A 55542-nucleotide genomic window follows, 5' to 3' on the forward strand; every position below is an offset into this window, starting at 1 on the left:
AGCGGGTGCGTATCTTACGCGAGCGCATAGAGATCAATGAGCGCTTAATCCACAAGACCGGGAAGAAGCGCAGGGAGGCAAAAGCGGAGTTGAGGGATCTTAATGCACAGTATGAGGCGGTGTGCCGAAAGATAAAGGAGGCGCAAAATGAGACAAGCGACACCGGGAGAGCCAAGGCCGGAGGAACTAGTGTGGGCTCTGAAAGCCAAGGACGCAACGCTACTTGAAGAATATATTGAAGAGATTTCTGGAAGAACGCTTACAAGGCCCCAACGCAATATCATCCGGGCCTTAGCGATTTCTGATAAAAGGCGATGAAGGTTAGCTGTAAATATTGCGGCGGTTTCCATCCAAGAGGATACGAGTGTCCAAAGAAACCGAAACGGAAAAACGCACAGACAGCAGCATTTAAGTTCCGTTCGACAGGGGCATGGCAACGTAAAAGAGAAGAGATCAAGCAGCGTGACAAATATCTGTGCCAGATTTGTATACGCGGCCTCTATATCGACAGAGGGCCAAAGCTGACATATAGAGAGACGCATGTACATCATATCATCCCAATTGCGGAGGATTGGGACCGGAGGCTTGATGCGGGCAACCTGCTGACCGTCTGTGCATATCACCATGAGATGGCAGAGGCGGGAGAGATCCCAAGGGCAGAGTTATTGAGGATAGTGCAAGAGCAGGATGAGACCTCCCCCGGGGCATGTGAAAATTTGAACGCAAAAAGTGTCAACACCAACAGCGGCCCTCTTTTTATGATAAAATCCCAAAACGAAAGCCGGTGAAGCAATGGCGAGACCCGCAAAAGCGGTAAACGTACAATCCAAAAATCTTACAAATGCGGAAAAAGAAGCGCGGACCTTTCTGGAAAATGCAGTGAAGGGCAAAAAAGGAACGCTTGAACCACCGGGATATTTTACGGACGGACAAAAATCGATCTTTCAATATATTGTGAACCAGCTGAACGACTGCGGAATATTGGGATCGCTGGACATCTACATTTTGACTACATGCACGATTGCCATTGACCGCTTGGAAAGCATCGAACGGCGCGTGAATGAGGACGAAAGCCTAATGAGCGATTCAGTGCTGATGGCCACCAAGGACAAGTATACGAAAGACCTTTACCGGTGCTGTAATGAGCTTTGCTTATCTCCGCAGGCACGGGCAAAAATCGGGTCACTGGCGGCGCAGGCGGCAAAGCAGAGGGAAGATCCGCTGTTAAAGGCGCTGAGGGAAGATGATTAAAGAAACCCGCGCCTATCAATATGCAAAGTGGTGCGGCCTGTCGGGAAACCGCAAGGTAGGAAAGTACATCAAGAAGCAGGCAAAGGCGTGGTTGAAAATTGCGGACGGCAAGCATAAGAAAGCATACGTTAATGAACAGTCAGTCGGGAAAGTCCTGCGGCTGCTGCGCCTGATGGTTCACCCGGACCTGCAAATTCCAATGGATGAGGGGCTGGAAGATTACGCGCATTTTCTCATTATCGCCGTGTTCTGCACGAGGACGAGGGACGACAACCGGAGATTCTACACAACGGCATTGCTGGAAATCGCTCGAAAGAACTTTAAGACATTCAATGCGGCGGTTATCTTTATCCTGGGAATGCTGACCGAACCGCAGTTTTCCCGCTTCTTTTCGGTTGCGCCGGACTACAAGCTGTCGAGCGAGCTGCGGCTGGCGGTGCGAAAGATTATCAAGGTCAGCCCTGCGCTGGCGGATCACTTTAAAATCAACCGCGACATGATCACCTGCCTGTTAAACGATATCGAATACACGCCGCTGGCCTACTCTAACGACGGCATGGACGGCAGGCTTGCAAATATCTTTCTTGCGGATGAAGCGGGGGCGTTGGACAGCTATCCGGTGGAGGCAATGCGCTCGTCACAGATCACCATCCGCAATAAACTGGGTATCATCATTTCCACCCAGTACCCAAACGATAACAATGTCATGATAGACGAAGTTGACATAGCTAAAAAGGTATTGGATGGGCTGCTTGACCGGGAGGATGTGTTTTCCCTGCTCTATGAGCCGGACGAAGAGCTGACCAAGGAGTGGGAAAAGAATGATCTGGTTATTTTCCAAAGCAATCCGGCGGCGGTCAGCAATGCCGAAATTTTCAAATCGATCAAAGACTTGCGTACAATGGCCGTTTTGTATGAAAACAAGCGCGAGAACTTCCTCTGTAAGCACTGCAACATCATGTACAAGGGCCTTGGTGTCGAAGGTTACATCGATATTCAGAAGGTGAAGCAGTGCGCAAGGAAGGACAAAGCGGCCTGGTGGAACGGGCGGCGGGTCTGGCTGGGGCTGGATCTGGCACAGACGGACGACAATACCGCTGTTGCGATGCTGGCCGAAGAGGACGGGACCATCTATGCAAAAGTGTGGGGATTTCTGCCAAAGGACCGGGTGGAGCTCAAAACCAAAAAGGAACAGGTGGATTATCCGCGCCTGATTCGGGAGGGCTGCTGCTTTGCCTGCGGCGAAGGGGTCATAGATTATGGGTTTGTGGAACGCTTTATTGTCGACTTGCCGAAGAAATACGGTGTCGAGATCGTCGGATTGGGCTTCGACCGTTATAATGCGCTATCTTCGGTGCAGAAGCTGGAAGAGGCCGGGATCGAATGCCTGGAAATTAAGCAGCATTCTTCGGTTCTGCACCCGGCAACCAAGCTGCTCAAAGAATGTGTGCTTAAAAAGAAGTTCACTTACGATGAAAACCGGTTGCTTGAAATTAACTTCCAGAACGCGCGGTGCACAGAGGACACCAACCTTAATAAATATGTCAACAAGAAAAAGTCCGCCGGAAAAGTGGACATGGTAGTGGCGATCATCAATGCGCTTCACCCGCTGCAGGTCGAACTGATTAACGGAGAAACAGATTTTGTGATTCAGACGTGAAGGAGGATTCTATGGGGCTGTTTAAACGCAAAGGGCAGGAAATACGAGCGGATACCAGTGAAGTGCAGATGGACGATCCGCTGTTAAAAGCACTGCTCGGCGGCGGAAATGTCACGAAGGATATTGCCCTGCAGGTGCCCGCTGTGGGCGGGGGTATCGACCTGATTGCAAATATCGTGGCGAGCACACCAATCAAGCTGTATCAGGACAATGGCGGCAAAGCGGAGGAAATTAAGGACGATCCGCGCCTGCGGCTGTTGGGGGATGAGACAGGGGACACCCTGAATGCAAACGAATTCTGGAAAGCCATTGTGCGGGACTACTATACCGGAAAGGGCGGGTACGCCTATATCAACCGGGAAAAGGGGAGTTTCAAAAGTCTGCATTATGTGGACGAGACGGAAATCTCAATCGTTAAGAATCCGGACCCGATTTTTAAAGATTTCGATATCCTGGTACGGGGTCATACATACAAGCCCTATGACTTTCTCAAAATTCTGCGCAACACCAAGGACGGGGCACAGGGCGTTCCGATCACGCAGGAAAGCTCAAAACTGATTGAAATTGCATATCAGACCTTGTGCTTCGAACGAAACCTTGTGAAGCGCGGAGGGAACAAGCGGGGATACCTGAAAGCGCAAAAAAGAGTGGAAGCGGGCGTCCTGTCGCAGATAAGGGAAGCATTCCGGCGGCTGTACAGCAACGACGACGGAGAAAACATGATCGTGCTGAATGCGGATATTGATTTCCAGGAGGCGTCAAACACTTCGGTTGAAATGCAGCTCAATGAAAACAAGCTGACCAACGCCGGGGAGTTTTCAAAAATATTCCACATCTCCCCGGAGGTGATGTCCGGGAAGGCGACCGAAGAAGATACGGCAAGCCTTGCAAAGCTGGCGGCAATCCCGCTGATGATCACCATCCAATGCGCGCTCAATAAGGATTTCCTGCTGGAGAAAGAGAAAGGAAAATATTATTGGGCGTTTGATACGAAGGAACTGCTGAAAGGCGACATGAAGGAGCGGTTCGACGCTTACAAGGTCGCGCTGGACGCGAACTTCATGCAGATCGATGAAGTTCGCTATGCGGAGGATCTGGAACCGCTGGGGCTTTCGTGGGTGAAGCTGGGATTACAGGACGTTCTGTATGATCCGAAAACAAAGCTGCTTTACACGCCGAACACCAATCAACTCAACCGGATGGAGCAGCGGGAGATCAAAACAATCGAAAAAGGTGGTGGGGAAAATGAAAATTGAACTTCGAGCTGACGGGGCGCACATCAGTGGCTATGTCAATGTCACCGAAAAGAAGAGCCGTCCGGTCATTACGCCGCACGGCAGGGTGATCGAAGAGATTGAGCCGCGCGCATTTGAAAAGGCGATTGACCGGGCGGGCAATATCACAGTTACGGTGGATCACGATAATAGTCATGTGTATGCCAGCACAGACGAAGGCACATTGAAGCTGTACGAGGACAATATCGGCCTGCATGCGGATGTACTCATAACGGATGAGACGCTTATTGAACTTGCGAAGAAAGGCAAGATCAGGGGCTGGTCGTTTGGAATGTATAATGTGCAGGATGAGCTTGAACAGCGTGCGGATCAGCTGCCATTGCGACGGATTAAGGCGCTTGATCTGGAACATTTGACCTTGGTTGTCAAGAAAACCCCTGTCTATTCCGCAACCTCTGTGGAAATACGCGCAGATGCGGAGGTGGAAATTGAAACCAGGGCGTTTGAAGATGTTCCCAAAGTCACCGAAGAACCGCCGCCGAAACCGGCGTTCGATAACTCTGGATACCATGAAAGAATAAACGCGATCAAACACTGATTATTGGAGGGAATTTGAAAATGATTAATCTGAAAGCACTGATGGAAAAACGTGCGGAACAGCAGCAGATCATGGAAAACCTGCTGCATACCGCAGATACCGAAACCCGCGCGATGTCCGAAGAGGAAGCCGCGCAGTTTGACGCGGCGGAGAAGGAAATCCGGGCGATCGACGAAACCATTGCCCGCGAGGAACGCGCCCGCAAAGTGGAAAAGAAAGCCGTCCCAAGTGAGGCGGAGGAACGCGCGGCTGATGAGGAACGCGCCTTTGCCGACTATGTCATGGGCAAGGTGCCGGAGCTGCGCGCGGGAGAGCAGAACATGGACATGGGAAACAATGGGGCCATTATCCCAACCAGCATTGCAAACCGGATCATCAAGGAGGTCAAAGACCGCTGCCCGATCTTGGCAAAAGCGACCATCTACAACGTGAAGGGTACGCTTAAAGTCCCGGTGTGGGGTAAGGCGGATTCCACCCATGACATTACGGTCGGTTATCAGACTGAATTCACCGAAATCACAGCGGATTCCGGCGCGTTCACTTCGGTTGACCTTTCCGGTTATCTGGCCGGTGCGCTGACCCTGATTGGGCGCAGCGTCGAAAACAACGGAACGTTCAGTGTTGTCAACTTCATCGTCAGCCAGATGGCGGAGGAAATCGCGCTGTTTTTGGAAAGGGAACTGCTCATTGGCACTTCCAGCAAGGCGACTGGCGCGCTTTCGACCACCACCACCCTGACTGCAGCATCCGCCGCAGCGATCACCGCCGACGAGCTGATCGATCTGCAGGCAAAGGTCAAACAGGTCTATCAGGGGAATGCCTGCTGGATCATGAACCCCAGCACGTTCACCGCGATCAAGAAACTCAAGGACGGCAACAACCGATATCTGCTCCAGGATGACGTAACCGGGGAATTCCCGTACCGCCTGCTTGGAAAACCGGTCTACCTCAGCGACAACATGCCCGCCATTGCCGCGAGTGCAAAGGCGATCCTGTATGGGGATTGCAGCGGCCTTTCAGTCAATATGCGGGAAAACATCTCTATCGAGGTGCTGCGGGAGAAATACGCGACCCAGCACGCAATCGGCGTTGTCGCCTGGTTTGAGTTTGACAGCAAGGTCACCGACAACCAGAAGCTTGCGGCCCTGGTTATGAAAGCGTCCTGATGATTGTTAAGGCACAGGTGAGCTTTTCCGGGCTTATATCCATGTATGCAGGGGAAACCAGAGATATCCCGGCGGGGGAGGTCTTAAACGACCTTCTTGCCGCCGGGTACGTGGAGCCAATGGAGGAAAAGCAGCCGAAAAAGAGGGGAAAGACGAATGAAACCAAGTGAAATTACCCCGGATGAAGTCATAAAGTATGCGCGCATGGACGACATGGACGCGGATCTGTCCCCGGAGGCGCTGCTTGCAGCGGCAAAGGCGTTTGTCAAGAGCTATACCGGGCTGACCGATGAAGAACTGGACAAGCACGAGGAAATTTCGATTGCGATTCTGGCGCTCTGCGCGGACATGTATGATAACCGACAATCAACGGTGGAAAATGATAAGGTGAACCGGGTGGTGGAAACAATCCTGGGCCTGCATTCGGTGAACCTGCTGTGAGGTGGTGCTCATGAATCTTGCGTCACGGCTAAATTGTCGCGTGGATCTTTATGGAAAAAAGGAAGCGAAAAACAATTTAGAGGAAAAGACATACGACTATGTAAAAATTAAAACGCTTTGGGCAGAAGTCAGGCCTGTATCGGGAAGTCAATATCCGATTTCTGGCGGTATGTTATATGCTGAAATAACCCATAAAATCACAATCAGAGCCGAATCTGCAACTGAATTGACAAATGACATGTATTTCCTGTTTCGCGGGCAGCGGTATGACGTGAAATACTTTATGCCGAACTATCGGCAGCGCGATCGAGTGGAAATCTATTGCAGACTGGTGGTGGAGTAATGGCAGATGGATTCGACACGAGCGAAGTTGATGCTTATGCGGATTTGCTACTGGAAATTGCACAGCGGGATCTCCCAAAAGAAAGCAAGAAATTTGTTCAACAGGAAGGAAATAAGCTCCGCAAAAAGACTTTAAGTCTCGCTAATCAACGCGTTAAAAAATCCCCCAACCACAAAGGCGGTGAAGATTCCCGATATCACAAAAACATCAAGCGAGGGAAAGTCTACATCTATAAAGGAAACGGCGGGACGGCGGTGCGCGTCCACTCGTCAAAAGCGCCGCATGCACACCTGATCGAATATGGGCACCGCATTGTCGATGAGAACGGAAACGAAACTGGAACTGTAAAAGGAAAGTATGTGTTCGAGGATGCAGCGAAGCAATTCGAATCAGAATTCAATTCCGATATTGAAGATTTTCTCGACGAGGCTTTGGGAGGGATCAGCAAGTGACGCTTTTTGACATCAATCTCGCTGTCAATGAGCGGATTAAGTCCGCAAAAAAGGGAGGGGCTTTTGAGAACGTCCCACTGATCGATCAGGATGTGGAAGAACCAATCGAACGACCTTCCATCAAGGTGGAGACCGGGGATGGGAACGGGGGGAAATTTAACGGGTGTTGCTTGGAACGAACCGTAACCGTCAGAATCTATTTCTTTGCAAAGAATAGGCAACGCCCGAAGCCAGAGAATACAGAAATGCGGGAACTGCTCGAAAATGCATTTATGGACGATCTCTTTGTTGGAAGCGGGGCAATCCCGATTGACGAAGTACAAAGCGTCGTGACTGATGGCGTGCTGATCTGCTCATTTGACCTTTACCGCGTGGAACTTCTCCCGGATACTGACGACAGGCCGCTCATGGATACACTCAACATTCACGAAAGGGTGAGTTAATTGAAACTGCCAACCATTGAAATTATATTTAAACAGCTTGCGAGCACCTTTGTGTCAAGGTCTGAACGCGGAATCGCGCTCCTGATTTTGAAGGACGACACCGACGAAACGTTCAGCACACGGATGTACCAGAACGAGCGAGAGCTGTTCATCGACAAGGAAAAATATACAGCTGAAAACTATCAGCAGCTTGCGGATGCAATGACATTCTTGCCGTCGAAGCTCTATGCTGTCAGAATTGGCACAACCGACACTTTAGCCGATGCACTTGCAATTATCGCAAAGACGGTAAAAACCGGTTGGATTGCCCATGTTGGAACCGCAGAGGACTATACTGCATTGGCCGAATGGATTAAGTCGCAGCGTGTTTTGAATCACAGGACCTATAAAGGGATCGTTTTCAAAAGCGCAGCAGATAGCAAGTATATTGTAAACCTTGCAAATGAGAAGGTGACGTTTTTGGACAGCCGTGGAGAGCAGACCGGGGATAAATACATTCCTTCCTTGCTTGGGATTCTTGCCGCCTGCAATATCAGCAGAGGCGCGACAAACTATATCTGCGCCAATCTGAAAGCGGCGGAAGAACCTGCGGATGTTAATGACGCACTAACCGCTGGAAAGATGATTCTGATTAACGATTTTGACGACGTGCGAATCGGGCTTGGAATCAACAGTATGACCACGCTGACCGGAAATGACACGGAGGACATGAAGTATATTGACATTGTGGAAACGATGGATCTGATTGAGGACGATATTCGAGATACCTTCAAGAATCAATACCAGGGACGTTATAAAAACAACCTGGATAATCAGATGCTTTTCGTATCCGCAGTTAATACCTACTTTGACACACTCGAGAGAAACGAAGTTCTCGACAATAATTATGCCAACAATGCGGACATTGACATCACCGCGCAGCGTGCCGCGTGGATTGCCGAAAAACCGGAGGCGGAATATTGGGATGATGCAACGGTCCGAATCACTACATACAAGCGTGATGTTTTTCTGGATGGAAATATCAAAATTCTTGGTGCTATGGAAAACCTCAGATTCCCGATTTCGATGTTTTAAGGAGGGGTAAAAATGCCAAATGAAAACAGAGTTTTAACTGGTACAAGTGGAAATGTCTGGCTGAATGGAAAACGGCTCGCACTGATAAAAAAAATCGAACTAAAATTGACAGGATCGTTTGAAGATGTCGGCTTTTGCGGTGATCCAGCAACATACAGCATCTTTACCGGGTATTCAGGTGATGGCTCCATTACGCTGCAAAAGGTGGACAGCATGGTCCTATCCCTGTTGTCTGATGCGTATTCAAGCGGCGTGATGCCGGATATCAAAATTATTACCAAACTGACTGATCGGGCAACAGGACAGTCAGAGCGTTCATCTGTAGAAAATGTGGTGTTTACCGAATTTCACCTTGCAAATTTTGAACAGAAAGCGCTTGTGGAGGAAGAGATACCGCTTAAATTCGCGAAGTACCGTATCCTTGAAAAGATTGCGGAGGAATAAAAGATGGCAAGGGAAGATGTAAAACGAGCCACAATAAAGGATCTGATTGCCCGCAAGACGCAGCGTGAAGCCGATAAATTTAAAACAGTTGATGTGTTCGTGCCCTCAATGAATGCGACGCTTGTTTTCAAGAAGCCAAGCGACGTTCTCCTCATGGATACAATTGACGAAATGGGCGATGGTACAAGCACACGGCAGCAGATGGATGCCATGAAAAAGCTGATTTATCAGACCTGCGATCTGCTGCAAAGTCCTGAACTACATAAAGGGCTTGACATTACAGACCCTTTTGACGCGGTCGACGCAATTTTCGATCTCGCGGATATCGGATCAATTTCCGAGCAGATTGCGGAGCTGTTTGGCATGAATGGCGTTGAGGACAAGGTAAAAAACTTGTAGCGCGCGACCCGGAGTTGAATTTGATGGCTTTTTATGTAGTTCGGGGCTGGAGATTAAAGGATCTTGCAGCTCTGGACAGTTCCGAAAAAGTATTTCTGGGATGCGCGCGCGACCTCTATTACAAGGAAATAGGAGAAATCATAACAGGACTGTTTGGCAAAAAGGGGGCGTAACGCTTGGCGAAAACGATCAGTACCATTTTGAATCTGAAAAACAATATGAGCCAAGGATTGCTCAAGGTCAATAAAGACCTGAAGGGTATGTCGAAGGAAGCAAAGGCAGCGACCTTGCAGGTTAAGCATATGGCTGACAATTTTCAGAAAAAGATAAATGGTATGGTGTCCAGCGCAAGTAAACTCATTAAGGCGGGCGCTGGGATTGCGGGAGCGTTCGCCCTCAAGACCGGACTTTCCGAAGCAATGGATCTGGAAGGATTCAGGACACAGCTAGAAACCGCTACAAAGGACACAAGGCGGGCCGCAGAGGTTATGAAATATGCTATTGACCTTGCAAACAAAACGCCGTTTGAGGGTGGAGAGCTTGTTTCTGCGGCGAGTTCGTTGGAAATGTTTGGTTTGAAATCCGAACGTTGGCTTCCGGTACTTGGAGACGCCGCAGCAGGCGTCAATCGGAGCATGGCAGATATCCAGAGCGGATTTATCAAAGCCGCGACAACCGGCGACTTCGCCTCATTGCGGGATACTCTGGGCGTTACAAAGGAAATGGTCGATGAATACGCAAAGGCAAACCTTGGGGGCAGTTTTCTAAACAGCAAGGGGCAGATTACCGACGCGGCAAAACTTCAAGATGCACTTGAGGCACTGCTTAACGACCGCTATGCCGGAGGCATGGAAAAACTCGCCAAGACTACGCGCGGGGTATGGAGCACAATTACCGGCGTTACAAAGAATTCCCTTGCGCGGATTGTAGGAATGCAGAATGATGGCACAGTTAAATCCGGGTCTTTGCTTGACTATATTCGTGAAAAGGCGACCGTTTTCGCAGACCTTTTGCAGAAATGGCAGAATGATGGGACCCTTGACAAAATCGCCAACGGTGCGGCAGCGGGATTCCAAAAGGTCGTGGAATCGCTTTCCAAGGTGGCAAAATTCGCGGCTGAAAACAAAGATACGATTCTGGGGATTGTGGCGGCATTCGGCGGATTTATGGCCGGGTCGAAAATCGCTGCCGGTATCAAGTCAATTGTCAGCGGGTTCAACACCTTGAAAAATATTCTTTTCGTCACATCAAAAGGCGCACTTGCATTTTCTCCCGCCGGATGGATCATTCTTGGGATTACGGCGCTTGTCACAGTGTTTGTCACGGCATACCGTAAAAGTGAAACCTTCCGCGATAAGGTGAATGCACTGTGGGCAAAGTTTAAGGAATTCGCGGCGGGCCTAAAGGCGCAGGTTGTGCCGAAGCTGAAGGAGCTGTACGGGTGGTTTCAACAACACATTCTTCCGGTTGTGGGTAACTTTATCAATCTGATAAAAACTGCATGGACAGCGTTGCAACCGTTCGTCGCATGGTTGGCCGAAAAGCTGGGTCCGGTATTTGAAAGAATTTTTGGAAGAATGAAAACCTATGCGTCTGACTTCTTCAGCGGCATGAAAACGTACATCGAAGGTATGATGTCCATGTTTAATGGACTTATCACTTTCTTAACCGGCGTATTTGAAGGGGATTGGACAAAAGCCTGGGAAGGGATCAAGGAGATCTTTTCCGGTGCGTGGACAGCACTGGGGGGCATGGTAAAAGCCCCTATCAATCTGATTATAGATGGTCTAAATTATCTGATTAGGGGCTTCAACGAGTTCGCAAACTTTAAAATGCCGGAATGGGTCCCGGAGGGACTTGGTGGCGGAAAAACAGTAGGCCTTGCAATCCCAGAGATCCCGCATTTCGCACTCGGCACACAGTTCTTCGGAGGAGGACTTGCCAAAATCAATGAGCGCGGCGGCGAGATTGTAAATCTGCCGAACGGTTCAAAAGTGATACCTGCCGACAAATCTCGCGTAGGTGGTAACGTGACGGTCAATGTGACGATCCAGGGGAACCTTATCGGAAATCGAGAGTATGCCGATTATCTAGGTGGCGTGATTATGCGGAAAGTTCAAACCGCACTCATCAACAGCTAGGAGGTGATTGTGTGGCTGATATCTATTTAAGCTCTGGTGGCCGGATGTATCGACTTCCTTTCATCCCTGCCGAAATGCCGGAAGTATCAGTTTCCGCACGCAATGAAGAATTTCCAACCTATCAAAGCGGTGTTTACAATATTATGGGCGGCGCTGGGTTGCGTGAGATATCGCTTGAAGGAGTTCTGCCAGGGCGATCCTATGACTTTGCAAAAAGCAGTGTGCGCGGAAAAGAAATTATCAATATGCTGGATGTGGCCATGCGCAGAAAACGAACGGTGCGGCTTGTTATAAGCGGAAGGAATACGATCAATCTTTTGGCGTCCGTTGAAAGCTTGGCTTACCATGAAAACCAGACGGGAAACATCGTATACAGCGTAACCTTCAAGGAGTACCGCAATGTTTAAACTTACGGCGAACGGCAGGAGCATCACCGACAAATCAAATAACATTTCATGGGGAACAGACGCCGCAACGCTGGGCGCGCAAATCACCTTTGACAGTCTGTATAACATTCCAGAGGGGACGGTAATAAGCACCTTCTTTGATGGAAAAGAGGATATCCGAGCAATCGTATGTGAAAAAACGGCGAACAAATACACATTCAGCTATGTGGCGTTCGACTATGCCCATCTTCTGAAAAATGAAGTGACAAAACAATTCAATCAAATGCCCGCAAACGCCGCCATTACTTCCATTTTAGGCGAATACGGTGTGAAATGCTCCTGCTGTTCTATCCCGACCCTCATTACACAGATTTACAAGGACAGCTTGAATTCAATCCTGGACGATATTCTCAGCCAGGGAGAAGCGGATCAGGGGGTTCAATACGTGCGGGAAATGCAGGCAGATAAATTAGTAGTTGACCGCCTGACGAATAAAAAAATTTCACCAGTTCTGCTGGTCGGAGAAAGTCTCTCCATTGTAAGCAGCATCAAAGAACTTGTGAACCGTGTGATTGTGGTCAGTGGCGGAGAAGAAAACACGGCGGTTCAATCGGTTGCGGAGGATGCCACCAGTATTGCCAAATATGGGTTGCATCAGATTATCGAGAATGTGGATGACAAGGATGTGGCGCGAGCCGCTTCCATTGCAAAGAACAGACTATCCGAAGGAAACCGTGTCGTACATACTTGTACCGTTCCGGTTTTGGCCCTTGCGGGCGGTATGCAGGTAAAGGCAAACCGAATGGTCCAAATAAAAGCGGGACCTCTAAACGGATGGTATCGGATCAGGTCGGCGGAGCATTCTCTTGTGGATGGGAAACACCAAATATCAATCGGATTGGAGTGGTAGCTGTGGGATGGGCCGACGAAATGGCAGCGCAGTTTCGTCAAAGAGACAACAAGGCAGAGATTCGGCCGCAGATTGGCGAAGTGATATCGCATTCCCCATTGCGCATTGCGCTTTTGGCTGATGCGGTTATTTTGGAACCATCGCAACTTTATGTCTGCTCTGCCCTTGCGGAAGGGCAGAAGCGAACCGCGCAGATAGAGATTGTGCCAGCACACGCGGCGCTCCAAACCATAGACGAAAACGGGAGTGTTACCGGGCAGGGAAGTATAACCTTTACGCAGCCATTAAAGTCGGGTGATCTGGTAGCCTGTATTCCGACCGCTGTCACGCCGGGAAAAGCACAGAAATTTATTGTGATTGATCGGGTGGTGCAATGATATTTCCGGAGTATGAAGTAAAAATCAGCGACGACGTTTTGACGGAGCGTCGAGAGCGCGGAAAGACGCTGGACTTTGATTTTGTATCGGGTGATTTCGTCCTGAAGGACGGGAGGATCATCCAATTGGCTGGTGCGGATGCTGTAAAAATCCGCATTGAAAAGTGCCTGCGAACGATCTTGAATAAGTACGAGATCTACAGGCAGGATTCGGAGCCTTACGGAGTGAATACCTTCGATTTAACGAACCGGCAATATCCGTTTGCTTTTCTTTGCGCTGAGGTGGAACGCGAAGTGACCGAAGCGCTTTTGCGGGATTCTGAGATTCTTGCCGTGAGCGAATTTACTTTTAAGCGGGACGGGAGAACCTTGGAGACGTCCTTCGCTGTGGAAAGCATATATGGCGAACAGGAGGTTCAATACCAATGGCTGACAGTGTAGCAACGATTCATGAAAGGATGCTGGGAAACATTGACGACGAATTCGACAAAAATAAGGGCGAGTTCGTATATGACCTTACAATGCCAACAGCGATAGAAACGGCAAGATTGGATGAAAAGTCAGATTATATGTTGGATCAGGGGTTCGTGGATACCGCCACAGGAGATAACTTAGACCGAAAATGCGCCGAGAAAAATGTCATCCGCAGACAGGCGACCTATGCAAGCGGGGTGGTGACCATTGCTGGTGTTGCGGGGGCAGCGATCACCGCAGGCGAATTGGTAGCGAGCGATACCGTGAGCTTTGCCTTTACACGCGACGCATCACTTCCTGCATCCGGCCAGATTGATATAGAAGTGATATGCCAAACCGCCGGCGCGGCCGGTAATGTTCCGGCGGGCGCGATTAAAAGCTTTCCGAAAACACTTGAAGGATTGAGAACAGTTACAAATGCAAAACCATTTATCAACGGATACGATCAGGAAAGCGATGACAGCCTTCGGGAACGGTATTACATCAAAGCCCGCACGCCTGCGACATCGGGAAATAAGTGGCATTATCTCGGATGGGCGAAGGAAGTTACCGGAGTTGGAGACGCAAGGGTTTTTCCGCTTGACAATGGTCCAGGAACGGTCACGGTTATAATTATAGACGCCAACATGCGTGGAGCCGATGATGCGTTGATCGCGTCCACGCTGGCGCACATTGAAGAAGTACGGCCAATCGGGGCCGCCGTTACGGTCAGGAGTGCGGAGGAGCTACCGGTAAACGTATCTCTTACCCTGCAAATAGACAGTGAAAATTATACGATGGAGACAGTACATGAAAACATCAAAAATTCGCTGATTGAATACCTAAAGGATATCGCTTTTCAAGAAACCTATGTAAGCTATGCCAAGATCGGAAACACAGTTCTTAACTGCGCTGGTGTGCTTGATTATAACAATTTGACACTTAACGGCGGAACTGCAAATATTCCGATTGAAGATACGCAGGCCGCAGTTCTTGGAGGTGTGATCTTTGGATGATCGAACACTTACCGAAAAAATGCCCGTCTATTATCAAACCTCAAAATTGACGGCGGCGATCAATGGCGCAAATGCGGATGAGTTAAACCGAATTGAAAAACGCTTTGACGATGTTCTGGATCAATTCTTTGTGAACACGGCGGATTTTTCACTCTCCAGATGGGAAGAAGAACTCGGGCTGGAAGTCAACGAAAACTACGATATTGAATACCGACGCAGCCGTATTATTTCAAAACTGCGCGGGACTGGGACCGTAACGGTTAAATTGGTAAAGAGTGTGGCCGAAAGCTTTTCAAATGCTGAGTGCGAGATCATCGAGCATCCTGCGGAATATCGCTTTACTGTCAAATTCGTCGGGATGATAGGCATACCGCCCAACATGGAGGATCTTCGCGCGGCTTTGGAGGATTGCAAGCCTGCACATTTAAACTTTGATTTTGAGTATACCTATAATACTCATTCGGATCTGTCACGTTTTACACATAGCGAGTTGTCGGTGTGGACGCATTTGGAACTGAGGGAGGGAAATCTGTCTTGACCGAAACCACAAACTATAAGCTGAAAAAACCGGCACCAAATGAAAATTATGATGTAGAAGATTTCAACGGGAATGCCGATATCATTGATTCCAAACTGAAAGAGCATGCGGATGGGAAAGCAGCGTTAGAATCCGCGCTGGCAGGCCACACACAGAGAATCACACAAAATGAAACGGATATTACCGATCTGGAAACGAGCAAAGCCGACAAAATCCTAACTGGTTACACAAAACCATCAACGGGCGGAGCGCTCACGCCAACGGATACAGTCAATGAGGCGTTGGGAAAGCTGGAGGCGAACCTGGATGCGGCAGAGGCAGCAATTGCGGGCAAGGCCGATCCATCCGACCTCATCACCGTAACCCTCCCCGTGGCCTCATGGGTCAAGGACAGCACCCGCGAGATGTGGACGCAGGCGGTAACGCATAGCTCCATTGTGGACGATGTGCGCATTGGGATCAGCGTGGACGACGACACACAGCTTGCCCTTATGGACGCGGGCGTAACCTTACGGATTGACAATAACAATGGCACAGCTACGGCAAAAGCATTTGGAGCGATCCCAGAGAGTAACATCACGGTGCAGCTGACCTTAACGCCGGTGGAGGTGGTAGCGTGATCTACGGCGAGGAGCTAGGCGGGGGCGGGATCAGTACAAAGACAATCCCACCGCAGGGGCTTAACCTGACGCTCAAGGGCGGCAACGGCAAGATCGACTGCACCTTTACCGGGATCGCCTCGCAGTGGCTATATCTCGGGCAGTATTACCGGCTCATTGCAAAGCCCGGCAGTGCGCCATCCTCCCCAATGGACGGGGTACAGATTAAGGACGTGCAGGTCGGGGCAATCGGGGATGCGGTTATCTCCGCGAGCATCGAGGGGCTTACCAATGGGGTGCAGTATTATGTGCGGCTCTATGTCCGGGGGGATAATGGATGGCAGACCAGCGTGGACGCGGTGGGGACGGCTACGCCGGTGGCGGGGATAGCGATTAGCACCTTGGCGGTGGGGTCAGAGGTCAAGCTAAATCTCGGTGGCGTGCCATATAATCATTTGGTTGTGCATCAGGGAAATCCAGATACGGTCAAATACGATGCGAGCTGTAACGGTTCGTGGTGCATGATCAAAAATATTTATGAAAAAAGAGCATGGGGAACGCTCAGCACCACCAGCTATGCAAACAGTACGATCCATGAATATCTTGATGGTACCTATTTGGGGCTGTTTGATAGTGGGATTCAGAACGCTATAAAACAGGTTAAAATTCCATATTTAACAAGTCTTTCTTCGACATCGGTTTATTCAGGGGAAAACGGATTATCTACAAAGGTTTTTTTGCCAGCTGCATCTGAGCTGGGATATGTAAATGTTGATAGCTGGGTTATAGCTTCGGACGGGAAGAAGCTAGACTATTTTATCTTAGGGCGTGATGATGCTGCTAACAAAAAAAGAATTGCCTATTATGACGGGATAGCAAGCCTTTGGTGGTCGAGAAGCTCAAATGCGAGCAATTCAAAAATATTTGATCCAAGCGCAAGTGGCGGTTACGGAAACTCGAGCAGGGATGGAAAACTTGGAATAAGACCTATCATAATATTCCCCTCCGATCTCTTACTCGCCCCCGAACCTAACCCCGACGGCTCTTACAGCCCGCTCGCAGCTTAGGAGGTGATCTCATGTCAGACATAAAAGGCAAGGCCCTATCCTTTGGCGGGATTAACACCCGCGACCTTGCGTCGCAGGTGGAAAACCTCACGCTCAAAGGCGGGGACGGCAAAATAGACGCAACCTTTAGCGCGGTGGACGCGGCATACGCCTCACTGGTCAAATACTACGTCGTGACCGCCAACACCCACATGCCAAACGGCCCATCGGATGGCGTGTCGGTCATGGTACTGCCGGGGACGGGGACGCTCTCATGTGTCCTGTCGGGGCTTACAAACGGCGTAGTCCATCATGTGCGGGTATTTATCCGCTGTACCTATGGATGGCAGACAAGCCCTGTGGCCTATGGGGTGGCAACACCTATGGCGGGGATTGCGATTAGCACCTTGGCCGTTGGAGGCGAAGTCAAATTAAATCTTGGCGGTGTGGCTTACAATCATTTGATCGTGCATCAGGGAAATCCAGATGCGACGATGTATGATACAAGCTGCGACGGAGCTTGGCTATTAATAAAAGATATATACGAAATGCGGCAATGGCATAGCGCCAATATCAACGACTATGCCAACAGCACAATTCACAGCTATCTGAATAGCACCTATCTTAGTCTATTTGACAGTAATATTGCAGCTGCTATTAAGCAAGTTAAGATTCCATATCGGCCGGGAAGTGGAACCAGCAAAACAGTAAACAGCGGGGCTGATGGATTATCCGCTAAAATTTTTTTGCTGAGTTCTACGGAAGTCAGCTTTAACCACAGCTATATGCCTACCCGTGAAGGCGCAGAGCTGTCCTACTTCGCAGGTTGTGCAGACAACAGTTCCGACAGCAAGCGTATTGCAACACTGAACGGTTCCACAATGCACTGGTGGCTCCGCTCCCCGGCCATCATCGACTCCACGTACGCCTCGTACGTCGGCTATGGCGACTGGCAAAACTCCAAGTGTTCCAACTCTGGCGGCGTCCGCCCCGCGTTTACCCTGCCTGCGGACATGCTCTTTAACCCCGCTCCCAATCCCGATGGCTCTTATAGCCCACTTTAAGGAGGCAACATGATCTACATAGACAACACGCAATCCCCCGACACAATCGCGTCTGTCACAATGGCGCGAATCAATGACCAAAGCGAGGAGATACTCATCCTTGCATTCCCGGCCACGGGCCACGACGCAATCCGCGCCCTGCTCGACCCGGCGCAAGAGATCCGCGACGAGCAGGAAACCACCATCAGCCGGTACATCCCGCGCATCTGCTATGACATCGCGGACATGGACAGCAGGACGTGGGCCAAAATCCGTTTACGCAGCCGCAGCACCGGGGACAACCCAGCGTATTATCAGGCGCTGCATACAGAGGCCGAGCGGCAGGTGACGGCATTGGAACTGGCCCGCGCGACCGCAGAACAAAATTATACCGCCGCAATGCTTCACGCGGCGGCGCTCGAAGGAGGGACAACCACATGACCTATGATGAGATCCTTGCACGGTACATAAGCAAATTCCTGACGGACAAGCAGCTCGACGGGACAGGAGCGGTTGAGGGAGATCCTGAATTTACCGAAAACTGCGTTGCCGTCCAGTGGATCACCCAAGAGCAGGCCAATGCGATCCGAGCGGGAGCGGTTGATCCCGAAACGGCGGACATGCTGGCGGCTATCAACATCTATGAGGGAGGCGAATGATATGGGCATGTATGAGGACAGAGCGCGGGTAAAGATGGCAAATTATCGGGCGGCAGCATCCGGCACCACCGACGAAAAGGCGATCCTTGCGCCGGAACTGTTTGACCGCTGGAGCGCCGAAAGCGTCGCCTATGCCGTGGGAGACCGGGTGCGGTACGGGGATCTGCTCTATAAGTGTCTGACTGCACATACCTCACAAGCGAGCTGGACACCTGACGCGGCCCCGTCTTTGTGGGTACGGATAGATGATCCTGCAATCGAGTGGCCGGAATGGAGGCAGCCGCAGGGCAGTACAGACGCTTATGCAAAGGGCGCAAAGGTCAGCCACAACGGCAAGCGCTGGATTAGCGACCTTGACGCGAATGTCTGGGAGCCGGGCGTGTCGGGCTGGACGGAATACACCGAAAATTAAGGGAGGATTACATAATGAAAATCAATTGGGAAGTACGCATTAAAAACCCGCTCTGGTGGGCGCAGATGGCATGTGCCGTTGTCCTGCCGATCCTCGCATACTTTGGGCTTGCGTGGGAGGACATGACCTCCTGGGCAGCGCTGGGAGATATCTTTGTCGCAGCCGTGCAGAATCCCGTTGTGGTGGTGGCGGTGCTCGTCTCGGTGTTTAACGCCCTGACCGACCCGACAACCGCAGGCGTGAGCGACAGCAATCGCGCAATGGGGTATGTGCAGCCGTACAAGGACAGGGTGGTCAAATGAGTCAGCGTCTTACACTCCCGTTTAAAACGCTGCTTGTCACAGCGGGGTACAAGCACCCGGATTATTACGCCTACTGGAGATTCCACCATTACGGCGTGGATTGTTACGATCCCAACACCCATGATGTGCTTGCGCTGGGTGATGGCGAAGTGATTGCAGCCGGTCAGGACGGACCGGCCACCACCGGCAAACTCTCGCGGCTGGGGCTTGTGGCGGTTATCATCTACCGGGATGTGCTCTGCAATAACGGCAAGGTGTGCGATCTGGTGGCCCGGACCTATCACCACGCAAAAGTGCAGGTCAAGGCCGGGGATAAAGTCAAACGCGGACAGGTTATCGCGCAGTATGGCAACACCGGCGCGAACACGACCGGCCCACACCTGCACATTGAGTTTGACACAGATACCAAATTCCCAACGCTGGCCTATGGGGTATCGGTAACGGCCAACAACCGGATCATCAACACGCTGGCGGAATACAAACGCGCGGGAGGATTGGCGGACAGCACGATAGACCCGGACGACGTGTGGTTTGTGGGAGAGGGCCAGACCATCAAGGGCTATTCTGGAGGCTGGTACAATCCCGATGATGTTGAGGCCCCGGAGATGCCGCAGGACGGGCCGGACTATGCGGCGCTATACGAATCCGTAGTGGCCGAGCGGGACGCGATCCAGGCCGATTATAACGGCCTGATATCTGATTTACAGATGCTTATGAATAAGTATAAGGGGTGAGCCGATGTCGTGCGAAAACTGCCAGCTTGAGAAACGGGTGGATGCGTTGGAAAAGGACAGCTTGCGCAATCAAAACACACATAGAGAGTTTTATAATCGTTTTGAGGAGCTAAAAATCGATGCGGCGGGCAGCCGAAAGGACTACCAGACGATTATGGCGACGCTGGCAGAGGTCAAGAGCGACGTTAAGGAGCTAAAGGACAAGCCTGCAAAACGCTGGGATCAGGTTGTGGGGATCATCCTGCAATGGGCGATCGTCGGCCTGCTGGCGGCAAATACATTTATCAAATAAAAAAGACGTACCAGCCGATTATTTCGGCTGGTACGTCTTATCTTATGTCTTGATAACGTACTTGCGGGGCGCGGCCCGCTCCCCGGAGCTCCGCCGCCTTGCCTGGTGCGGGGTAACATAAATCAGCTTGCCGTTTTTACCACGGCGATAATGGCCGCGCACTGACCATGCAAATTTGCGGTAGTTTCGCTCGGTTGGGATCTCGTGCCGGTCGATGGAGTATCTCCGGACTTTTGACCGCAGTACAAACGTGTTTGCCTGCTTGCCGGTTCCCCGGTTGGTACGGGGCCGGGACGAGCGGCTCACGGGGCGATCCGCATACTCAACATCCGGGCGGTAATAGAGCAAATAAAAGGTCACATAGCGATAGAGGTTAATAATATCGTTAGCCTCCTGGTGGAGTTCGTCATCGCTGGCCCATGCAGTGATAGGCATCAATGTCTCGACATTGTACCGCAAGGATAGGCGGCCTTTATCATCCTCCACTGTGTCATTATAATCAAACGTTACCTGTACCTGTTTTTTACCCTCCATATAAGAGAGCAGATAGGTTTTGGTTGGTGTGTCATGGCAGACATATATTTCCTGACTCGTTGATCCGAGCGGGAGCTGACCTCCAAAATTTTTTTGAATCCACTCTGCCGAGTAGGTGATACGGATCACGTACTCGTCAAAAAGCGGCGGAAGGATCTCCGGGGGCTTATGACTCCAAAAGTAATCCCGCAGCTCATCAGCCTTTTCGCGGTCAAGCTCAATGGCGGTCAGTTTTGCAAGCCGTTTGTGTGCGGGTTGGTACATGCTCTGACCTCCCTCACTGCAATAAAAAAGACAGAGGGCGGGCGTTTTAGCGCCCGCCCTTTTCCTTAGGATATAGGATACTTTCTCAATTTCAATCCACAAATCCAATTTTAAAGTTGGATTTGACAATTACAGTATACATGATTTTTGTAAAAATGCAAGACCTAATAAATTAATCTCGACAGATCGCTACAGGGATGGAGCGCATATCTCCGTTTATGTCCGGGTAGATGAGGAGCATACCGCCAGCAATCGCTTTATCAATCAGCGCGTCCTGATCGACTGCGCCGAAATATTTGGATTCGGCCTCTTGTGGATGCGCGCAGACCACAAAGCACATATCAGATGTTCCGGTCTTGGAGTTGCGACCAGGGATGCCCATTTCCGGTGGATATTTTTCGCTCGTGGACACCCAGTCTGGGACTGCCACATCGATGGTACGGCGCTGGCAGTTACCAGATCCGGTTACTCCGTATGACCCGACAATATTGATGATTGCATCCGCCTTAAAATGATAGGTCGGGGGATTGTGCCCGCGATCGACCGCAACGTACCCGACTCCGACTTGGATCTTCATGATTTGCCCTCCTTTTTTAAATTTCAACGCCTGGGAGACTATACCTGATAGGGTCGTCCGAATGCTCATTGTTGTAGGCAATCAAAAACGAGCTGAGGTCCATTTGCTCGCCGCCAACGATGCTTGCCCGCACAGTCCAGCTCGCACCTTTGACGTATTGGAGGGCGTACAGACCACGGGCGATTGCGAGAGCGTCATCTTTATTCATTTGCTTAAAGTATTCTTGTCGTGCCATATACTGGATATTAAAGATGAGCTCGTCGAGGGCTACAACGTGCGGCTCGCGCTCATTTCGCGGGAATCCAAACGGGTCGGTGTCCTGCATTTTACCCGCGTCGTAATCTAATGCGATTTCCTCGGTCACAGAATCCACGCGCTCAGACAGTCCCAGTTCGGCCACCTTGTATTCGATCCGGGCTTGCATAGTCTCGTCTTTAAGATATTTGCGGATGTCGATGTTAGTCATGTCGTGATCTCCCTTCGCTCGCTTGACTTTGTTTTCCCTTACCTTGTATCTATATTATAATATAATTGTACAAGTATATCAAGCGGTAAAATGCACAAATCGAAAGAATGTTTTAGTTATAATTGTACAATTATAACTATTCAATCGGAATGTCACGGTCAATTAACAAATTGATGTACGAATTGATAGACATTCCCAACTCATCGGCTCGCGCCTTGATACGCTCCTTTCCGCCGTTTTCCTTTTTAACGAGCAATCGGATTTGATCATATGTTTTGCCTGCATATTTATTGCTGGCCCTTGTTTGAGCTTTTCCCATGTTATCACCTCAATCTTATTATAGCACAATAAAATAATTGTACAACTATAAAACTTGCACAAATATAATTGTACAACTATGGTTATTTTACCACTTGAAATAATTGTACAATTATATTATAATATAGACAAGAGGTAAGGGGAAAACGAAAAAAACGGAGGTAACACAATGAAATACGAAATGAGCAGAGGCAGAAATACCATCATCATCGATACCGAAGCCGGAACGATCTCGGGGAAAACTTACGAAATGCGCGATGTCATTAAATCCGATCTTTACGCGAAATGGGATGCTGCAAATAAAGTTTGGCGCTCCGACAAGCTGGCCGAGACGATCGAAGAATATAAAGAGTACCTCACTCGCTGCTACAAGCTGGCAGAAATCAAAACCGCCGAAACTGTTACCACTCATAAGCACATCCACACAGACGGTCTTTGCCCCATCTGCCACACCTATTGCTGCGGGGACTGCATGGCGAATAGATAAATGAGAGGTCAATAAAAGAGCCGCCTTCGGGGCGGCTTTCCTTTACGCAAAAAGACCCGCACGCTGCGGGCATTAGGCATGCTTAAAGCTTACCATATATTAGCATTATTAATTTAAGAAATGATATTAATAAAATTACCCATCTGTTAGCGTTTGCTTACTGTGCATTTACTGTGCATTTTATGCTCCTTTTTAGTGCTGTTTCATCCGTTTTTAGTCCAAAAGTAAACGCAAGCATAATGCCGCGCAAACCCGCATCGTAGGCTGATTTACGCATAAAAACAGGCTCTGCAAGCGGATTGCTTACAGAGCCTGTTTTGGTGGAGGAGGATGGATTCGAACCATCGAAGTCACTGACAACAGATTTACAGTCTGCCCCCTTTGGCCACTCGGGAACTCCTCCATATTCAGTTGAAGCACATGCAGGGTTTTCAGGGTTGGTGGAGCTGGTGGACGGACTCGAACCCCCGACCTGCTGATTACAAATCAGCTGCTCTACCAACTGAGCTACACCAGCAGATTCTAAAAACCCTCATAGCGACGGAACTTATTCTATCACGATCAGCGCGGAATGTCAACAGGTTTTTCCAACAAAAACCTCCATAATCCGAAATTTCGATCGATTTCCAGGCCGTCATCCGACGGCCTGGAAATACTGCCGGATCAGTTGCACATATTTTTCCGCAAGCTCAAAGTTGACGCCATCCTCCAGGAAGGTACCCTGCAGCGGCAGATTGCCGGCCACCTGGGTGTCAAGTTTGGCCACGAAGTCCGCTGCGCTGCGCCGGTATTCGTAGTCGGCATAGGTAATATCGGTGTCGATCAGGTTGACCGCGAGCTTGAACAGTCCAGAGGAAATTTCCTCTCCGGCCGCGCTGAGATTCTGATTGACGATCTCCGCCACCAGTCCGCCAAGCACCTTGCTTTTTTCCTGCGGGCTTTCATAACCGGGGTAGGCAAACATGTTCGCAATATCCTGCCCGTCGAGCCGGCGTTTACCCGCGCCAAGATTGATATCGAAGCCGTCCTTTTGATAGATGATATCATAGGGCAGTTCATAGACAACCGAACCCGCAGTGTCCGCGATGCGAATGAAAGCATCACGCTTCAGGACGGCATATTTGTCCACAGCCACGCCAAGCCGCTCGGAAAGCGCAGCCTTCACCGTGTTGCCGCCGCCTTTTTGGTAGGCTTCGCGCAGAGTCATATTCGCGCCTTCGAGCGTTACGATCGCTTCAGGCGGCAGCAGGGTGAGCGGAACCTGACCGTACTGCGGATTGAAGCGGATCAGTAGAAATTCCCCCGGCCCATCCGCTCCCAGCCCGATCACTGCCATTGTGAGCGTATCGGCGGCCTGCGGCCGGAAGGTGAACTCGTCGCCGCTGCGCGTCCGGTCGGTCTGCGGCATCGAAGGCTGCACCGCCATCACCGTTGCGATCATGATCGCGGAGAGCAGAACCAGCGTCAGCGTGAATGCCAGCAGGAAGCTGCGCCATTTGTTTTGCCGTTCCTTATCCATCCCACGGCCTCCATTCCTTTCGTTTCCAGTAGTTTTGGCCGGTTTGCAGGCGGTTTATTCAGTCCGGCATCATTGCATCGAAAGCTTTCCTGTGCTAAAATAGGACCAGCCAAGAGCAAATGAAACACTGGGAGGTTTTTATATGATAAAATTGTACGACACCGGCGCGTATCTGGTCGGCGGCAAGCTGGTCCCGGACGATGCGCATGCCGCCGCCGCACTGCAGGCGGCGGGAAAATCCGCCGATAAGAACGCGGCGGCCGCCAAAACCATGGCGTACTCGATCCTGGAAGCGCACAACACAAGTGGGAATATGGACGCGCTCAAAATCAAGTTCGATGCGATGGCGTCCCACGACATCACCTATGTTGGCATCATCCAGACCGCCCGCGCGTCGGGCCTTGAGAAGTTCCCGCTCCCATATGTGCTCACCAACTGCCACAACAGCCTGTGCGCGGTCGGCGGCACCATCAACGAGGACGACCACATGTTCGGCCTTTCCGCCGCGAAGAAATACGGCGGAATCTTTGTCCCGCCGCACCAGGCGGTCATCCACCAGTATATGCGTGAAATGATGAGCGGCGGCGGCAAAATGATCCTTGGATCGGACAGCCACACCCGTTACGGTGCGCTCGGCACCATGGCGATCGGCGAGGGCGGCCCGGAACTGGTCAAACAGTTGCTCTGCCGCACCTACGACATCAGCCGCCCGCAGGTGGTGGCGGTCTGGCTTACTGGAAAGCCCCAGCCCGGCGTGGGCCCGCAGGATGTGGCGCTCGCCATCATTGGCGCGGTGTTCAAAAAGGGTTATGTCAAGAACAAGGTCATGGAATTTATCGGCGACGGCGTGGCCAACCTGAACGTCGATTACCGTATCGGCATCGACGTCATGACCACCGAGACCACCTGCCTTTCCTCCATCTGGAAGACCGACGGGCAGGTAAAGGACTATTTTGAGCTGCATGGCCGCCCGGAAGCGTTCAAGGAAATTTCCCCGGAGGACGGCGCCTATTACGACGGCGTGGTCTATGTGGACCTCTCGACCATCAAACCGATGATCGCCATGCCGTTCCATCCCTCGAACACCTATGAGATCGAAATGCTCAACGCAAATCTTGATGACATCCTGCATGAGGTTGAATTGGCCGGCAATCTCCAGCTCGACGCGCCCGGCATCAACTTCAGTCTGCGCGACAAGGTGAAGAACGGCCGCCTCATGGTCGACCAGGGCGTGATCGCAGGCTGCGCGGGCGGTACCTACGACAATCTCTGCGACGCGGCCGATATCCTCACCGGCCATTCGATTGGCGCGGACGAATTTGCCCTCTCGGTCTACCCGTCCAGCCAGCCGGTCATGATGGGCCTTGTTCAAAACGGCGCGATCGCCACACTTATGCAGGCAGGCGCGACCATCCGCACCGCTTTCTGCGGCCCCTGCTTCGGCGCGGGCGACGTCCCGGCCAACAACGGCTTCTCGATCCGCCATTCCACCCGCAATTTCCCGAACCGTGAGGGGTCGAAGCCCGGCGCGGGGCAGATCGCGTCGGTGGCGCTGATGGACGCGCGCTCGATTGCCGCGACCGCCCGCAATGGCGGCGCGCTTACCCCGGCAACCGACCTCGACTGCAATTTTGGCAAGCCGAAATATTTCTTTGACGCCGGAATCTACAAAAACCGTGTTTACGACGGATGGGGCAAGCCTCAGACAGAGCTGCCGCTCAAATTCGGCCCGAACATCGCCGACTGGCCGGAGATGTCCCCGCTCACCGAGCATCTTTTCCTCGATGTGGCGGCCTTCATCACCGATCCGGTCACCACGACCGACGAGCTGATCCCGTCCGGCGAGACCTCCTCCTACCGCTCCAACCCGATGAAGCTCGCGGAATTCACCCTTTCGCGCAAGGACCCGGCCTATGTCGAAAAGGCCAAGGAGTCCCAGAAATGGGAGAAGCTGCGCCTCGAGACCGGCAATGCCTTCAATGACAATTCTCCAACCTGCCCGATCCGGGTGATCCGGACGATCGAGGGATTCAAAGATGTTGACAGCTCGAAGATCGGCTCAGGATCGCTTGTCTATGCGGTAAAGCCCGGCGACGGTTCGGCGCGTGAACAGGCGGCGTCCTGCCAGAAGGTGCTTGGCGGCTGGGCCAATATTGCAAAGGAATACGCCACCAAGCGTTACCGTTCGAACCTCATCAACTGGGGCATGCTGCCGTTTTTGATCGACGGCGACCCGGTCTTTGCGAAATACGATTCGATCTTTATCCCGAACATCCGCCGCGCGGTGGAGGAGAAATGGGATGAGATCAAAGCTTATGCGCTCACGAAGGACGGCGTGAAGCCGTTTTCCATGACGCTGGGCCAGCTCACCGACGACGAGCGCGAGATCATCCTCTCGGGCTGTCTGATCAATTACTACCGCAATCAGAAATGACAGTCCGCCGGCTTGGCGGAGGAGATGGAACAGGGAATGTTTCACGCGATAAATGAAGCATACGGGAGGCGAATGGAATGCCCTGGTGTCCGAACTGCAAAACCGAATACCGAGCGGGTTTCACCGTCTGCGGCGACTGCGGTGCGAAGCTGGTGGAGGAAGCTCCGCCTGCCGGCCTCCCCCAAAAGGCGCTTTTGGAGATCCCGCAGCCCTGCCTGCTGGCGACCGTTGCGGACCATGTGGAACTGGGCATGCTGCTGGGGCTGCTCGAGGACGCGGGTATTCCGGCGGCTGTGCGGGACCACCATCCCGCTGGAAGCTACCTGCGCAGCTATATGGGCGCACTGACCTATGGACAGCAGGTCTATGTGGACACTTCGCAGCTCGAGGAGGCGAGAGGCCTGATGGAGGCATATCTCGCGAGGCCGGACGCCGCGTGGCAGGAGCCGGACACGGAACCGCCGGAGCAGGAGTCGGGAAAGCCGCTGCGCGCCCCAAGCCTGCGGTCATTTTGCTTCCGCCGCAATGTAATGCGGATCGGGATTCTGCTCTTTCTGCTGCCATTTGCCGCGGCGCTGGTCGGCACCTTCCTGCAGATCCTGTTTGGCTGACAAAATATAAAAGGGGCCGGCCTGTGAAAACAGGCCGGCCCCTTTTGGCGTTCTTGCGCGGATCAGGAAAATGCTCTATGATAGAGGGAAAAAGAAGCGATCAGGAGAAACGCGTAAGAGGAGGTAAAAATCATGGAATATAAAGTAAATGATCGGGAGCTGGATGCTGCAAAATTTCTTCCGTTTGTCAATCGGATATGGCCCGGGGAGTATGACGCGCAAAAAACACAGGCGGCGCTGTCAAAAACCCTGAACATCACGGCGAACGAGGGGGAGCGGCTCGTGGGCTGCCTGCGCATCCTTTCAGACGGCTATTTTTTCGGAACGATCACCGAACTGCTTGTCCTGCCGGAGTATCAAAAACACGGGATCGGTACCAGGCTGCTCCAACTTGCCAAAGAGAGCACCCCCACCATGCTCTATTTTGGTGCACAGCCGGGTGTGGAAGCGTTTTATGAAAAGAACGGCTGCAAAAGGAGCCTGCAATCCTACACCATCGCAAAAAGCGGCCGCGCTTAAGCTGCGGGGAAAGATGTGTCCATTCTCCCGCGGCGTCAGTGCCGCCACATGCAAGCTGGGCCGGCTTCGCATAAAAAAATCCCCGCGGAATAACCGCGGGGATTTGCTTTTAAAATCAGATGGTGCCGATTTCGATGGAGGTGATGGTCACGTCCTCGGACGGCTTGTTCTGCTCGTCGCGGGCGACGGCAGCGATCTTTTCAACCACGTCCTTGCCTTCGATGACCTGTCCGAAAACGGTGTCCTTAAAGTCATAGTTCGGGACGCCGCCGGCCTTGAGGTACTTGTCGACAACCTTCTCCGGGAAACCGCCGTCGAGCATCTCTTCGGCCAGTTCGTTAGTGATCGAGCTGTTCTGGACAATGTAGAACCGGCTGCCGTTGGCGTCGGGCACGCCGCCGTTATCCATAGCGACCGCACCGTTAAAGTGCCACAGGTTCAGGCTGTATTCGTCTTTGAACAGTTCTCCGTCAGCGCTCTCGCCGCCGGAGCCGTTCGCATCGGGATCACCGGTGGCGATACGGATGCTCGGAAGGACTTCATAGAAGCTCATGCCGTTGTAATAACCCTTTTCAGCCAGAGCGAGGAAGTTTTCGACCGCTTTGGGGGCTTCGTCAGGGAAGAGGACCATCTTGATATCACCCATGCTGGTTTTGATGGTGGCAGTCTTGGTTCCGGCCGCCGGGGTATTGAACTGCACCAGGGTGATTTCGGATTCATCAATCTTCACATTGTGGGCGACGATCTCCTCCGGGGTGGTGGGCATCGTGGTGGCTTCGGAACCGCCTTCCGCATCGGAAGCGGCGCTGGAAACAGGTTCAGCGTCATTGCCGCGTCCGCAGCCAAAAAGCATGGCCGACATCACAAGCACTGCGCACAAAAGCAGGGCAATTTTTTTCATAGGTTGTTACCTCCATGTATGATATACATAATTTGCGGGCGTAAAAATCCCGGGATAAAACGGCGGGAAGGGCAGCCTTTACGGGATGTCCCGCACATCTATCAAAGACATAGTGCAAAAAAAAGGGCAAATTATTTCACACTATTTACTTTTCATATTCTACCACAAAATCCTGCAAAATCAATCTTCCAATTGCTAATTCATAGTAAGTTTACGTTTTGTGCGAAAATTCGGGCGCGCGTGGGAAAATGGAAAGCGGCGCCGGTTTTTACCGGCGCCGCTTGATAATCAATTCATTGGACTGGTTGTTGATTCAATCCTTTTTGTTCCAGCGGTATAAAATCCTTTTTTGGACATGGTTTCCATTAGAGGATGAAGCGTTGTCCAGAACAGTTGCATTTGGTTTTGCCTATTGAAAATTTACCTGGTCATTGCTTTAAAGGTTTTACCGGAATTTGCGCTTTGGTTTGCCTGGGACTTTGCTTTTGAGCCTGCCATAAAAACTATTTCACGAGCTATGCTTTTGGAATTACCAGAAACGTAACAAGGAATTTTCGCTTTTAGGGATGACTGAAAAAGATCTGTCCTGGACAACGCTTTCGGGTAGCCAATAAAACATGGGTCGGTTGGTTTCTCGCCAGGGTTTTCCGGTTGCACGCATTTGGACGTTGCTCCGCTTGGATTTTCAAGGAACGAATCGGTTTCGGGTTTACCAGGACTCTGTCTCATCTTGCAGGTGACAGCCAAAAATACATTCGCTGCGGTAACTGTCACAGCTTTGGGCTTCTTTACGCCCAATGTGTTTTGTCCGTCCTTTTGCATGGTTTTGAGAGAACTGGGGAGCGGTGACCGTTTGAGCCGCCGCCCCATCTATCTATTCGATTGTGCTGGTCGGTTCATTTGTATCCATCCGGTTTCCCAGATCCTTCACGCGACCTGATACGCCGTATGTGGGATGCCGCCCGGCTCGGCCTGTTTTGCGGAAATAATCGAAAAATTCGTTTTATGATTGGAGACTGCGATCACAGATTGTTTGCCTTGCCTGGAATGTTAACCATCTGAGTGATGGATCATCTTCCTTTCGGTTTTTATTGCACCTGTCACGTGCATCAATCCCAATATTGGACAAAACAAGAAACGCATTACAAGAAATGCCGTTCAACGAGTCAATATACAGCTTGCGCTGATAGTGGCAGAAACTGTGATCTGATCGTCCGAAATAATGTTCCAGCCTAAAACAGTTTTACCGGCGCACAGTCCCTCGATACAAATGAGAAACTGTGATTTTCATCGTACATTGGAACCACCGCCTTTCCTGTCAATTTCTTTTCTTCTGGATCTCTCCTTCTGTGTTTTTATTATATGCAAATCGTTGTAAAATGTCAATAGTAAAATTAAACAATTTACAGAAAATACATACAAAACATATAAAGATCCAGATCGATTGACATTTTGCCGGGGATGCATTATCATAATACTGTAAAGAACGCTTTTCTCATCAAAAGGGCATATTGCCTGTGAAAAGGAGCACAATGATATGGCGCAGGATTTCGGGGACGATCTGTTGACTCTGGTCGATGACGACGGTCAGGAGCATGAGTTTCAGATTGTGGATACGCTGGAGCATGACGACGATCGGTATGTGGCGCTGGTGGCCACTTATGACGATCCGGACGCGGAACTGCAGGACGATGGGGAACTGGTGATTCTCAAATCGGTCTATGAAGGGGACGAAGAGTTCCTGGAAGCGATTGAGGACGAAGCCGAGTTCGATGAAATCGCCGCAATCTTTATGGAGCGTCTGGAAGATCAGTTTGACTTCACCGAGGACGAGGAGCCCTCTTAAAAAAACTACCACTCCCTGCTGTACACGACAGCTTCGCCCTTTATACTCCGATAACTGTATAACGGGAGTCCATATTCCGCAGCGGATTGCAGACCTCCCCGGCAACGGGACGAAGGGAGCAGGAACCTGTGGAGCGGACGTACCCACCTTGTCATAAGACGGGGTTTGCAGCCGGCGGGGCATCGATATGGCGGGGTCACACAGAAATGGAAAGCGGCCTGTCCCTTTATGGGGCAGGCCGCTTCTGCGTTTTCGGCTAAATTTGCAGCAGCGCCCGCGCGACATGCGCCGCGATGAGGTATCCGGCCACCGGAGGCACAAAAGCGATGCTACCGGGCGGATGTCGGCCGTTGTTGTCTCCGGGCGCGACCGCGGCCAGCGGCTGCTCGCGCGAATAGCAGACGGTGAGGCTGGTGATCCCGCGCTTTCGCAGCTCGCGGCGCATGACCCGCGCAAGCCCGCAGCCGCAGCCGTTGGCTGTTTCAGCAAGGTCGCCGATGCAGAGCTTGCCGGGATCGAGACGGTTGCCGGTGCCCAGGCAGGAGACGAGCGGCACCCCGCGCGCGGCGCATTCCTGCGCGAGATGAAGTTTGGCGGTGACCGTGTCGATCGCGTCCACCACATAATCGGGCTGCCAGTCGAAGAGGAAGGCGCTGTTTTCGGGCAGGTAAAACTGGGCGGCGAAGGTGAAGTCGCCGTCCGGGTTGATGGCGCGCAGCCGTTTTTCGGCGGCCTGCGCTTTGGGCAGGCCGACCACGTCGCGGGTGGCGACGAGCTGACGGTTGAGGTTTGTGAGATCGACTGTGTCGTGGTCGACGAGCAGCAGGTGGCCGACCCCGGTGCGGCAGAGCGCCTCCATCGCCGCCGAGCCGACCCCACCCAGCCCGACGACGGCGACCCGCGCGGCGGCGAGCTTTTCAAGGCCCTGCGCGCCGACCCGCGCGGCGGCGAGCTTTTCAAGGCCCTGCGCGCCGACGAGCAGCCCGGTGCGGGCGAGCCAGCTATTTTCTTTTTCCATTATATGGATTCCTTTCGTCGGAGAGGCCAAGAATGTAATCGGCTGTGGTTTGGTACAGCAGGACCAGATTTTTCACATGCCGCATCGGAAGGTCCACCTCTCCGGTTTCGTAGCGGCGATACATCTGCCGTTTGATGCCAAGATAGTTTGCCACATCTTCCTGCGTTTTGTCACTGTCTTCGCGCAGCGCGCGAAGACGTTCGAAACACTCCATAAAATTCCCCCTCTGCTCTCAGATCATAGCATGAAACGCAAATGTAGCATTGACAAAGAAACATATTTGTGCCATAATGCGAGATGAAAGAAACAAATATGTAGCACGGAGGGCAAAAAATGGACAAAATTTTGAACCGCACCGACCTTTCTGAAATCAGCTTGTTCCTTCTGACCGGCTGCGAAGCGGTTGGGCCGCTCCCGCGCGAGGAGGAGATCGAAAGCCTCCTGCGGATGCTTTTGGAAAAGCTGCGCACGACCGGGGACGAAGATGCTGTTGACAGCGTCTTTGGACAGATCGGCACACTGGAAATGATCTATTTTGAATCGGGCGTGCGCGCGGGCGCTTCCCTTGCTTCCGCCGTTCTGCTCGGCAGGTGAAATGCGCGTTGCGTCGCGCCCGCTTTCGCGCGTTTCGCCGCGTGCACGGGAATCAAGCGGCCTCGCCGCTTGAGAATCACTGGCGCGTTTCGCCGCGCCCCACGAGTCCATTTCTTGCTCGCCCAAGAAATGGACAAAAGAAGGCGCTCAAGGGGCTAGCCGCCCCTTGAGAAACCCCGCGGACGCCTTGCCAAAACTTGCGCCGTAAGCGCTCCCAACACACGGTCAGCTCAAGACTGATGGTAACGCTTCGCGCTCCCAGGTTGCTGCCGGGTTATGGGTTTGCTGTATTTTCTAATCGGCTTGTCCGCTTTGCGCGAAGCGCGCGGCCGCAACGGTTGCGGCCGCCCGTCCCGCGCGTCATTGCGAAGCGCGCGCGGCGCACTTCGTCTTGCCTGAGCAGATTGCGCGCGATCTTTGCCGTAGGCAACGAAATCGCGCGTAGGGGGTCGCGGGGGACTCCCCGCGTGTCTTCTTTCGTCCATTTCTTGGACAGGCAAGAAATGGACCCCGGGCGCTCGGAGGGCGCAATATCCCGGGCGCTCGGAGGGCGCAATATCCCGGGCGCTCGGAGGGCGCAATATCCCAGGCGCTCGGAGGGCGCAATATCCCGGGCGCTCGGAGGGCGCAATATCCCAGGCGCGCAAAGAGCGCAAATCGTGCGCGCGGCGAAACGCGCAATTACCATCCGCTCACATGCCCGCGGCGGATCGCTCCGTATATACGTTTTGTAATACCTGGGTGAGTTTTCTCCATTTGGGATAAAAATTCCTTGGTCCATTGCCGCTCGGTGCAGCCGTCCACCGGACATTTGCTCTTGACCACCGGGAGCCCGGCCCGGTTGACCGCGTTGCGGATTTCCCGCTCCGGCGCAAAAATCAGCGGACGGATCATGGTGATATCCTTGCGGGAAAGGTAGGTCACCGGCGAAAAACAGCCGACCCGGCCTTCGTTGAAAAGATTCATTAAAAAGGTTTCGACCGCGTCGTCGAAATGATGCCCGAGCGCGAGCTTCTGACAGGAGAGTTCCTTGACCGTGTCATGCAGCACGCCGCGGCGCATCCGGGCGCACAGGCTGCATGGGTTCGACTCCTGCCGCTGGTCAAAAATGATCTGTCCAATCTGGGTGCGTTTGATCACATACTCCACGCCAAGGGAATCGCAAAGCGCCTGGATAGGCGAATAATCGGTGTTCACACCGTCGAAATTGTTGTCGAGGGTGATGGCCTTGAGGGTAAAATCGATGCCGATAAACCGGCGCACGCCAGCCAGCGCCGCCAGGAGCGCGACCGAATCCTTGCCGCCGGAAACGCCGACGGCAACTGCGTCACCGTCGGCGATCATCTGATATTCTGTTATGGCGCGCCGGACATATCCCATGATTTGCTGCATAAACTACTTTTGCTCCTTTTCCTTCGCGGAGGATTCCTCCTGCGCGGGGATGCGTTCGGCGCGGATGCGTGCAATGCGCCGGTCTTCGACCAGCAGGACGGTGAACTGTACGCCGCCGATGGTGACCGATGGATGTTCATCCGGGGCGGGAATGCGTTCGAGCTGTTCGGTGAGCAGGCCGCCGATCGTATCATATTCGGATTCTTCCTCTTCGAGCGTCGTGTCAAAGAGGCGTTCCACCTCGTCAATGCCTACGGTCCCGTCGATCGAATAGCAGCCTTCTGAAAGCTTGGAGATTTCCTCCTCCTCGTCGTCGTATTCGTCCTGGATGTTGCCGACGATCGATTCGAGCAGATCCTCCATCGAAACGATGCCCGCTGTGCCGCCGTATTCATCCACCGCGACGGCGACCTGTACCTTCTGCTGTTTGAACTGGGTGAACAGATTGACGCAATCCATGTTTTCCGGGACAAAATAGGCGGAACGCATATACTTCTGCACGTCGAAGCCGGTGTCGTGCTTGCCGATGAGACAGAGCAGGTCCTTGACGTAAACAATGCCGATGATGTCGTCGATGTCGTCATCATAGACCGGGATGCGCGAATAGCCGGTGTCGATCGCGATGGCGGAAAGCTCGTCAAGCGTAACCGTCTTTGGTACGGCGACCATATCGGTGCGGTGGGTCATCACCTCCGAAATGCTGCGGTCGTCGAACTCGAAAATGTTATTGATCATATCCTTTTCACTCTGTTCGATCGCGCCCTTTTCCTTGCCGACATCGACCATCAGGCGGATTTCCTCCTCGGTGACCTCGTCCGGCTCCTCCTCGGCGCGCACGCCGAACAGGGCGGCAAGCCCCGAAGCGATCGCGCTGTTGAGCGCGACAAAGGGACGCATCAGCAGCGCGGCGGCGCGGCAGAAGCCTGCCAGCGCGAACGCGACAGGCTGTGGATAGCGGCAGGCGATGCGGTAGGGCAGCAGCAGACAGAGGACATTGAGCGTGAAGATGACCAGGATACAGCCCGCGGCGGCCGCGGGATAGAAAAAGCCTGGCCCGCCCTTTGCGGCCAGGGCAAAAATGAACGGCATGGCAAGATAGAAAAACGCAAGCACGCTGCTGACAACGGTACAGGAAAAACCGGCGAGCTTGAGCCCTTCGAGGAAGGCGGCGGGCTTTTCAAGCAGCTTCGAGATGAAGGTGGCCTTGCGGTCACCGGAAGCAGCCAGCTTTTTGATGCTCGAGTCCTTCAGCACAGTGAGCGCGGTGCGTCCGGCGGTGAGCAGGGCGTTGGCCAGCACAAGCAACAGGACTGCAATCAAAAAAGTTGTCGTATTACCGTCAGGGTCCATGAAATAATTCCTCCAAAAAATATGGTCGCATCCGCATAAATACAAGGATGATCGATATAAATATAATCATTTTTCGGGCTGCTGTCAATTTTTCGAGAAAATTCCACATAAGTTCAGGGAAAAGTCATAAACTATACGGATTTTTTATGTGGAGACTTATTTACAACCACCGCTAAAGATGGTAAAATCTATAAAGATAGGCTCCACAGGGGATTTTCCTTTTTGGAGGACCTCATTTGTACTCTTTATCAGTACCACTAATTTCTTAGGAGGAAGATAAAATGGCAAGAAAAATGAAAACCATGGATGGCAATAATGCCGCCGCTTACGCCTCATACGCGTTTACGGATCTGGCTGCCATCTACCCGATTACCCCTTCGTCGGTAATGGCGGAAGTCACCGATGAATGGTCGACCCAGGGCCAGAAGAACATCTTCGGCCAGACGGTCAAGGTAGTCGAGATGCAGTCCGAGGCGGGCGCCGCGGGCACCGTCCACGGCTCGCTGGCAGCCGGCGCGCTGACCACCACCTACACCGCTTCCCAGGGCCTGCTGCTGATGATCCCGAATATGTACAAAATGGCCGGTGAGCTGTTGCCGGGTGTCATCGACGTTTCCGCCCGCTGCGTTGCTTCCCACGCGCTGAACATCTTCGGCGACCATTCCGACGTCTATGCCTGCCGCCAGACCGGTTTCGCAATGCTCTGCGAAAGCAGCGTGCAGGAGGTTATGGACCTGACCGCCGTCGCGCATATGTCCGCGATCAAAGGCCGCGTCCCGTTTGTCAATTTCTTTGATGGCTTCCGCACCTCCCACGAGCTGCAGAAGATCGAAGTCTGGGATTATAAAGATCTCGACGAGATGGTTGATCACGACGCGATCGACGCTTTCCGCAAACGCGCTCTGAATCCGGAGCATCCCGTCCTGCGCGGCTCCGCTCAGAACCCTGACATCTTCTTCCAGGCCCGCGAGGCTTGCAACCCCTACTATCTGGCGCTGCCGGCGATCGTCGAGGAGTACATGGACAAGGTCAATGCCAAGATCGGCACCAACTACGGCCTGTTCAACTACTACGGCGCCCCGGATGCGGAGCATGTCATCATCGCAATGGGTTCGGTCTGCGAGACCATCGATGAGACGGTCGACTTCCTGAATAAGAACGGCCAGAAGGTCGGTCTCATCAAAGTCCGCCTGTATCGTCCGTTTGTCAATGAGAAACTGGTTGCCGCCATCCCGGATTCGGTCAAGACCATCTCGGTTCTCGACCGCACCAAGGAGCCCGGCTCCAACGGCGAGCCGCTCTATCTCGATGTTGTCGCGGCCATCAAGGACACCAAGTTCGAAAAGGTTCCGGTTCTGCGCGGCCGTTACGGCCTCGGCTCCAAGGACACCACTCCGGACCAGATCATCGCCGTCTACGACAATGCCGCCGCGATGGGAAAAATGCAGTTCACCATCGGCATTGAGGACGATGTGACCGGTTATTCGCTCGAAGCCAAGAAGAACCCGAACACCGCTCCGGAAGGCACCACCGCCTGCAAATTCTGGGGTCTCGGTTCGGACGGCACCGTCGGCGCGAACAAAAACTCGATCAAGATCATCGGTGACCACACCGACATGTATGCGCAGGCTTACTTTGCATACGACTCGAAGAAATCCGGCGGCGTCACCGTTTCGCACCTGCGTTTCGGCCACACCCCGATCCATTCGACCTACCTCATCAACAAAGCGAACTTTGTCGCCTGCCACAACCCCTCCTATATCGACAAGTACGACATGGTTGAAGACCTGGTAGACGGCGGCACCTTCCTGCTCAACTGCCCGTGGAGCGGCGATGAGCTCGAGCAGCATATCCCCGGCAAGGTGAAGAAATTCATCGCCGACCACAATATCCAGTTCTACACCATCGATGGTATCGACATCGGCCGCAAGCTGGGACTCGGCACCCGCATCAACACCGTTCTGCAGTCCGCGTTCTTCAAGCTCGCGAAGATCATCCCCGAGGCGGATGCGATCCAGTATATGAAAGACGCGGCCACCAAGTCCTACGGACGCAAGGGTGAAAAGATCGTCAAGATGAACCATGACGCGATCGACGAAGGCGCGAAAGCCGTTGTCAAGGTCGAAGTCCCGGCCTCCTGGAAGAACGCCACCGACGACAGCACCGTTGCGGTTGCCACCGGCGACCGCAAGGACCTGGTTGATTTCGTCAACGACATCCTCATCCCGGCGAACGCACAGCGCGGCGACAAGCTGCCGGTCTCCGTCTTCAAGGGCCGCGAGGACGGCACCTTCCCGCAGGGCTCCGCTGCTTACGAGAAACGCGGCATCGCCGTCGATGTCCCGTCCTGGCAGCCTGAAAACTGCATCCAGTGCAACTTCTGCTCTTATGTCTGCCCGCACGCTGTTATCCGCCCGGCGGTCATGACTGCCGAAGAAGCTGCCAAGGCTCCGGCCGGCACCAAGATGGTCGACATGACCGGTATGCCGGGCTATAAGTTCGCGATGACCGTTTCGGTTCTCGACTGCACCGGCTGCGGCTCCTGCGCGAACGTCTGCCCGGGCAAGAAGGGCGCCAAGGCGCTTGTTATGGAAAAACTCGACACCCAGCTCGCGCAGCAGGAAGTGTTCGCCTATGGACACGCGCTGCCGGTGAAGCCGGAAGTTGCCGAGAAGTTCAAAGAGACCACCGTCAAGGGCAGCCAGTTCAAACAGCCGCTGCTTGAATTCTCCGGCGCCTGCGCGGGCTGCGGCGAGACCCCTTACGCGAAGCTCGCAACCCAGCTGTTCGGTGACAGAATGTATATCGCGAACGCGACCGGATGCTCCTCCATCTGGGGCGGTTCCGCTCCGTCCACCCCGTACACCGTCAACAAGGACGGCCACGGCCCCGCTTGGGCGAACAGCCTCTTCGAGGACAACGCCGAGTATGGTTACGGCATGTATCTGGCTCAGGCCACGCTGCGCCAGCGCCTGATCGGCAAGGTCCTGGAGCTGTCCAAGGATGCTCCGGCAGACGTGAAAGCCGCTTGCGAAGCGTATCTGTCCACCGTCAACGACGGCGCGGCCAATGCCATTGCAACCAAGAACCTGATCGCAGCGCTCGAAGCCTGCGGCTGTGACGCCGGCAAGGAGATCCTCAAGGATAAAGAGTTCCTTGCGAAGAAGTCCAACTGGGTCCTCGGCGGCGACGGCTGGGCGTTCGATATCGGCTTCGGCGGACTCGACCATGTGATCGCTTCCGGCGAGGACGTCAACATCCTCTGCTTCAACACCGAGGTTTACTCCAACACGGGCGGCCAGTCCTCCAAGGCGACTCCGACCGGTGCGATCGCGCAGTTCGCGGCGGCCGGCAAAGAGGTCAAACAGAAGGATCTCGCCGCGATCGCCATGAGCTACGGTTACGTCTACGTCGCGCAGGTTGCGATGGGCGCTGACTATAACCAGTGCCTCAAGGCCTTCATCGAGGCGGAGAGCTATCACGGCCCGTCCCTGATCATCGCGTACGCGCCCTGCATCAACCACGGCATCCGCGGCGGTATGACCATCGCGCAGACCGAGATGAAACGTGCTGTTGAGGCTGGATACTGGCACAACTTCCGCTTTGATCCGCGCAACGTGGAAGCGGGCAAGAATCCGTTCATGCTCGACTCCAAGGCGCCGACCGCGGACTACAAGTCCTTCATCGAGAACGAGGTCCGCTACTCCTCGCTCCAGCGCCAGAATCCGGAGCGTGCGCAGGATCTGTTCGAGAGAGCGAGCAAATCCGCTGCCGACAAGTATGCGCATCTGGTCCGTCTCTCCAAGCTTTACGACGTCGAATAAGCAAAAGCGTATTTCTCCGCCCGCGGCAGTCGCCGCGGGCGGATTTCTTTTTTTCGGCCGTTTCCCGCCGCATATTTGAAGGCGCGCGCCGCACAATAAAAATGGAAAAACGATGGGGAGGGATGGCGGTGCCGCTTTTGGATATCCGTGGGATGCAGAAGGTCTATAACGCCGGGGAAAATGAGGTGCGTGCGCTGCGCGGGATCACGCTGTGCATCGAGCCGGGGGAATTTGTTGCGATCGTGGGACAGTCGGGCTCCGGGAAATCGACCCTGATGAACATGCTGGGCTGTCTCGATCTGCCGGACGCGGGGGAATATTACCTCGATGGGGAAAATGTCGCGCAGATCCCGGAGGAAACGCTTGCGCAGATCCGTAACCGGCGGATCGGGTTTATCTTCCAGGGGTTTAACCTGATCCCAAGCCTGAGCGCACTTGAAAATGTTGAACTGCCGCTTATCTACCGGGGGATCCCGCGCCGTGAACGCGGGACGCTCGCGGCCGCGGCGCTCGAACGGGTGGGCGTGGGCAACCGGATGTATCACCGGCCGGCGCAGCTCTCGGGAGGCCAGCAGCAGCGGGTTGCCATTGCGCGTGCGATCGCCGCCCGCCCGCCGATCATTCTGGCGGACGAGCCGACCGGGAACCTCGACCGTGCGTCGGGCGAGGAGGTCATGAAGATCCTGCACGAACTGCACGCGGAAGGCCGGACGGTGATTCTGATCACCCACGACAACGAGATCGCGCGCAGTGCGCAGCGGCTGGTGCGGATCATAGATGGGGACGTGGTGGAGGACCGGCGGCTGTGCTGAACTAAAAATCAGAAAGAAAACGGGCCGTGCCCCTGCGAAGAGCAGGGCACGGCCCGTTTTTGGCGGCTCAGTAGAGCGCGCGTACCGAAGCGCGCTCCACAATGGAGGGCCGCAGATTAATGGCGGCGTTTTCCACACGTTTTCCGCTGATCTTGTCCATGAGGATTTTTGCGGTCAGCCGTCCGATTTCATAGGCGGGCTGGTTGATGGTGGTGAGCGGCGGATAGAAAAAGGAGCTCTGCTCGAGGTTATCAAAGCCGACCACAGAGATGTCCTCCGGCACCTGGAGATCCTGCCTGCGGAATTCGTCAATGAGGCCAAAGGCGGTCATATCGTTCAGGGTAAAGACCGCGGTTGGGCGTTTTTCGAGCTGCAGAATCCGTCCGGCAAAATATTTGCCGTTTTCAAAGTCGTACATCCCGTCGTCCCGTTCCTTTTCCGCTTCGGAGAGGATGATGTATTCCTGCCGCTGCGGCACCGAAAATTCCTCCAGCCCAAACAGATAGCCGTTGAGCGCCTCCTGGCGGACCGAGCGGTTGATCGGCGGGGAAGCGAAGGCAATCCGGCGGTGCCCCTTGAGGTAGAGGTGCTCGACCGCGAGCTTGGCAGCTTCAAAGTAATCGAACTTCACATAGCTCACATCCAGCTCGCGCAGCGATTGGTCAAACACCACAAGCGGGATATCCTGCTGCAGGAGGCTGGAGAGAAATACGTGATTCTCGTTGATGGAGGAGAGGATGATGCCTGAGACTGATTTGGAAAGGAAAAACTTGAGATTTTCAATCTCCTTTTCCGGGTCCCGGTGAGAGCTGCAGAAGAAGGGGGTGTAGCCATGCTCCTCGCAGACATTTTCCACCCCTACCAGCAGCTGGGAGTAGAAGGGGTTGGTCAGGGTGGGGATGAGCACGCCGATATCCTTTCCAACACGGCTTTTCGCGGGTTTGCGCACGGAGGGGGAAACATAGCCGAGTTCCCGCGCGCAGAGCAGGATTCTTTCACGCACATCAGCCTTCACGGGATAATTGCTTCCGCTGAGCACGCGCGATACGGTCGCCAGCGAACAGCCCGCCCGCTGCGCGACCTGTGCGATCGTTGCTTTTTGGGTCATTGAAAAACCTTCCTATCTTCTGATAAAGTACACCTTTTCGTTAGAAATAATAATATCATTTTTCTATTTAAAAAGCAATATATATTAAAAAATTAGGCCAAATAGACAATGAAAATTCCCGAAATTAATGAAAAATGCAGAAATTGTAATAGGAAAACACATTTTTATTGAAAATAGAAATAGAAAATGATATCATAAAGTTGCAGAAAAAAGAACGGAATTATAGAAAATATTTAGATATTTTTCTGAAATTCCGCCAGATCAGGAGGGTTCGTAATGAAGATGACGTTCCGCTGGTATCCGGACGCACACGCGGTGGATCTCGATTACATCCGGCAGATTCCAGGCGTGACCGGGATCGTGGGGGAACTGCCGAAGCCGGTCGGAGCGGTTTGGCCGCTCGATGAGATCCTTTCTCTCAAACGCCGGGTGGAGGAGCACGGCCTTGCGCTGGAAGTGATCGAAAGCGTGAAGGTACATGAAGATATTAAACTCGGCTTAAAAAGCCGTGACACCTATATCGCGGCTTATATCGAAACGCTTCAAAACCTCGGAAAAGCCGGAATCAAGACGGTTTGCTACGATTTTATGCCGGTGTTCGATTGGATGCGCACAGAAACCGCGCGCAGGCTGCCTGATGGTTCCACGACGCTGGCCTACGACCCGGAGACCATTTCGCGGACCGATCCCCTTCAGGCGGATTTCGCGCTTTGTGACTGGGAAGCCGTCTATTCCCACGACGAGCTCGCGCGGATGTTTACGCTCTATGAAGAGGTCGGCGAAAAGGGGCTTTGGAAAAACCTTGAATATTTTCTAAAAGCCGTCGTCCTGGAAGCTGAAAAAGCGGGCGTGCGCATGGCGATGCATCCGGATGATCCCTGTTGGCCTGTTTTCGGCCTGCCGCGGATTATCACCGGCGAAAAAAATATTGACCGTCTGCTGGCGATTGTTGACAGCCCCTTCAACGCGCTCACCCTCTGTTCCGGATCACTTGGCTGCTCGGCTGAAAACGACCTGCCGCGGCTTGTCTACAAATACGCCTCGATGGACCGGATTGCGTTCGGGCATGTGCGCAATATCAAACGCCTGCCGGATGGTGGCTTCGAGGAATCCGCGCATTTCTCCCGCGCCGGATCGCTCGATGTGGTCGCGATTATGAAGGCCTATCACGACGCGGGCTACCAGGGTTTCCTGAGGCCAGACCATGGCCGGATGATCTGGGGCGAGCGCGGCGGCGCGGGCTATGGGCTCTATGACCGGGCGCTCGGCGCGATGTACCTGTCGGGCATTTGGGAAACGCTTGAGAAAACGCAGGGTATCCGTTAAGGGGAAATCCCTTAATCAAATAAAGAATATCAATTATGGAGGGAAAATTATGAGAAAAGCAATCTCGATCCTGTCGGCTTTGGCAATGGTAGCTACACTTGCCGCATGTGGCGGAAACTCCGCTCCTTCATCTTCGGCGCCAGCGCCGTCTGCGGCTCCCGCCGCGTCGTCCGAGCCCGCTGCTTCCGAAGCGGCTCCAGCTGAGGCGATCACTCTTAAATTCGTTGAACAGATGCCCGAGGGGCACATCATGACTGACACCCTTTTCCATTTTGCGGATAAGGTGGAGGAACTCTCAAATGGCTCGATCAAGGTGGAACGTTACGCGGGCGGCCAGCTTGGCGACGACACCGCCATGCAGGAAGGCGTCCAGATGGGTACGATCGACGTCATCCGCGCGGAATTCACGACACTGGTCAACTTTGGCGCGAAGAAAGCGGCGGTCACCACGCTGCCATACGTCATCCGGGACCGCGACCACTTCTGGAAGATGGTCAATTCTGACGTTGGCGAAGAGCTGCTCGCCAGCATTCAGGAGGACGGGACCCAGATGGTGGCCCTTTGCATGATCGAGGAAGGCTCGCGCCATTTCTTCACCAAGGACCCCGTGAATTCGCTGGCCGACCTCAAGGGCATGAAACTGCGCGTCCAGAACACCGAGATGTGGCTTGAGATTGTCAAGGCTCTGGGCGCCTCTCCGACACCGATGAGCTTCAGTGAGCTTTACACCGCGCTGCAGTCGGGCGTTGTGGACGGCGCGGAGCAGCCGCTTTCCGGATTTGTATCCCAAAAATTCTATGAAGTTTGCCCGAACATGATCCTGGACGGCCATGTTTATCCGGTTCAGGCATATGTCATCTCTGAACTGACTTGGAATAAGCTCACCGATGAACAGAAAGAAATCATCCAGCAGGCCGCGAAGGAAACCCAGGCCTACAACCGCGAGACAATCCAGGCCGCAGAGGACGAGATCATGAAGAATTTTGCGGATCTCGGCGTTACCGTGGTGGATGTCCCTGACAAAACCGAGTGGATCAATGCGGTACAGCCGGTTTATGAAAAGTTCGGCACGCCGGAAGTGCTCGAGCTGCTTAAACGGATCCAGGACATCAAGTAATAACGCCCTGAAGGCTTGAATTACAGGGGAAATCAGGATTGGCATTGCGTTGCAAGGTTAGGAATGATTTCCCCTTTTCAAAGGGAACGGGAGGAACGATGGCAGAAAAAATTTTCGATTTTATATTTGAAGTGGTAAAAAGTGTTTGCAAAGTGATGCTCTGCATTCAGGTCGTATCGGTTACGATCGTTTTTATCGGCCGGTATTTTTTCAATATCACACCGCCTTGGGGAGAAGAGCTCACCCTTTTCTGCCTGGTGTGGCTGAGCCTGCTCGGCGCGTCCCTGCCGATGCGTACGGGAGGGCATCTGCGCATGACGCTGCTGGATTATCTGGTGAAGCCCAAGACGCTCGCCAGGATCGACGTTTTTGGGGATGTGCTGATTGTCGCGTTTGCGGTTGTGATGTTTTTCGCGGGGATGGCAATGACACAGCAGGTTTCCAATACGATTCTGCATGGAATCCGGATCAGCAAGGGATTCCTTTACGCGGCTGTGCCGACGTCAATGATTTTCTTCCTGCTCGCGCAAACGGATAAATACTACAGGATTTTCAAAAAAATGGCGAAAAAGGAGGGGGATGCGCAATGACTCCGGAAACCATAGGCGCATGGCTGCTGATTGGCAGTTTCCTGGTTTTGATTGTTCTGCGCGTACCGATTGCCTTTGCGGTTGGCGTTTCCACTGTCGCAACCTTCCTCTATCTTGACATTCCAATGATGATGGTGGTCACCAACATTGTCAAAGGGCTCAATTCCTTCTCGCTGATGGCGATCCCGTTTTTCATTCTCGCTGGTGAGGTCATGAGCGCGGGGAGCATTTCCGAACGGCTGTTCCAGCTGGCAAAATCGCTGGTGGGGCAGTTTAGAGGGGGACTCGCGCACGTCAATGTGCTGGGAAGCATGTTTTTCGGCGGGATTTCCGGCTCCCCGGTGGCCGATGTGTCGTCATTGGGCGTCATTGAAATCCCGATCATGGTCAAGGATGGGTATGATCTCGATTTTTCGGCTGGTGTCACGATGGCCAGCTCGATTGAAGGGCTTCTCATTCCGCCAAGCCACAATATGATCATTTTTTCGATGGCGGCCGGCTCGGTCTCCATTGCGAAGCTGTTTTTGGCGGGGATGATCCCAGGCGTCCTGCTGGGGCTGTGCCTGATGGTCTTTTGCTATGCGATGTCGGTGAAACGCAACTATCCCAAGGGGGATAAGTTCAGCTTCAAGGTGATGACCAAGGCGTTTGTCGATTCCATCTTCGGAATGTTTACGGTCATCATTATTATGGTGGGTGTGCTTACCGGGCTTTTCACTGCGACTGAATCGGCGGCAATCGCGGTGGTGTGGGCGGTGCTGGTCACCTTTCTGTTCTACCGGGAGCTGCCGTTCAAGGAGCTGTGGAAGATCCTGGACCGGGCTCTGGGAACCCTTTCGATCATCATGGTGCTCATGGGGATTTCTTCCGCGTTTGGATGGCTGCTTGCGTATCTGAAGGTGCCGGAAATGGTGATCAGCGGAATTATGGGCTTTACCAGCAACAAGGTGCTGATCCTCATTATGATCAACCTGATCCTGCTGTTCCTCGGAATGATCATGGATATGTCCTCGATCATCATTATCACGACGCCGATCCTGCTGCCAATTGCGACCAGTATTGGGATGGACCCGATCCAGTTCGGCGTCATGATGATCCTCAACCTTGGCATCGGCCTGATCACTCCGCCGGTGGGCGGCGTGCTGTTTGTCACCAGCGGAATCACGGGGCTGAAAATTGAACGGCTGACAAAATGTATGCTGCCCTTTTACGCGGTTATGGTGCTGGCGCTTTTGCTGATCACCTATATCCCGGCGATCAGCCTTGCGATTCCCAATATGATTTATCAGTAAGAGGAGTCTGCCGTTATGAATTTTATCACCGAAGATTTCCTGCTTTGCGGCGATACAGCAAAAAAGCTCTACCATGGAACCGCCGCGGGCCTTCCGATCATCGATTACCACTGCCATGTGAGCGCCTCAGACATTGCGGACGACGTGGCTTTCGGAAATCTGACCAACGTTTGGCTTGACGACGACCACTACAAATGGACGGCGATGCGCTGGAACGGCGTGCCGGAACGGTTTATCACCGGTGACGCGCCGGACTATGAAAAGTTCCTCGCCTATGCGAAAACCCTGCCGGACTGCATCGGCAATCCGCTGCATCATTGGTCGCACCTTGAGCTCAAAAAGTATTTTGGCTACGACGGCCACCTCACTGGGGAGACGGCGCCGAGGGTCTGGGAATTGGCAAACGCGAAGCTCGGCCCCGGGGGGCTTCGGGCACGGGACTTCATGCGCCAGGCGAAGGTGGAGTGCATCTGCACAACCGACGACCCGGCGGACGACCTCAAATGGCACGCGCAGCTGCGCGGCAGCGGCTTTGAGATCAAGGTGCTGCCCGCCTTCCGCCCGGACAAGGCGCTCGATATCCGAAAACCGGACTTTCCCGCGTATCTGGAGAAACTCTCCAGCGCGGCAGGCAGGCGGATCGAATGCCTTGATGATCTGCTGGACGCGCTTTCCGGGCGTCTTGACGCTTTTGGCGCGCTCGGGTGCAGGCTTTCGGACCACGGGCTGTCCCGGCTGCCCTACGCGCCATGCGGCGAAAAACGCGCGGCGGAGATCCTTGGCCGGCGGCTTGCCGGGGAGGAAACGGGCGCGCTGGAGGCCGAACAGTACGAAACTTTCCTGCTTTGCTGGCTCGCGTCGCAGTATGCCCGGCGCGGCTGGGTGATGCAGATCCATTTTGGGGTGCTGCGCGACCTGAACCCCGGCCTATATGAAACCATCGGTGTGGACGCCGGCGGCGACGCGATGGGCGACTGCCTGTGCGGGGAGAAGCTCGCGGGCATCATGAGCGATCTGGAACGGCAAAAATCCCTGCCGAAAATGATCCTCTATTCCATCAACCCGAATGACAACGCGGTGATCGATACGCTTGCCGGATGCTTTCAAAACGGAGAGGCGCGCGGGAAGATCCAGCACGGCTGCGCCTGGTGGTTCAACGATACGAAGATCGGTATGGAAGCGCACCTGCAGACGCTTGCAAGCCTGAGCGCGCTCGGCAGCTTCATCGGGATGCTCACCGATTCACGCAGCTTTCTTTCCTATACCCGGCACGATTATTTCCGGCGAATCCTTTGCAATTACCTTGGCGGGCTCGCGGACCGCGGGGAATACCCGAAAGATTACAACCTATTGGAAGCGCTTGTCCGCGGCATCTGTTACGAAAACGCCAAAGCATACTTTGCGTTCTGATCGATTTTTTAGGAGGAAGACAATATGGGGAAATACACAAAGGAGTTCCTGGACCGCCTGCAAAAGGAACTCAATACGGCGGTGCTCTGCGATATTCTGGATGAATTGGGCTACCGCAACCAGGCGATGAACGGCCGGATCAAGCCGCTCGATGACGGTTATAAGCTCGTAGGAGTCGCAAAGACGATCCTGAGCTACGACGTTTATGAAATGCCGGAGGAACCCTACAAAACCGAAATCGACGCGGTCGATTCGGTGCAGGAAGGGGATCTCGTGGTTTGCAGCACCAACAATTCCAGCAGCAACGGATTTTGGGGCGAACTGATGGCGACTGCCGCGATTGCGCGCGGCGCGCGCGGCGTGGTGGTGGATGGGGCGGTGCGCGATATCCGGCAGCTCAAGGCGCTGGGGGACACCTTCAAGGTATTCGCGGCGGGCCGCAACCCGCTGGATTCCAAGGGCCGCTGCCTGGTGGCGGATTATGACTGTCCGATCCTCTGCGATGGCATCCTCGTTCATAGCGGGGATCTCATCTTTGCCGATGTGGACGGGATCGTCGTGGTACCGGCCGGCTGCGCACAGGAAGTGTTTGAGCGTGCGCTCGAGAAGGTGCGCGGGGAAAACCGCGTGCGCGAAGAGCTGCGCGCGGGGGCTTATCTGAAAGACGTATTCGCAAAGTACCATATCCTTTGACCAGGGAGGGATTTTGATGGAATTGCAACTGTTTGACGCAGGCGTTATGCTGGGCCGGTCGAAAATGGACAAAGGCGGCAGCTTCGACAATTTGAAAGACCTGCGTGCGGTCATGGAGCGCCTGCAGATCGGCAGGGCGCTGGTGTACGGCGCGCTCGCTAAGGATAGCTGCCCGCGGGAGGGCAACCTGCTCCTCTCGGAGATGATCGCGGACGAACCGTGCCTTTTCCCGGCGTGGGTGGGGCTGCCGGGGCATACGGGTGAATTTCCGGACGCCGGGACGCTCAAAAAACAGGCCGCGGAAAATCGTGTCTGCGCGCTGCGCCTGTTCCCGCGCCAGCACAACTACCCGACCTCAGACTGGTGCTGCGGAGAGCTGTTCGGCGCGATGAATGAGATGCACATGCCGGTCTTTCTCGACTATGGCGTGGAACACTGGAGCGAGCCGATGCCTTGGGACGAAATTTACCGGCTTTGCAAAACCTACCCGGATATCCCGTTCGTGCTCGTGCGGGTCGGCTGCGGCTCGAACCGGCCACTCTTCCCGCTGCTCGAAAAATGCCCGAACCTGCACTTTGAAATCAGCTACTTTGACGCGAATCGCGGTCTGGAAGCAGTGGCGCAGCGGTTTGGCGCATGCCGGATGCTGTTTGCCACCGGCATGCCGACCTACAATCCCGCCTGCCCGATCGCGATGCTCCACTTCGCGGACCTTTCCGACGCTGACAAACAGAAGATTGCGGGCGAAAACCTGAAAATGCTGATAGGAGGGATCCGCTATGCGCTTTAAACCGCTTTCCGAACAGCTCGACACCAGCGGATACCGGATTGTCGATTCCCATGCGCATCTGGGACTTTACCACAAGTTTGACATCCAGGGCGGCTTCGAGGACGACCTGGTCGCGCAGATGGATCGGGTCGGCGTGCAGGCGCTGGCCATCTCCCCGATGGTGGGGCTTGGGCTTGACAGCCGCCGCGCCAATGATATGACCGCCGCGGTGCTAAAAAAATACCCCGATCGCTTTTATGGGATGGCGCTCGCGAGCGGCAACCGCCCGGAGGAGATCCTGCCGGAACTGACGCGGTGCTTCGACACACTCGGCATGACCATGATCAAGCTCCACCCGGACGAGGCGAACTGCCCGATGGAGCGCAAATGCTACGACCTCATCTACGGTTTTGCCGCTGAGCGCAAGCTCGCGATCATGAACCACGACTGGCAGTCCCCCGCGCGTCTGGAGGCGCTTGCGAAACGGTATCCGCAGGTGCGTTTCACCCAGGCGCATTCGGGCGGCAACTGGGACGGCCACCGGGAGGACGATTATTTCCGGCTGGCGCGCGACTATGAGAACATCTTTGTGGACATCTGCGCGAGTCCCATCTTCTACGGCGCGCTCGAAAGCCTTGTGGAGGTGGCGGGCGCGGACAACATCCTCTTTGGCAGCGACGCGCCCTTCCTGAACCTGGCGTTTGGGGTCGGCAAGGTGCTGCTGGCGGATCTCCCACATGCGGACAAACAGAAAATCTTCGCGGACAATTTTCTTGGGATTATTGCGCCGCGCGACTGATGAAAGAAGGTATTTTTCATGAATCTCCCATTCCAGATTGATCTCTCCAGGAAAACCGCCGTGGTTACCGGCGCGGGCGGGGTGCTCTGCAGCGGCTTTTCCAAAGCGCTGGCCGCCTGCGGCGCGCGGGTCGCGCTGCTCGACATCAACCAGGCCGCGGCGCAGAAATACGCGGATGAGATCACCGCGGCGGGCGGAACCGCCAAAGCATACGAATGCGACGTGCTCAACCGCGCGAGCGTCGAGGCGGCGCATGCGCAGATTGCGGCGGATTTCGGCCCCTGCGACATCCTCTTAAACGGCGCGGGCGGCAACAACCCGCGCGCGACCACCACGAACGAATATTATTTTGAAGGCGACCTCGACAAGGACATCGCCACCTTCTTCAACCTCGACCCCAAAGGGGTGGAGTTCGTCTTTAACCTCAACTTTCTGGGGACTCTTATCCCCACGCAGGTCTTCACGCAGGATATGCTCGGCCGTGAGAGTTGCTGCATCGTGAATATCTCCTCGATGAACGCCTATACGCCGCTCACCAAGATTCCGGCCTATTCCGGGGCCAAGGCTGCTATCAGCAACTTCACCCAGTGGCTTGCGGTGCACTTTTCGAAGGCGGGTATCCGCGTGAACGCGATCGCGCCCGGCTTCTTCGTCACCATCCAGAATGAAAAGCTGCTTTTCAACGATGACGGCACCCCCACTCCCCGTACAGACAAGATTCTGGCAGGCACGCCGATGGAACGCTTCGGCAAGCCCGAGGAACTGAATGGGGCGCTGCTCTACCTGATTTCGGAAGAGGCCGCATCCTTCGTCACCGGAATCGTCATTCCGGTGGACGGCGGATTTTCGGCATATTCCGGCGTGTGAGGAGGGGCCGCTATGACGGCTGCGCTTAAAATGCAGGCGGGCAACCTGCAAATTGAGATCTGCGAAACGCGTCGGGCGATGGGCGAGGCGGCCGCGCGGTGCGGTGTTGCGCGCGCCAAAGAGGTGATTGCCGAAAAGGGCGAGGCCAACATCATTTTCGCGGCGGCGCCCTCCCAGTTTGAACTGTATGAGAGTCTGCTCGCCTCGGACCTCGACTTTTCGAAAGTGAACGCCTTCCATATGGATGAATACCTGGGCCTTGCACCCGACGCGCCGCAGGGCTTCGGGAACCTGCTCAAAATCCATCTCTTTTCAAAAAAACCGTTCAAATCGGTGCATTACCTGAATGGCCAGACCAGCGACCCACAGGCTGAGTGCGAGCGCTATGCAGAGCTGCTCGCCGCGTTCCCGCCCGACGTGATCTTTCACGGGATCGGGGAGAACGGGCATCTCGCCTTCAACGACCCGCCGGTGGCGGACTTTTCCGACCCCCGTGTTGTGAAGGTGGTGGCGATGGACGAGATCTGCCGCAACCAGCAGGTGCATGACGGCTGCTTCGCGCGGCTCGATGAGGTGCCGCGAAAGGCGCTCTCGCTGACCATTCCGGCGCTGACGGACGATCGGACCTGGCTTGTGGTGACGGTGCCCGGCCCCACCAAGGTGGAGGCGGTGCGCCGCGCGGTGCGGGACGAAATCTCCACCGCCTGTCCGGCCACCATCCTGCGGCAGCATCCGCACGCGGCGCTCTTTCTCGACAGGGAGGCGGCAAAGGGAATTCTCTGACAAGGCGAACATCAAAAGCGGCGTTTCAACCGAAAGGTTGGAACGCCGCTTTGCGTTGGAACGGGTTTGCGTTTTCAGCGCGCAAGGATCACGCAGTCATAGGGGAGCAGATTTTTTCCGTTCAGCCGGCCGAACAGGGTGCGCGCATCCGCGAATTCGGGCGGGATGACCAGGTTGACCTCGTAATTGGTACGGTTGACCGCCGCGAAAAAGCTATCCCCGTTGCAGTCGCGCAGGAAGGAGACCGCTTCGGGCGTGAAGGAGACCGCCGAGAAGCTGCCGGTCGAAAGCTGGGGGTAGTCGGTGCGGATCTTCCCGAGCGTCTGGAACACCTCGAGCAGCTCGTGATCCTCCCGTCCCCAGGGATAGCAGGTTCGGTTGAAGGGGTCCTTGTAGCCGTAGAGCCCGGCTTCGTCGCCGTAATAGAGGCAGGGGATGCCGGGCAGCATATATTGGATAACCGCGGCCAGCCGGAAGAGTTTTTTGCCCAGTTCGTACCGCTGCGGGCTGAGGGTGTTGTTCTGCCCCTGCCATTCGCGCCCATTCTGTCCGGCCGGCTGTCCGGCCAGCGCGGTAATGGCGCGCTCGACATCGTGGGTCGAGAGGGAATTCATCAGCACGTCGAGCACCGGCTTCGGGTAATGCTCCAGGATGGTTTGGATGGTGCCGTAAAGACGGCTGGCGTCACCGTCCCGCACCCAGGTGAGGATCGCGTCTTTAAAGGGGTAATTCATCACGCTGTCAAGCTGGCCGCCCAAAAAATACCGGCGGCGCACGCCGTAGGCAATCTTGGTGGTTGCATCCTCCCAGACTTCCCCGATCACCGCGGCCTGCGGGTCATAACTTTTGACGCAGGCGGAAATTTTATCGAGGAATTCGTCCGGAAGTTCGTCCGCCACATCGAGCCGGTAGCCGGAAATGCCGGCACGCAGCCATTTTTTGAGCACGCCGTGCTCCCCGCAGATGAATTCGCTGTAGCCGGGATCTTTCTCATTGAGATTCGGCAGTTCCTGAAAGCCCCACCAGGACTGGTACTCAGCAGGGTAGTTGATGAACTCGTACCAGGAACGGTAGCGGCTCTGCGGGTCGTTATAGGCGCCGCCGTTTCCATAGCGGCGCTCTTTGTTGAAATAGACGCTGTCGCTGCCGGTGTGGTTAAAGACCCCGTCGAGGATGATATGCATCCCCATCTGTTTCGCCTTGTGGCACAGCGCGGAAAGATCCGCTTCGGTGCCGAGCAGCGGGTCAATCTTTTCGTAGTCGGCAGTGTTGTAACGATGGTTTGAATGCGCTTCAAAGATCGGGTTCAGATAGATGGTGGTCACGCCGAGCCCCTTGAGGTAGGGGAGCTTTTCGGCGATGCCGCGCAGGTCGCCCCCAAAGTAATCGGAATTGGTGATCTTTCCGTTCTGGTCGGGCAGGTAGTCGGGCATCTCATACCAGTTTTCATGCATCCGGCGGTCGGCGGGCACACCATATTTCTCCGCCCCGGAACAGCAGAACCGGTCGGGAAAAATCTGATACATGACGCCCTTCTTGAGGAAATCCGGCGTCTGCATATTTTTGTCGTAAACGGTCAGCTGCCACATGTCGCTCCCCTGGGCGGAGAGCTTGCCGAACCCCTCGTGATCCCGGACAATCCGGGTGCAGCCGTTGACGCCTTCAACTTCAAAAAGATAAAAGTAGAGCTGCGGGTCGGGGGAATAAAAAATGCACCGATAGGCGATATTGACCCCATCGCTTTGCTCGAACTCCATTGGGATGCGTTCCGGGGTATCCCAGCGGTCGGCCTTGAACATGAGAAGCACCGGGTTTTCGAGCTGGTAGGTGATCGGCAGGTAGACACGGAAGGTCACGACCTCATCGGTGCGAACCGCTCCGAACGGGGATTTGCAGCGGCTGTCGCGGCTGTCAAACATACTCAAAATATCAACTCCAAAGGCAAGGAGCGTTTGTCGTGACATCTGTCTTGGCAGACGCTCCGGAATGCGCCGCGGGCGGGACTGCACATCCCGCCCGCGGCTTTTGCTCCTGTTTTATCATTTGCGCAGGTTCCAGATTTCGCGGCTGTAATCGTGGATCGAACGGTCGGCGCAGAAGAAGCCGGAAGCCGCGATATTCATGAGGCTCATCCGCTGCCAGCCTATGGCGTCGCGGTAACGGCGGGAGGCCTCCTGTTGGATGTCGCTGTAGGACGCGAAGTCGGCAAGCACCATATACGGGTCGTTGTAGCGCAGGGAATTGGCGATATCCGGGAACTGCTGTCCGTCAAGGCCGGAGAGCAGCAGGTCGATCGCCCGGCGCAGCGCGGGATTGCGGTTATAGTAATCGTTCGGATTGTAGCCGGCCGTCTTTATGTGGTTCACCTCAGGCGTGGTCATGCCAAAGATGAGGATGTTCTCGTCGCCGACATGCTCTTTAATTTCAACATTCGCGCCGTCGAGCGTTCCGAGGGTGATCGCGCCGTTTAACATCAGCTTCATGTTTCCGGTGCCGGATGCCTCGGTGCCCGCCAGCGAGATCTGCTCGGAAATTTCGGAAGCCGGCATCAGGATCTCCGAGATGGTGACGCTGTAATTCTCAAGAAACACGATCCGTAGCTTTTCACGGATGACGGGGTCGGCTTCGATGAGGTCGCGCAGAGTGCAGATGAATTTGATGATCTGCTTGGCGAGGAAATACCCGGGCGCCGCTTTCGCGCCGAAAATATAGGTTTTGGGGGCAAAGTCCGCATTGGGGTTTTCCTTGAGCCAGAGGTATTCGGTGAGAATGTGCAGCGCGTTCAGATGCTGGCGCTTATATTCGTGCAGACGCTTGACCTGCACGTCAAAGATCGAATTGCAGTTGACCGCCACACCGGAGGTTTCCAGCACATATTTGGCGAGCCGTTCCTTGTTTTCAAGCTTGACGGCCGCCAGCTTTTTCAGCAGGTTTTTATCGTCTGCAAACTTGCTGAACCGGTGCAGTTCGGACATGTTTTTGAGCCATCCGTCGCCGATGGTCTCATTGAGCAGGCTGGTCAGACCCGGGTTTGACTGGTAAAGCCAGCGCCGGGAGGCGATGCCGTTGGTCACGTTCTTAAACTTATACGGCGTAAGCAGATAGAAATCGTGGAAGACGCTGTCCTTGATGATCTGGCTGTGCAGGGCGGACACGCCGTTGACACTATGGGAAGCGATGACCGCCAGGTTCGCCATGCGCACCTGGAAATCATAGATCACCCGCATGCGGTCGATATCATACTGGTCATAGTGGTATTTTTCCCGCAGGTCGTCGCAGAAACGGCGGTCGATCTCCTGTACGATCTGGTAGATGCGCGGCAAAAGGTTGCGGAAGATGTCCTCTCCCCACTTCTCGAGCGCCTCGGACATGACCGTGTGGTTGGTGTAGGCAAAGGTGCGGGTCACGATGTCCCAGGAACGGTCCCAGTCGTAGCCGCAGTCGTCGAGCAGCACCCGCATCAACTCGGGAATGGCGAGGGTCGGATGGGTGTCGTTGATCTGAACGGCGTTCTTCTCGGCAAAGTTGTCGATGGTGCCGTAGAGGGTGATGTGGCGGCGCACGATGTCCGAAATCGAGGCCGCGACGAGGAAATACTGCTGTTTTAAACGCAGCATTTTGCCCTCGGTGTGGTTGTCGTTCGGGTAGAGCACTTTGGAGATGGCCTCGGCCGCGGCCGCGCCGCCGACCGCGTTCACATAGTCGCCGCGGTTGAAGCTCTCCATATCGAAGCCCGGGCTCTGGGCCTTCCAAAGCCGCAGGACGCCCACCCCGTCGCTCTCAAAGCCGGGGACGTACATATCGTGCGGAACGGCGTAGACCGTCTGATAATCGACATGATTGACCCAGTGGTGGCCGTTTTCCCAGCCCTCCTCAATCCGGCCGCCAAAGTGAACCGGAACGGTGCGGTCGGGCTTCACCTTGAGCCAGACGCTGCCGCCGGGCAGCCAGTAATCGGGGGTTTCGGTCTGCCAGCCGTCGATGATCCGCTGCTTGAAGATACCGTATTCATAGAGGATCGAATACCCCATGGCGGGCAGCTCCAGCGTGGCCATCGCGTCGAGGTAGCAGGCCGCGAGCCGGCCGAGACCGCCGTTGCCGAGTCCCGCGTCCGGTTCGAGCGCGTACATCCGGTCAATATCGATGTCGAGTTCGTCGAGCGCCTTGGTCATGGCGTCCTGGATATCGAGGTTATAGAGGCTGTTTTTGAGCGAACGCCCCATGAGAAATTCCATGCTCATGTAATAGACTTTCTTTTCCGCGCGGGCGTTGTAATGCGCGGAGAAGATTTTGAGTTTTTCCGCGAGAATTTCGCGCACCACACGGCAGCAGGCCTCGTAATAAGCCTCGTCGGAAGCGTGCTCCGGGTCGATGAGCATATCGCTTTTGATCGTGTCGAGGATCAGGTTCTTGAGGACCTCGGTGCTGTAATGCTTATTTGTATCCATCAGACTGTCGTCTCCTAATCATACAGATTGCCGGTTTTCCGGCGTGCAGGTAAATAGAAATGTTCCATTTTATTATACCCGATCGGCTGCTTGCATGCAAGTTTTCCGGCAAATATTACCGCGGCATGACAAAGCGCCTGCTTTGGGTGGAAAATTTGGACAGGCCCCTTTCACAGGCGCGAAAAATGTATTATAATGATATCAATGTTGAAATGAATTTTTACTCATTGGAGGAGTCGATACCATGAATGCAGCAAACCGGGTCCGCGTGCTCATCAATGGGGTGCATTATACCATTGCCACAGTCGAACCGGAAGAATATGTACAGAATCTCGCGCAGGAGCTGGATGAGCAGATCAAAGCGATCCTCGAAAAGAATCCGACCATCTCATTCAACGATGTGATGGTCCTGTGCGCCATCAATTATATGGACGCCTACAAGCGCAGCGAGGAAAATGCCG

At 54.0% G+C, this 55542-nt stretch carries 64 protein-coding genes, 2 tRNA genes and 1 other RNA gene (1 of these 67 only partly in view); 51 read left to right on the top strand and 16 right to left on the bottom strand.

From position 1 onward, the window contains the following. The 31 genes from BN4275_RS17635 to BN4275_RS00995 all read left to right on the top strand — a co-directional run. A partial coding sequence (locus tag BN4275_RS17635; protein ID WP_207644484.1) for a hypothetical protein occupies nucleotides 1-227 on the top strand: 227 nt, incomplete at its 5' end. Between the two features lie 87 nt (nucleotides 228-314). Then, a complete protein-coding gene (locus BN4275_RS17870; RefSeq protein WP_066452662.1) occupies nucleotides 315-788 on the top strand; it encodes an HNH endonuclease in 474 nt (157 codons plus the stop codon). 91 nt (nucleotides 789-879) lie between these two features. Beyond that, complete coding sequence (locus BN4275_RS00860; protein ID WP_341423367.1) at nucleotides 880-1251, top strand: P27 family phage terminase small subunit; 372 nt, start codon at nucleotides 880-882, stop codon at nucleotides 1249-1251. Then, entirely contained in the window at nucleotides 1244-2911 is a 1668-nt protein-coding gene (locus BN4275_RS00865) for a terminase large subunit (protein WP_066452666.1), read from the top strand. Before BN4275_RS00860 ends, BN4275_RS00865 begins: the two co-directional genes overlap by 8 nt. Before the next feature lie 11 nt (nucleotides 2912-2922). Next, nucleotides 2923-4167 (top strand): phage portal protein, encoded by a 1245-nt coding sequence (locus BN4275_RS00870; protein WP_066452668.1) that lies wholly within the window; start codon nucleotides 2923-2925, stop codon nucleotides 4165-4167. After that, nucleotides 4157-4744 carry an HK97 family phage prohead protease gene (locus tag BN4275_RS00875; RefSeq protein WP_066452669.1) on the top strand — a complete coding sequence of 196 codons (588 nt, stop codon included), beginning with the start codon at nucleotides 4157-4159 and terminating at the stop codon, nucleotides 4742-4744. The genes BN4275_RS00870 and BN4275_RS00875 overlap by 11 nt, the downstream gene beginning before the upstream one ends. A gap of 20 nt (nucleotides 4745-4764) precedes the next feature. Continuing rightward, entirely contained in the window at nucleotides 4765-5910 is a 1146-nt protein-coding gene (locus tag BN4275_RS00880; RefSeq protein ID WP_079987972.1) for a phage major capsid protein, read from the top strand. After that, on the top strand, nucleotides 5910-6080 hold the full coding sequence (locus tag BN4275_RS17495; RefSeq protein ID WP_187116822.1) for a hypothetical protein: 171 nt from the start codon (nucleotides 5910-5912) through the stop codon (nucleotides 6078-6080). The genes BN4275_RS00880 and BN4275_RS17495 overlap by 1 nt, the downstream gene beginning before the upstream one ends. Continuing rightward, nucleotides 6067-6351 (top strand): head-tail connector protein, encoded by a 285-nt coding sequence (locus BN4275_RS00885; RefSeq protein ID WP_066452672.1) that lies wholly within the window; start codon nucleotides 6067-6069, stop codon nucleotides 6349-6351. Before BN4275_RS17495 ends, BN4275_RS00885 begins: the two co-directional genes overlap by 14 nt. 10 nt (nucleotides 6352-6361) lie before the next feature. Beyond that, nucleotides 6362-6694 carry a phage head closure protein gene (locus BN4275_RS00890; protein WP_066452674.1) on the top strand — a complete coding sequence of 111 codons (333 nt, stop codon included), beginning with the start codon at nucleotides 6362-6364 and terminating at the stop codon, nucleotides 6692-6694. Continuing rightward, a complete protein-coding gene (locus BN4275_RS00895; RefSeq protein WP_066452676.1) occupies nucleotides 6694-7146 on the top strand; it encodes a hypothetical protein in 453 nt (150 codons plus the stop codon). Before BN4275_RS00890 ends, BN4275_RS00895 begins: the two co-directional genes overlap by 1 nt. Further along, the gene (locus BN4275_RS00900) at nucleotides 7143-7589 is read left to right on the top strand and encodes a phage tail terminator family protein (RefSeq protein WP_066452678.1); all 447 of its coding nucleotides are present in this window, start codon (nucleotides 7143-7145) and stop codon (nucleotides 7587-7589) included. Before BN4275_RS00895 ends, BN4275_RS00900 begins: the two co-directional genes overlap by 4 nt. An 87-nt stretch (nucleotides 7590-7676) precedes the next feature. Next, nucleotides 7677-8663, top strand: coding sequence for a phage tail sheath C-terminal domain-containing protein (locus tag BN4275_RS00905; RefSeq protein ID WP_242863525.1), 987 nt, complete (start codon nucleotides 7677-7679; stop codon nucleotides 8661-8663). Between the two features lie 12 nt (nucleotides 8664-8675). Continuing rightward, complete coding sequence (locus BN4275_RS00910; RefSeq protein WP_066452681.1) at nucleotides 8676-9107, top strand: phage tail tube protein; 432 nt, start codon at nucleotides 8676-8678, stop codon at nucleotides 9105-9107. Between the two features lie 3 nt (nucleotides 9108-9110). Next, nucleotides 9111-9506 carry a hypothetical protein gene (locus tag BN4275_RS00915; RefSeq protein WP_066452682.1) on the top strand — a complete coding sequence of 132 codons (396 nt, stop codon included), beginning with the start codon at nucleotides 9111-9113 and terminating at the stop codon, nucleotides 9504-9506. Nucleotides 9507-9682: 176 nt separating this feature from the next. Further along, complete coding sequence (locus tag BN4275_RS00920) at nucleotides 9683-11647, top strand: phage tail protein (RefSeq protein WP_079987973.1); 1965 nt, start codon at nucleotides 9683-9685, stop codon at nucleotides 11645-11647. A gap of 11 nt (nucleotides 11648-11658) precedes the next feature. Beyond that, nucleotides 11659-12054, top strand: a complete 396-nt coding sequence (locus BN4275_RS00925; RefSeq protein ID WP_066452684.1) for a hypothetical protein — start codon at nucleotides 11659-11661, stop codon at nucleotides 12052-12054. After that, entirely contained in the window at nucleotides 12047-12943 is an 897-nt protein-coding gene (locus tag BN4275_RS00930) for an XkdQ/YqbQ family protein (RefSeq protein ID WP_066452686.1), read from the top strand. The genes BN4275_RS00925 and BN4275_RS00930 overlap by 8 nt, the downstream gene beginning before the upstream one ends. Before the next feature lie 2 nt (nucleotides 12944-12945). Continuing rightward, on the top strand, nucleotides 12946-13320 hold the full coding sequence (locus BN4275_RS00935) for a DUF2577 family protein (protein WP_066452688.1): 375 nt from the start codon (nucleotides 12946-12948) through the stop codon (nucleotides 13318-13320). After that, nucleotides 13317-13760, top strand: coding sequence for a DUF2634 domain-containing protein (locus BN4275_RS00940; RefSeq protein ID WP_066452690.1), 444 nt, complete (start codon nucleotides 13317-13319; stop codon nucleotides 13758-13760). Before BN4275_RS00935 ends, BN4275_RS00940 begins: the two co-directional genes overlap by 4 nt. Next, a complete protein-coding gene (locus BN4275_RS00945; RefSeq protein ID WP_066452693.1) occupies nucleotides 13745-14788 on the top strand; it encodes a baseplate J/gp47 family protein in 1044 nt (347 codons plus the stop codon). The genes BN4275_RS00940 and BN4275_RS00945 overlap by 16 nt, the downstream gene beginning before the upstream one ends. Continuing rightward, on the top strand, nucleotides 14781-15326 hold the full coding sequence (locus tag BN4275_RS00950) for a YmfQ family protein (RefSeq protein WP_079987975.1): 546 nt from the start codon (nucleotides 14781-14783) through the stop codon (nucleotides 15324-15326). The genes BN4275_RS00945 and BN4275_RS00950 overlap by 8 nt, the downstream gene beginning before the upstream one ends. Next, nucleotides 15323-15946: a hypothetical protein gene (locus BN4275_RS00955; RefSeq protein WP_066452695.1), complete on the top strand. Its 624-nt coding sequence runs from the start codon at nucleotides 15323-15325 to the stop codon at nucleotides 15944-15946. Before BN4275_RS00950 ends, BN4275_RS00955 begins: the two co-directional genes overlap by 4 nt. After that, a complete protein-coding gene (locus BN4275_RS00960) occupies nucleotides 15943-16992 on the top strand; it encodes a DUF6273 domain-containing protein (protein WP_066452697.1) in 1050 nt (349 codons plus the stop codon). Before BN4275_RS00955 ends, BN4275_RS00960 begins: the two co-directional genes overlap by 4 nt. A gap of 11 nt (nucleotides 16993-17003) precedes the next feature. Next, a complete protein-coding gene (locus BN4275_RS00965; protein ID WP_066452699.1) occupies nucleotides 17004-18035 on the top strand; it encodes a DUF6273 domain-containing protein in 1032 nt (343 codons plus the stop codon). A gap of 9 nt (nucleotides 18036-18044) precedes the next feature. Next, on the top strand, nucleotides 18045-18455 hold the full coding sequence (locus tag BN4275_RS00970) for a PDZ domain-containing protein (RefSeq protein WP_066452701.1): 411 nt from the start codon (nucleotides 18045-18047) through the stop codon (nucleotides 18453-18455). Continuing rightward, nucleotides 18452-18673, top strand: a complete 222-nt coding sequence (locus tag BN4275_RS00975; RefSeq protein WP_066452703.1) for a hypothetical protein — start codon at nucleotides 18452-18454, stop codon at nucleotides 18671-18673. Before BN4275_RS00970 ends, BN4275_RS00975 begins: the two co-directional genes overlap by 4 nt. Nucleotide 18674: 1 nt before the next feature. Continuing rightward, nucleotides 18675-19085 (top strand): carbohydrate-binding protein, encoded by a 411-nt coding sequence (locus BN4275_RS00980; RefSeq protein ID WP_066452704.1) that lies wholly within the window; start codon nucleotides 18675-18677, stop codon nucleotides 19083-19085. A 14-nt stretch (nucleotides 19086-19099) separates the two neighbouring features. After that, nucleotides 19100-19387, top strand: a complete 288-nt coding sequence (locus tag BN4275_RS00985) for a phage holin (RefSeq protein ID WP_079987976.1) — start codon at nucleotides 19100-19102, stop codon at nucleotides 19385-19387. Continuing rightward, on the top strand, nucleotides 19384-20121 hold the full coding sequence (locus BN4275_RS00990) for a M23 family metallopeptidase (RefSeq protein ID WP_066452705.1): 738 nt from the start codon (nucleotides 19384-19386) through the stop codon (nucleotides 20119-20121). The genes BN4275_RS00985 and BN4275_RS00990 overlap by 4 nt, the downstream gene beginning before the upstream one ends. 4 nt (nucleotides 20122-20125) lie before the next feature. Next, nucleotides 20126-20413 carry a hypothetical protein gene (locus tag BN4275_RS00995; protein WP_066452706.1) on the top strand — a complete coding sequence of 96 codons (288 nt, stop codon included), beginning with the start codon at nucleotides 20126-20128 and terminating at the stop codon, nucleotides 20411-20413. A 42-nt stretch (nucleotides 20414-20455) separates the two neighbouring features. On the opposite strand, the gene BN4275_RS01000 is transcribed toward BN4275_RS00995, so the two are convergent. The 4 genes from BN4275_RS01000 to BN4275_RS01015 all read right to left on the bottom strand — a co-directional run bounded on the left by BN4275_RS01000 (nucleotide 20456) and on the right by BN4275_RS01015 (nucleotide 22573). Continuing rightward, on the bottom strand, nucleotides 20456-21211 hold the full coding sequence (locus BN4275_RS01000; RefSeq protein WP_066452708.1) for a hypothetical protein: 756 nt from the start codon (nucleotides 21209-21211) through the stop codon (nucleotides 20456-20458). Nucleotides 21212-21383: 172 nt separating this feature from the next. Continuing rightward, nucleotides 21384-21788 carry a hypothetical protein gene (locus tag BN4275_RS01005; RefSeq protein WP_066452710.1) on the bottom strand — a complete coding sequence of 135 codons (405 nt, stop codon included), beginning with the start codon at nucleotides 21786-21788 and terminating at the stop codon, nucleotides 21384-21386. A gap of 16 nt (nucleotides 21789-21804) precedes the next feature. After that, entirely contained in the window at nucleotides 21805-22254 is a 450-nt protein-coding gene (locus tag BN4275_RS01010; protein ID WP_066452712.1) for a hypothetical protein, read from the bottom strand. Nucleotides 22255-22390: 136 nt separating this feature from the next. Beyond that, nucleotides 22391-22573, bottom strand: coding sequence for a hypothetical protein (locus BN4275_RS01015; RefSeq protein WP_066452716.1), 183 nt, complete (start codon nucleotides 22571-22573; stop codon nucleotides 22391-22393). Between the two features lie 168 nt (nucleotides 22574-22741). Here BN4275_RS01015 and BN4275_RS01020 point away from each other — a divergent pair, with 168 nt between their 5' ends. Then, the gene (locus BN4275_RS01020) at nucleotides 22742-23059 is read left to right on the top strand and encodes a hypothetical protein (protein WP_066452717.1); all 318 of its coding nucleotides are present in this window, start codon (nucleotides 22742-22744) and stop codon (nucleotides 23057-23059) included. A 318-nt stretch (nucleotides 23060-23377) separates the two neighbouring features. Here BN4275_RS01020 and BN4275_RS01025 read toward each other — a convergent pair. The 3 genes from BN4275_RS01025 to BN4275_RS01035 all read right to left on the bottom strand — a co-directional run bounded on the left by BN4275_RS01025 (nucleotide 23378) and on the right by BN4275_RS01035 (nucleotide 24578). After that, nucleotides 23378-23462 (bottom strand) — tRNA-Tyr (locus tag BN4275_RS01025). 38 nt (nucleotides 23463-23500) lie between these two features. After that, nucleotides 23501-23576: transfer RNA gene (locus tag BN4275_RS01030), tRNA-Thr, on the bottom strand. 117 nt (nucleotides 23577-23693) lie between these two features. After that, complete coding sequence (locus BN4275_RS01035; protein WP_066452718.1) at nucleotides 23694-24578, bottom strand: LCP family glycopolymer transferase; 885 nt, start codon at nucleotides 24576-24578, stop codon at nucleotides 23694-23696. Between the two features lie 142 nt (nucleotides 24579-24720). Between BN4275_RS01035 and BN4275_RS01040 the strand changes: the two genes are divergently transcribed. The 3 genes from BN4275_RS01040 to BN4275_RS01050 all read left to right on the top strand — a co-directional run bounded on the left by BN4275_RS01040 (nucleotide 24721) and on the right by BN4275_RS01050 (nucleotide 28142). Further along, complete coding sequence (locus BN4275_RS01040) at nucleotides 24721-27012, top strand: hydratase (RefSeq protein ID WP_066452721.1); 2292 nt, start codon at nucleotides 24721-24723, stop codon at nucleotides 27010-27012. 77 nt (nucleotides 27013-27089) lie between these two features. Then, complete coding sequence (locus tag BN4275_RS01045; protein WP_066452725.1) at nucleotides 27090-27623, top strand: putative signal transducing protein; 534 nt, start codon at nucleotides 27090-27092, stop codon at nucleotides 27621-27623. Between the two features lie 132 nt (nucleotides 27624-27755). Continuing rightward, on the top strand, nucleotides 27756-28142 hold the full coding sequence (locus tag BN4275_RS01050; protein ID WP_066452728.1) for a GNAT family N-acetyltransferase: 387 nt from the start codon (nucleotides 27756-27758) through the stop codon (nucleotides 28140-28142). A gap of 115 nt (nucleotides 28143-28257) precedes the next feature. On the opposite strand, the gene BN4275_RS01055 is transcribed toward BN4275_RS01050, so the two are convergent. Further along, a complete protein-coding gene (locus BN4275_RS01055) occupies nucleotides 28258-29043 on the bottom strand; it encodes a peptidylprolyl isomerase (protein ID WP_202614978.1) in 786 nt (261 codons plus the stop codon). 420 nt (nucleotides 29044-29463) lie between these two features. Next, nucleotides 29464-29817: a hypothetical protein gene (locus tag BN4275_RS17100; RefSeq protein WP_161940165.1), complete on the bottom strand. Its 354-nt coding sequence runs from the start codon at nucleotides 29815-29817 to the stop codon at nucleotides 29464-29466. A 763-nt stretch (nucleotides 29818-30580) separates the two neighbouring features. On the opposite strand from BN4275_RS17100, the gene BN4275_RS01060 reads away from it, so the two are divergent. Together BN4275_RS01060 and ssrS are read left to right on the top strand one after the other, a co-directional pair. Then, nucleotides 30581-30889 carry a DUF1292 domain-containing protein gene (locus BN4275_RS01060; RefSeq protein ID WP_066452730.1) on the top strand — a complete coding sequence of 103 codons (309 nt, stop codon included), beginning with the start codon at nucleotides 30581-30583 and terminating at the stop codon, nucleotides 30887-30889. 9 nt (nucleotides 30890-30898) lie between these two features. Further along, nucleotides 30899-31090: non-coding RNA, 6S RNA (ssrS, locus tag BN4275_RS01065), on the top strand. Nucleotides 31091-31145: 55 nt separating this feature from the next. Here the strand turns inward: ssrS and BN4275_RS01070 are convergent. Both BN4275_RS01070 and BN4275_RS01075 read right to left on the bottom strand, forming a co-directional pair. Then, nucleotides 31146-31937, bottom strand: coding sequence for a tRNA threonylcarbamoyladenosine dehydratase (locus tag BN4275_RS01070; protein ID WP_242863527.1), 792 nt, complete (start codon nucleotides 31935-31937; stop codon nucleotides 31146-31148). Beyond that, a complete protein-coding gene (locus tag BN4275_RS01075; RefSeq protein ID WP_066452732.1) occupies nucleotides 31891-32121 on the bottom strand; it encodes a helix-turn-helix domain-containing protein in 231 nt (76 codons plus the stop codon). The genes BN4275_RS01070 and BN4275_RS01075 overlap by 47 nt, the downstream gene beginning before the upstream one ends. A 119-nt stretch (nucleotides 32122-32240) precedes the next feature. On the opposite strand from BN4275_RS01075, the gene BN4275_RS01080 reads away from it, so the two are divergent. Next, entirely contained in the window at nucleotides 32241-32501 is a 261-nt protein-coding gene (locus BN4275_RS01080) for a hypothetical protein (protein ID WP_066452734.1), read from the top strand. A gap of 681 nt (nucleotides 32502-33182) precedes the next feature. On the opposite strand, the gene BN4275_RS01085 is transcribed toward BN4275_RS01080, so the two are convergent. Further along, the gene (locus tag BN4275_RS01085; protein WP_066452737.1) at nucleotides 33183-33893 is read right to left on the bottom strand and encodes a tRNA 2-thiocytidine biosynthesis TtcA family protein; all 711 of its coding nucleotides are present in this window, start codon (nucleotides 33891-33893) and stop codon (nucleotides 33183-33185) included. A 3-nt stretch (nucleotides 33894-33896) separates the two neighbouring features. Next, entirely contained in the window at nucleotides 33897-35243 is a 1347-nt protein-coding gene (locus BN4275_RS01090) for a hemolysin family protein (RefSeq protein ID WP_066452739.1), read from the bottom strand. A gap of 281 nt (nucleotides 35244-35524) precedes the next feature. Between BN4275_RS01090 and nifJ the strand changes: the two genes are divergently transcribed. Both nifJ and BN4275_RS01100 read left to right on the top strand, forming a co-directional pair. Next, entirely contained in the window at nucleotides 35525-39067 is a 3543-nt protein-coding gene (gene nifJ, locus BN4275_RS01095) for a pyruvate:ferredoxin (flavodoxin) oxidoreductase (protein WP_066452742.1), read from the top strand. 122 nt (nucleotides 39068-39189) lie between these two features. Further along, a complete protein-coding gene (locus tag BN4275_RS01100) occupies nucleotides 39190-39879 on the top strand; it encodes an ABC transporter ATP-binding protein (RefSeq protein ID WP_187116754.1) in 690 nt (229 codons plus the stop codon). A gap of 67 nt (nucleotides 39880-39946) precedes the next feature. Here BN4275_RS01100 and BN4275_RS01105 read toward each other — a convergent pair whose 3' ends face one another. Further along, nucleotides 39947-40987 (bottom strand): LacI family DNA-binding transcriptional regulator, encoded by a 1041-nt coding sequence (locus BN4275_RS01105; RefSeq protein WP_066452744.1) that lies wholly within the window; start codon nucleotides 40985-40987, stop codon nucleotides 39947-39949. Between the two features lie 276 nt (nucleotides 40988-41263). Between BN4275_RS01105 and BN4275_RS01110 the strand changes: the two genes are divergently transcribed. From BN4275_RS01110 to BN4275_RS01155, 10 genes are all read left to right on the top strand, one after another. Continuing rightward, complete coding sequence (locus BN4275_RS01110) at nucleotides 41264-42313, top strand: mannonate dehydratase (protein WP_066452746.1); 1050 nt, start codon at nucleotides 41264-41266, stop codon at nucleotides 42311-42313. Nucleotides 42314-42362: 49 nt separating this feature from the next. Beyond that, complete coding sequence (locus BN4275_RS01115) at nucleotides 42363-43430, top strand: TRAP transporter substrate-binding protein (RefSeq protein WP_066452748.1); 1068 nt, start codon at nucleotides 42363-42365, stop codon at nucleotides 43428-43430. A 98-nt stretch (nucleotides 43431-43528) separates the two neighbouring features. Further along, the gene (locus tag BN4275_RS01120; RefSeq protein WP_066452750.1) at nucleotides 43529-44020 is read left to right on the top strand and encodes a TRAP transporter small permease; all 492 of its coding nucleotides are present in this window, start codon (nucleotides 43529-43531) and stop codon (nucleotides 44018-44020) included. After that, nucleotides 44017-45312, top strand: coding sequence for a TRAP transporter large permease (locus BN4275_RS01125; protein ID WP_066452757.1), 1296 nt, complete (start codon nucleotides 44017-44019; stop codon nucleotides 45310-45312). Before BN4275_RS01120 ends, BN4275_RS01125 begins: the two co-directional genes overlap by 4 nt. Before the next feature lie 15 nt (nucleotides 45313-45327). Continuing rightward, a complete protein-coding gene (uxaC, locus tag BN4275_RS01130) occupies nucleotides 45328-46722 on the top strand; it encodes a glucuronate isomerase (RefSeq protein WP_066452759.1) in 1395 nt (464 codons plus the stop codon). A 24-nt stretch (nucleotides 46723-46746) separates the two neighbouring features. Beyond that, nucleotides 46747-47415 (top strand): RraA family protein, encoded by a 669-nt coding sequence (locus BN4275_RS01135; protein WP_066452761.1) that lies wholly within the window; start codon nucleotides 46747-46749, stop codon nucleotides 47413-47415. Between the two features lie 16 nt (nucleotides 47416-47431). Beyond that, entirely contained in the window at nucleotides 47432-48205 is a 774-nt protein-coding gene (locus BN4275_RS01140) for an amidohydrolase family protein (RefSeq protein ID WP_066452762.1), read from the top strand. Then, nucleotides 48195-48983, top strand: coding sequence for an amidohydrolase family protein (locus BN4275_RS01145; protein WP_066452764.1), 789 nt, complete (start codon nucleotides 48195-48197; stop codon nucleotides 48981-48983). The genes BN4275_RS01140 and BN4275_RS01145 overlap by 11 nt, the downstream gene beginning before the upstream one ends. 18 nt (nucleotides 48984-49001) lie before the next feature. Continuing rightward, the gene (locus BN4275_RS01150) at nucleotides 49002-49850 is read left to right on the top strand and encodes an SDR family oxidoreductase (RefSeq protein ID WP_066452765.1); all 849 of its coding nucleotides are present in this window, start codon (nucleotides 49002-49004) and stop codon (nucleotides 49848-49850) included. Nucleotides 49851-49862: 12 nt separating this feature from the next. Further along, entirely contained in the window at nucleotides 49863-50633 is a 771-nt protein-coding gene (locus BN4275_RS01155; protein WP_066452768.1) for a glucosamine-6-phosphate deaminase, read from the top strand. Nucleotides 50634-50707: 74 nt separating this feature from the next. Here the strand turns inward: BN4275_RS01155 and BN4275_RS01160 are convergent, their stop codons facing one another. Beyond that, a complete protein-coding gene (locus tag BN4275_RS01160) occupies nucleotides 50708-52552 on the bottom strand; it encodes a glycoside hydrolase family 13 protein (protein ID WP_066452770.1) in 1845 nt (614 codons plus the stop codon). A gap of 120 nt (nucleotides 52553-52672) precedes the next feature. Continuing rightward, nucleotides 52673-55081 carry a glycogen/starch/alpha-glucan phosphorylase gene (locus BN4275_RS01165; protein WP_066452771.1) on the bottom strand — a complete coding sequence of 803 codons (2409 nt, stop codon included), beginning with the start codon at nucleotides 55079-55081 and terminating at the stop codon, nucleotides 52673-52675. Between the two features lie 244 nt (nucleotides 55082-55325). On the opposite strand from BN4275_RS01165, the gene BN4275_RS01175 reads away from it, so the two are divergent. Continuing rightward, nucleotides 55326-55542, top strand: partial view of a cell division protein ZapA gene (locus BN4275_RS01175; protein WP_066452774.1) — the 5' portion only. It continues 149 nt past the right edge of the window; the window shows 217 of its 366 coding nt (coding positions 1-217); the start codon lies at nucleotides 55326-55328; its stop codon lies off the right edge, out of view.

Origin of the sequence: Anaerotruncus rubiinfantis (assembly GCF_900078395.1) — a bacterium.
In the GTDB taxonomy this organism is placed as follows: Bacteria; Bacillota; Clostridia; order Oscillospirales; family Ruminococcaceae; genus Anaerotruncus; species Anaerotruncus rubiinfantis.

Bases quoted from the DNA above. Each gene is read 5' to 3' on its own strand.
- BN4275_RS01055 (WP_202614978.1), bottom strand. From the start codon at position 29,043: ATGAAAAAAATTGCCCTGCTTTTGTGCGCAGTGCTTGTGATGTCGGCC.
- uxaC (WP_066452759.1), top strand. From the start codon at position 45,328: ATGAATTTTATCACCGAAGATTTCCTGCTTTGCGGCGATACAGCAAAA.
- BN4275_RS00990 (WP_066452705.1), top strand. From the start codon at position 19,384: ATGAGTCAGCGTCTTACACTCCCGTTTAAAACGCTGCTTGTCACAGCG.
- BN4275_RS01110 (WP_066452746.1), top strand. From the start codon at position 41,264: ATGAAGATGACGTTCCGCTGGTATCCGGACGCACACGCGGTGGATCTC.
- BN4275_RS01090 (WP_066452739.1), bottom strand. From the start codon at position 35,243: ATGGACCCTGACGGTAATACGACAACTTTTTTGATTGCAGTCCTGTTG.
- BN4275_RS17870 (WP_066452662.1), top strand. From the start codon at position 315: ATGAAGGTTAGCTGTAAATATTGCGGCGGTTTCCATCCAAGAGGATAC.
- BN4275_RS01000 (WP_066452708.1), bottom strand. From the start codon at position 21,211: ATGTACCAACCCGCACACAAACGGCTTGCAAAACTGACCGCCATTGAG.
- BN4275_RS01060 (WP_066452730.1), top strand. From the start codon at position 30,581: ATGGCGCAGGATTTCGGGGACGATCTGTTGACTCTGGTCGATGACGAC.
- BN4275_RS01125 (WP_066452757.1), top strand. From the start codon at position 44,017: ATGACTCCGGAAACCATAGGCGCATGGCTGCTGATTGGCAGTTTCCTG.
- BN4275_RS00985 (WP_079987976.1), top strand. From the start codon at position 19,100: ATGAAAATCAATTGGGAAGTACGCATTAAAAACCCGCTCTGGTGGGCG.
- BN4275_RS00965 (WP_066452699.1), top strand. From the start codon at position 17,004: ATGTCAGACATAAAAGGCAAGGCCCTATCCTTTGGCGGGATTAACACC.
- BN4275_RS00895 (WP_066452676.1), top strand. From the start codon at position 6,694: ATGGCAGATGGATTCGACACGAGCGAAGTTGATGCTTATGCGGATTTG.
- BN4275_RS01005 (WP_066452710.1), bottom strand. From the start codon at position 21,788: ATGAAGATCCAAGTCGGAGTCGGGTACGTTGCGGTCGATCGCGGGCAC.
- BN4275_RS01080 (WP_066452734.1), top strand. From the start codon at position 32,241: ATGGACAAAATTTTGAACCGCACCGACCTTTCTGAAATCAGCTTGTTC.
- BN4275_RS01075 (WP_066452732.1), bottom strand. From the start codon at position 32,121: ATGGAGTGTTTCGAACGTCTTCGCGCGCTGCGCGAAGACAGTGACAAA.
- BN4275_RS00940 (WP_066452690.1), top strand. From the start codon at position 13,317: ATGATATTTCCGGAGTATGAAGTAAAAATCAGCGACGACGTTTTGACG.
- BN4275_RS01050 (WP_066452728.1), top strand. From the start codon at position 27,756: ATGGAATATAAAGTAAATGATCGGGAGCTGGATGCTGCAAAATTTCTT.
- BN4275_RS00885 (WP_066452672.1), top strand. From the start codon at position 6,067: ATGAAACCAAGTGAAATTACCCCGGATGAAGTCATAAAGTATGCGCGC.
- BN4275_RS01085 (WP_066452737.1), bottom strand. From the start codon at position 33,893: ATGCAGCAAATCATGGGATATGTCCGGCGCGCCATAACAGAATATCAG.
- BN4275_RS01150 (WP_066452765.1), top strand. From the start codon at position 49,002: ATGAATCTCCCATTCCAGATTGATCTCTCCAGGAAAACCGCCGTGGTT.
- BN4275_RS00915 (WP_066452682.1), top strand. From the start codon at position 9,111: ATGGCAAGGGAAGATGTAAAACGAGCCACAATAAAGGATCTGATTGCC.
- BN4275_RS01035 (WP_066452718.1), bottom strand. From the start codon at position 24,578: ATGGATAAGGAACGGCAAAACAAATGGCGCAGCTTCCTGCTGGCATTC.
- BN4275_RS00890 (WP_066452674.1), top strand. From the start codon at position 6,362: ATGAATCTTGCGTCACGGCTAAATTGTCGCGTGGATCTTTATGGAAAA.
- nifJ (WP_066452742.1), top strand. From the start codon at position 35,525: ATGGCAAGAAAAATGAAAACCATGGATGGCAATAATGCCGCCGCTTAC.
- BN4275_RS00930 (WP_066452686.1), top strand. From the start codon at position 12,047: ATGTTTAAACTTACGGCGAACGGCAGGAGCATCACCGACAAATCAAAT.
- BN4275_RS01045 (WP_066452725.1), top strand. From the start codon at position 27,090: ATGCCCTGGTGTCCGAACTGCAAAACCGAATACCGAGCGGGTTTCACC.
- BN4275_RS01115 (WP_066452748.1), top strand. From the start codon at position 42,363: ATGAGAAAAGCAATCTCGATCCTGTCGGCTTTGGCAATGGTAGCTACA.
- BN4275_RS00995 (WP_066452706.1), top strand. From the start codon at position 20,126: ATGTCGTGCGAAAACTGCCAGCTTGAGAAACGGGTGGATGCGTTGGAA.
- BN4275_RS01145 (WP_066452764.1), top strand. From the start codon at position 48,195: ATGCGCTTTAAACCGCTTTCCGAACAGCTCGACACCAGCGGATACCGG.
- BN4275_RS00875 (WP_066452669.1), top strand. From the start codon at position 4,157: ATGAAAATTGAACTTCGAGCTGACGGGGCGCACATCAGTGGCTATGTC.
- BN4275_RS01140 (WP_066452762.1), top strand. From the start codon at position 47,432: ATGGAATTGCAACTGTTTGACGCAGGCGTTATGCTGGGCCGGTCGAAA.
- BN4275_RS01100 (WP_187116754.1), top strand. From the start codon at position 39,190: ATGGCGGTGCCGCTTTTGGATATCCGTGGGATGCAGAAGGTCTATAAC.
- BN4275_RS00910 (WP_066452681.1), top strand. From the start codon at position 8,676: ATGCCAAATGAAAACAGAGTTTTAACTGGTACAAGTGGAAATGTCTGG.
- BN4275_RS01010 (WP_066452712.1), bottom strand. From the start codon at position 22,254: ATGACTAACATCGACATCCGCAAATATCTTAAAGACGAGACTATGCAA.
- BN4275_RS01040 (WP_066452721.1), top strand. From the start codon at position 24,721: ATGATAAAATTGTACGACACCGGCGCGTATCTGGTCGGCGGCAAGCTG.
- BN4275_RS17495 (WP_187116822.1), top strand. From the start codon at position 5,910: ATGATTGTTAAGGCACAGGTGAGCTTTTCCGGGCTTATATCCATGTAT.
- BN4275_RS00975 (WP_066452703.1), top strand. From the start codon at position 18,452: ATGACCTATGATGAGATCCTTGCACGGTACATAAGCAAATTCCTGACG.
- BN4275_RS00945 (WP_066452693.1), top strand. From the start codon at position 13,745: ATGGCTGACAGTGTAGCAACGATTCATGAAAGGATGCTGGGAAACATT.
- BN4275_RS01165 (WP_066452771.1), bottom strand. From the start codon at position 55,081: ATGGATACAAATAAGCATTACAGCACCGAGGTCCTCAAGAACCTGATC.
- BN4275_RS00870 (WP_066452668.1), top strand. From the start codon at position 2,923: ATGGGGCTGTTTAAACGCAAAGGGCAGGAAATACGAGCGGATACCAGT.
- BN4275_RS01135 (WP_066452761.1), top strand. From the start codon at position 46,747: ATGGGGAAATACACAAAGGAGTTCCTGGACCGCCTGCAAAAGGAACTC.
- BN4275_RS01105 (WP_066452744.1), bottom strand. From the start codon at position 40,987: ATGACCCAAAAAGCAACGATCGCACAGGTCGCGCAGCGGGCGGGCTGT.
- BN4275_RS01155 (WP_066452768.1), top strand. From the start codon at position 49,863: ATGACGGCTGCGCTTAAAATGCAGGCGGGCAACCTGCAAATTGAGATC.
- BN4275_RS00970 (WP_066452701.1), top strand. From the start codon at position 18,045: ATGATCTACATAGACAACACGCAATCCCCCGACACAATCGCGTCTGTC.
- BN4275_RS01120 (WP_066452750.1), top strand. From the start codon at position 43,529: ATGGCAGAAAAAATTTTCGATTTTATATTTGAAGTGGTAAAAAGTGTT.
- BN4275_RS00980 (WP_066452704.1), top strand. From the start codon at position 18,675: ATGGGCATGTATGAGGACAGAGCGCGGGTAAAGATGGCAAATTATCGG.
- BN4275_RS00880 (WP_079987972.1), top strand. From the start codon at position 4,765: ATGATTAATCTGAAAGCACTGATGGAAAAACGTGCGGAACAGCAGCAG.
- BN4275_RS00865 (WP_066452666.1), top strand. From the start codon at position 1,244: ATGATTAAAGAAACCCGCGCCTATCAATATGCAAAGTGGTGCGGCCTG.
- BN4275_RS01160 (WP_066452770.1), bottom strand. From the start codon at position 52,552: ATGTTTGACAGCCGCGACAGCCGCTGCAAATCCCCGTTCGGAGCGGTT.
- BN4275_RS01015 (WP_066452716.1), bottom strand. From the start codon at position 22,573: ATGGGAAAAGCTCAAACAAGGGCCAGCAATAAATATGCAGGCAAAACA.
- BN4275_RS01020 (WP_066452717.1), top strand. From the start codon at position 22,742: ATGAAATACGAAATGAGCAGAGGCAGAAATACCATCATCATCGATACC.